50 protein-coding genes and 1 tRNA gene (1 of these 51 running past the window's edge) are annotated in these 57,671 nt (G+C 71.3%); 14 read left to right on the forward strand and 37 right to left on the reverse strand.

Translation table 11 applies throughout. The annotated features are described in order from the left end of the window. Nucleotides 1-68 precede the first annotated feature (68 nt). The gene (locus tag AC5L30_RS30635; RefSeq protein ID WP_494871569.1) at nt 69-2,075 is read right to left on the reverse strand and encodes a protein meaA; all 2,007 of its coding nucleotides are present in this window, start codon (nt 2,073-2,075) and stop codon (nt 69-71) included. Between the two features lie 151 nt (nt 2,076-2,226). Between AC5L30_RS30635 and AC5L30_RS30640 the strand changes: the two genes are divergently transcribed. Further along, complete coding sequence (locus AC5L30_RS30640) at nt 2,227-3,078, forward strand: ABC transporter ATP-binding protein (protein WP_494871571.1); 852 nt, start codon at nt 2,227-2,229, stop codon at nt 3,076-3,078. Then, entirely contained in the window at nt 3,075-3,920 is an 846-nt protein-coding gene (locus AC5L30_RS30645; RefSeq protein WP_494871573.1) for an ABC transporter permease, read from the forward strand. Before AC5L30_RS30640 ends, AC5L30_RS30645 begins: the two co-directional genes overlap by 4 nt. A 40-nt stretch (nt 3,921-3,960) precedes the next feature. Here AC5L30_RS30645 and AC5L30_RS30650 read toward each other — a convergent pair whose 3' ends face one another. Further along, nucleotides 3,961-4,809 (reverse strand): 3-hydroxyacyl-CoA dehydrogenase family protein, encoded by an 849-nt coding sequence (locus AC5L30_RS30650; RefSeq protein ID WP_110561611.1) that lies wholly within the window; start codon nt 4,807-4,809, stop codon nt 3,961-3,963. Between the two features lie 100 nt (nt 4,810-4,909). Then, nucleotides 4,910-6,352 carry a UDP-N-acetylglucosamine 1-carboxyvinyltransferase gene (murA, locus tag AC5L30_RS30655; protein WP_494871575.1) on the reverse strand — a complete coding sequence of 481 codons (1,443 nt, stop codon included), beginning with the start codon at nt 6,350-6,352 and terminating at the stop codon, nt 4,910-4,912. Here murA and AC5L30_RS30660 point away from each other — a divergent pair. Then, complete coding sequence (locus AC5L30_RS30660; RefSeq protein WP_494871576.1) at nt 6,351-6,923, forward strand: cob(I)yrinic acid a,c-diamide adenosyltransferase; 573 nt, start codon at nt 6,351-6,353, stop codon at nt 6,921-6,923. The two genes, murA and AC5L30_RS30660, sit on opposite strands and share 2 nt — an antisense overlap. A gap of 402 nt (nt 6,924-7,325) precedes the next feature. On the opposite strand, the gene AC5L30_RS30665 is transcribed toward AC5L30_RS30660, so the two are convergent. The 13 genes from AC5L30_RS30665 to glyA all read right to left on the reverse strand — a co-directional run bounded on the left by AC5L30_RS30665 (nt 7,326) and on the right by glyA (nt 18,328). Further along, nucleotides 7,326-7,781 (reverse strand): DUF2550 domain-containing protein, encoded by a 456-nt coding sequence (locus AC5L30_RS30665; protein ID WP_112584026.1) that lies wholly within the window; start codon nt 7,779-7,781, stop codon nt 7,326-7,328. 12 nt (nt 7,782-7,793) lie between these two features. Beyond that, nucleotides 7,794-8,075, reverse strand: a complete 282-nt coding sequence (locus AC5L30_RS30670; RefSeq protein ID WP_030333186.1) for a F0F1 ATP synthase subunit epsilon — start codon at nt 8,073-8,075, stop codon at nt 7,794-7,796. An 88-nt stretch (nt 8,076-8,163) separates the two neighbouring features. Further along, nucleotides 8,164-9,306, reverse strand: a complete 1,143-nt coding sequence (locus tag AC5L30_RS30675) for an LCP family protein (RefSeq protein WP_494871637.1) — start codon at nt 9,304-9,306, stop codon at nt 8,164-8,166. 224 nt (nt 9,307-9,530) lie between these two features. After that, a complete protein-coding gene (atpD, locus tag AC5L30_RS30680; protein ID WP_091405880.1) occupies nt 9,531-10,967 on the reverse strand; it encodes a F0F1 ATP synthase subunit beta in 1,437 nt (478 codons plus the stop codon). Continuing rightward, the gene (locus AC5L30_RS30685) at nt 10,967-11,896 is read right to left on the reverse strand and encodes a F0F1 ATP synthase subunit gamma (protein WP_091405883.1); all 930 of its coding nucleotides are present in this window, start codon (nt 11,894-11,896) and stop codon (nt 10,967-10,969) included. Before AC5L30_RS30685 ends, atpD begins: the two co-directional genes overlap by 1 nt. Before the next feature lie 4 nt (nt 11,897-11,900). Further along, a complete protein-coding gene (gene atpA / locus AC5L30_RS30690; protein WP_494871577.1) occupies nt 11,901-13,553 on the reverse strand; it encodes a F0F1 ATP synthase subunit alpha in 1,653 nt (550 codons plus the stop codon). Between the two features lie 141 nt (nt 13,554-13,694). Beyond that, nucleotides 13,695-14,516, reverse strand: coding sequence for a F0F1 ATP synthase subunit delta (locus AC5L30_RS30695; RefSeq protein WP_494871578.1), 822 nt, complete (start codon nt 14,514-14,516; stop codon nt 13,695-13,697). Further along, the gene (locus AC5L30_RS30700; RefSeq protein ID WP_130404094.1) at nt 14,516-15,055 is read right to left on the reverse strand and encodes a F0F1 ATP synthase subunit B; all 540 of its coding nucleotides are present in this window, start codon (nt 15,053-15,055) and stop codon (nt 14,516-14,518) included. Before AC5L30_RS30700 ends, AC5L30_RS30695 begins: the two co-directional genes overlap by 1 nt. Before the next feature lie 28 nt (nt 15,056-15,083). Beyond that, entirely contained in the window at nt 15,084-15,326 is a 243-nt protein-coding gene (locus AC5L30_RS30705; RefSeq protein ID WP_278148820.1) for an ATP synthase subunit C-like protein, read from the reverse strand. A 67-nt stretch (nt 15,327-15,393) separates the two neighbouring features. Continuing rightward, nucleotides 15,394-16,191, reverse strand: coding sequence for a F0F1 ATP synthase subunit A (gene atpB / locus AC5L30_RS30710; protein WP_425740449.1), 798 nt, complete (start codon nt 16,189-16,191; stop codon nt 15,394-15,396). A gap of 11 nt (nt 16,192-16,202) precedes the next feature. Next, nucleotides 16,203-16,439 carry an AtpZ/AtpI family protein gene (locus AC5L30_RS30715; protein WP_088951984.1) on the reverse strand — a complete coding sequence of 79 codons (237 nt, stop codon included), beginning with the start codon at nt 16,437-16,439 and terminating at the stop codon, nt 16,203-16,205. Nucleotides 16,440-16,620: 181 nt separating this feature from the next. After that, nucleotides 16,621-17,046 (reverse strand): hypothetical protein, encoded by a 426-nt coding sequence (locus tag AC5L30_RS30720; RefSeq protein WP_494871579.1) that lies wholly within the window; start codon nt 17,044-17,046, stop codon nt 16,621-16,623. Then, the gene (gene glyA, locus AC5L30_RS30725) at nt 17,039-18,328 is read right to left on the reverse strand and encodes a serine hydroxymethyltransferase (RefSeq protein ID WP_494871581.1); all 1,290 of its coding nucleotides are present in this window, start codon (nt 18,326-18,328) and stop codon (nt 17,039-17,041) included. Before glyA ends, AC5L30_RS30720 begins: the two co-directional genes overlap by 8 nt. A gap of 35 nt (nt 18,329-18,363) precedes the next feature. Here glyA and AC5L30_RS30730 point away from each other — a divergent pair, with 35 nt between their 5' ends. After that, nucleotides 18,364-19,824, forward strand: a complete 1,461-nt coding sequence (locus AC5L30_RS30730; protein WP_494871582.1) for an SDR family oxidoreductase — start codon at nt 18,364-18,366, stop codon at nt 19,822-19,824. Nucleotides 19,825-19,834: 10 nt separating this feature from the next. Here AC5L30_RS30730 and AC5L30_RS30735 read toward each other — a convergent pair whose 3' ends face one another. The 4 genes from AC5L30_RS30735 to prmC all read right to left on the reverse strand — a co-directional run bounded on the left by AC5L30_RS30735 (nt 19,835) and on the right by prmC (nt 24,259). Then, nucleotides 19,835-21,946 carry a transglycosylase domain-containing protein gene (locus AC5L30_RS30735; protein ID WP_494871583.1) on the reverse strand — a complete coding sequence of 704 codons (2,112 nt, stop codon included), beginning with the start codon at nt 21,944-21,946 and terminating at the stop codon, nt 19,835-19,837. A 106-nt stretch (nt 21,947-22,052) separates the two neighbouring features. Beyond that, on the reverse strand, nt 22,053-22,664 hold the full coding sequence (locus AC5L30_RS30740) for an arsenate reductase/protein-tyrosine-phosphatase family protein (protein WP_494871584.1): 612 nt from the start codon (nt 22,662-22,664) through the stop codon (nt 22,053-22,055). Next, nucleotides 22,665-23,312 carry an L-threonylcarbamoyladenylate synthase gene (locus AC5L30_RS30745; RefSeq protein ID WP_494871639.1) on the reverse strand — a complete coding sequence of 216 codons (648 nt, stop codon included), beginning with the start codon at nt 23,310-23,312 and terminating at the stop codon, nt 22,665-22,667. Next, entirely contained in the window at nt 23,312-24,259 is a 948-nt protein-coding gene (gene prmC, locus AC5L30_RS30750) for a peptide chain release factor N(5)-glutamine methyltransferase (RefSeq protein WP_494871585.1), read from the reverse strand. Before prmC ends, AC5L30_RS30745 begins: the two co-directional genes overlap by 1 nt. A 73-nt stretch (nt 24,260-24,332) precedes the next feature. On the opposite strand from prmC, the gene AC5L30_RS30755 reads away from it, so the two are divergent. Beyond that, nucleotides 24,333-25,877: a GGDEF domain-containing protein gene (locus AC5L30_RS30755; RefSeq protein WP_494871587.1), complete on the forward strand. Its 1,545-nt coding sequence runs from the start codon at nt 24,333-24,335 to the stop codon at nt 25,875-25,877. Between the two features lie 49 nt (nt 25,878-25,926). Here AC5L30_RS30755 and prfA read toward each other — a convergent pair whose 3' ends face one another. Together prfA and rpmE are read right to left on the reverse strand one after the other, a co-directional pair. Then, entirely contained in the window at nt 25,927-27,015 is a 1,089-nt protein-coding gene (gene prfA / locus AC5L30_RS30760; protein WP_196919502.1) for a peptide chain release factor 1, read from the reverse strand. Nucleotides 27,016-27,147: 132 nt separating this feature from the next. Beyond that, complete coding sequence (gene rpmE, locus AC5L30_RS30765) at nt 27,148-27,372, reverse strand: 50S ribosomal protein L31 (protein ID WP_130404116.1); 225 nt, start codon at nt 27,370-27,372, stop codon at nt 27,148-27,150. Between the two features lie 273 nt (nt 27,373-27,645). On the opposite strand from rpmE, the gene AC5L30_RS30770 reads away from it, so the two are divergent. Next, nucleotides 27,646-28,542, forward strand: coding sequence for a phosphatase domain-containing protein (locus tag AC5L30_RS30770; protein ID WP_494871588.1), 897 nt, complete (start codon nt 27,646-27,648; stop codon nt 28,540-28,542). A gap of 44 nt (nt 28,543-28,586) precedes the next feature. On the opposite strand, the gene AC5L30_RS30775 is transcribed toward AC5L30_RS30770, so the two are convergent. From AC5L30_RS30775 to argS, 10 genes are all read right to left on the reverse strand, one after another. Continuing rightward, nucleotides 28,587-32,075 (reverse strand): phosphodiester glycosidase family protein, encoded by a 3,489-nt coding sequence (locus AC5L30_RS30775; RefSeq protein WP_494871589.1) that lies wholly within the window; start codon nt 32,073-32,075, stop codon nt 28,587-28,589. 184 nt (nt 32,076-32,259) lie between these two features. Beyond that, nucleotides 32,260-34,392 (reverse strand): transcription termination factor Rho, encoded by a 2,133-nt coding sequence (gene rho, locus AC5L30_RS30780; RefSeq protein WP_494871591.1) that lies wholly within the window; start codon nt 34,390-34,392, stop codon nt 32,260-32,262. A gap of 297 nt (nt 34,393-34,689) precedes the next feature. Beyond that, nucleotides 34,690-35,634, reverse strand: a complete 945-nt coding sequence (gene thrB, locus AC5L30_RS30785) for a homoserine kinase (RefSeq protein ID WP_494871592.1) — start codon at nt 35,632-35,634, stop codon at nt 34,690-34,692. A gap of 64 nt (nt 35,635-35,698) precedes the next feature. Next, nucleotides 35,699-36,943, reverse strand: coding sequence for an MFS transporter (locus AC5L30_RS30790; RefSeq protein ID WP_494871594.1), 1,245 nt, complete (start codon nt 36,941-36,943; stop codon nt 35,699-35,701). A 97-nt stretch (nt 36,944-37,040) separates the two neighbouring features. Next, nucleotides 37,041-37,277: a polysaccharide deacetylase family protein gene (locus AC5L30_RS30795; RefSeq protein ID WP_494871595.1), complete on the reverse strand. Its 237-nt coding sequence runs from the start codon at nt 37,275-37,277 to the stop codon at nt 37,041-37,043. A gap of 153 nt (nt 37,278-37,430) precedes the next feature. Beyond that, a complete protein-coding gene (locus tag AC5L30_RS30800; RefSeq protein WP_494871597.1) occupies nt 37,431-40,709 on the reverse strand; it encodes an efflux RND transporter permease subunit in 3,279 nt (1,092 codons plus the stop codon). 141 nt (nt 40,710-40,850) lie between these two features. Next, the gene (gene thrC, locus AC5L30_RS30805) at nt 40,851-41,900 is read right to left on the reverse strand and encodes a threonine synthase (RefSeq protein WP_494871599.1); all 1,050 of its coding nucleotides are present in this window, start codon (nt 41,898-41,900) and stop codon (nt 40,851-40,853) included. Nucleotides 41,901-42,039: 139 nt separating this feature from the next. Beyond that, complete coding sequence (locus AC5L30_RS30810) at nt 42,040-43,350, reverse strand: homoserine dehydrogenase (protein ID WP_494871641.1); 1,311 nt, start codon at nt 43,348-43,350, stop codon at nt 42,040-42,042. Nucleotides 43,351-43,358: 8 nt separating this feature from the next. Beyond that, nucleotides 43,359-44,744, reverse strand: a complete 1,386-nt coding sequence (gene lysA, locus AC5L30_RS30815) for a diaminopimelate decarboxylase (protein ID WP_494871600.1) — start codon at nt 44,742-44,744, stop codon at nt 43,359-43,361. Between the two features lies 1 nt (nt 44,745). Then, nucleotides 44,746-46,413: an arginine--tRNA ligase gene (argS, locus tag AC5L30_RS30820; protein ID WP_494871602.1), complete on the reverse strand. Its 1,668-nt coding sequence runs from the start codon at nt 46,411-46,413 to the stop codon at nt 44,746-44,748. 97 nt (nt 46,414-46,510) lie between these two features. On the opposite strand from argS, the gene AC5L30_RS30825 reads away from it, so the two are divergent. The 5 genes from AC5L30_RS30825 (at nt 46,511) to AC5L30_RS30845 (ending at nt 49,796) form a co-directional block, all read left to right on the forward strand. Further along, on the forward strand, nt 46,511-47,320 hold the full coding sequence (locus tag AC5L30_RS30825; protein WP_494871604.1) for a thioredoxin-like domain-containing protein: 810 nt from the start codon (nt 46,511-46,513) through the stop codon (nt 47,318-47,320). Nucleotides 47,321-47,328: 8 nt separating this feature from the next. After that, the gene (locus AC5L30_RS30830) at nt 47,329-47,997 is read left to right on the forward strand and encodes a DUF305 domain-containing protein (protein ID WP_494871606.1); all 669 of its coding nucleotides are present in this window, start codon (nt 47,329-47,331) and stop codon (nt 47,995-47,997) included. A gap of 312 nt (nt 47,998-48,309) precedes the next feature. After that, entirely contained in the window at nt 48,310-49,002 is a 693-nt protein-coding gene (locus AC5L30_RS30835; protein ID WP_494871608.1) for a winged helix-turn-helix domain-containing protein, read from the forward strand. Nucleotides 49,003-49,092: 90 nt separating this feature from the next. Further along, nucleotides 49,093-49,167: transfer RNA gene (locus AC5L30_RS30840), tRNA-Arg, on the forward strand. Nucleotides 49,168-49,337: 170 nt separating this feature from the next. Then, nucleotides 49,338-49,796, forward strand: coding sequence for a hypothetical protein (locus AC5L30_RS30845; RefSeq protein ID WP_494871610.1), 459 nt, complete (start codon nt 49,338-49,340; stop codon nt 49,794-49,796). A gap of 22 nt (nt 49,797-49,818) precedes the next feature. Here AC5L30_RS30845 and AC5L30_RS30850 read toward each other — a convergent pair whose 3' ends face one another. The 5 genes from AC5L30_RS30850 to AC5L30_RS30870 all read right to left on the reverse strand — a co-directional run bounded on the left by AC5L30_RS30850 (nt 49,819) and on the right by AC5L30_RS30870 (nt 55,651). Next, a complete protein-coding gene (locus AC5L30_RS30850; protein WP_494871612.1) occupies nt 49,819-52,200 on the reverse strand; it encodes an ATP-binding cassette domain-containing protein in 2,382 nt (793 codons plus the stop codon). Between the two features lie 29 nt (nt 52,201-52,229). Then, complete coding sequence (locus AC5L30_RS30855; RefSeq protein WP_494871613.1) at nt 52,230-52,640, reverse strand: VOC family protein; 411 nt, start codon at nt 52,638-52,640, stop codon at nt 52,230-52,232. Nucleotides 52,641-52,645: 5 nt separating this feature from the next. Then, a complete protein-coding gene (locus AC5L30_RS30860; RefSeq protein WP_238657382.1) occupies nt 52,646-53,095 on the reverse strand; it encodes a helix-turn-helix transcriptional regulator in 450 nt (149 codons plus the stop codon). Between the two features lie 80 nt (nt 53,096-53,175). Beyond that, nucleotides 53,176-54,135 (reverse strand): DNA polymerase domain-containing protein, encoded by a 960-nt coding sequence (locus tag AC5L30_RS30865; RefSeq protein WP_494871615.1) that lies wholly within the window; start codon nt 54,133-54,135, stop codon nt 53,176-53,178. Nucleotides 54,136-54,166: 31 nt separating this feature from the next. Next, nucleotides 54,167-55,651 (reverse strand): MFS transporter, encoded by a 1,485-nt coding sequence (locus AC5L30_RS30870; protein ID WP_494871616.1) that lies wholly within the window; start codon nt 55,649-55,651, stop codon nt 54,167-54,169. A 75-nt stretch (nt 55,652-55,726) separates the two neighbouring features. Between AC5L30_RS30870 and AC5L30_RS30875 the strand changes: the two genes are divergently transcribed. The 3 genes from AC5L30_RS30875 to AC5L30_RS30885 form a co-directional block, all read left to right on the forward strand. Continuing rightward, nucleotides 55,727-56,161 carry a winged helix-turn-helix transcriptional regulator gene (locus tag AC5L30_RS30875; RefSeq protein ID WP_494871618.1) on the forward strand — a complete coding sequence of 145 codons (435 nt, stop codon included), beginning with the start codon at nt 55,727-55,729 and terminating at the stop codon, nt 56,159-56,161. Nucleotides 56,162-56,262: 101 nt separating this feature from the next. Continuing rightward, nucleotides 56,263-56,850, forward strand: a complete 588-nt coding sequence (locus AC5L30_RS30880) for a TetR/AcrR family transcriptional regulator (protein WP_494871620.1) — start codon at nt 56,263-56,265, stop codon at nt 56,848-56,850. After that, nucleotides 56,850-57,671 carry the 5' portion of an MMPL family transporter gene (locus AC5L30_RS30885; RefSeq protein WP_494871622.1) on the forward strand. The gene runs 1,416 nt beyond the window's last position, so the window shows 822 of its 2,238 coding nt (coding positions 1-822); the start codon lies at nt 56,850-56,852; its stop codon lies off the right edge, out of view. Before AC5L30_RS30880 ends, AC5L30_RS30885 begins: the two co-directional genes overlap by 1 nt.

Here is a 57,671-nt window from a genome sequence, read left to right on the forward strand (position 1 = left end):
CAAGAGTCACGTCCGCTGCTACCAACCATCAGCCCATCACCATCAGGCCAACCCGGCCAGCCTCACAGTCAGGGCAGGTCGTTGGCGCGACGGATGACCGTCACCAGGTCGTCGATGATGCCGGTGAGGGCGAAGTCCTTCGGGGTGAAGACCCGGGCGACTCCGGCCGCCCGGAGGGTGTCCGCGTCACCGGCCGGGATGATGCCGCCCACCACCACCGGCAGGTCCGGCCGGCCGGCGGCGCGCAGCCCGTCGAGCACCGCGGGCACGGCGGCCAGGTGTGATCCGGAGAGCACGGAGAGCCCGACCAGGTCGACGTCCTCCTCCACGGCGGCGGCGACGATCTGCCCCGCGGTCAACCGGATGCCCTGGTAGACGACCTCGAAGCCGGCGTCCCGGGCGCGTACCGCGATCTGCTCCGCGCCGTTGGAGTGCCCGTCCAGGCCGGGTTTGCCAACCAGCAGCCGCAGCCGGCCGCTGCCCAGCTCCCGCGCGGTGGCGGTGACCCGCTCGCGGACCGCCGCGAGGCCCGGCTCGCCGCCGCCGCCGGTGGCGCCGGCCAGGCCGGTCGGTGCCCGGTACTCGCCGAAGACCTGGCGCAGCGCGCCGGCCCACTCGCCGGTGGTCACCCCGGCCCGCACGCACTCCAGGGTGGCCGGCATCAGGTTGGTGGTGGTCGCGGCGTCCGCGCGGAGCCGGGCCAGCGCCGCGTCGACGACGTCCGCGTCCCGGTCGGCCCGCCACCGGCGTACGCCGTCCGCGGCGGCCGCCTCGACCGCGGGATCGACCTGCTCGACGGCGCCCGCACCGGCGGCGGTCAGTGGGGAGGGCTCGGTCTCGGTGTACCGGTTGACCCCGACCACCACGTCGGCACCGGACTCCATCCGGCGGCGGCGTTCGGCCAGCGACGCGACCAGCGCGCTCTTGAGGTAACCGGTCTCCACGGCGGCGACCACGCCACCCAGCTCCAGCACACTGTCCAGCTCGACCCGCGCCCCGGTGACGACCTCGTCGACCAGCGCGGTCATCACGTGCGAGCCGGCGAAGAGGTCGGGATATTCGAGCAGATCCGACTCGTACGCCAGGACCTGCTGCATCCGCAACGACCACTGCTGGTCCCACGGGCGGGGCAGGCCGAGCGCCTCGTTCCAGGCGGGCAGTTGGACCGCGCGGGCCCGGGCGTCGCGGGACATCGTCACGCCGAGCATCTCCAGCACGATGCGCTGGATGTTGTTCTCCGGCTGCGCCTCGGTGAGGCCGAGCGAGTTGACCTGCACGCCGTAGCGGAACCGCCGTTGCCGGGCGTCGGTGACCCCGTACCGGTTCCGGGTGATCTCGTCCCAGAGCACGCCGAACGCGCGCATCTTGGCGATCTCCTCGACGAAGCGCGCCCCGGCGTTGACGAAGAACGAGATCCGCTGGACCACGTCGCCCATCCGCTCGGCCGGCACCTGACCGGAGTCACGCACCGCGTCGAGCACGGCGACCGCGGTGGCCAGCGCGAAGCCGACCTCCTGCACGGGCGTCGCGCCGGCCTCCTGGAGGTGGTACGAGCAGATGTTGACCGGGTTCCACCGGGGCATCTCGCGCAGCGTGTACGCCACCACGTCGGCGGTCAGCCGCAGCGACGCCGCCGGCGGGAAGATGTAGGTGCCCCGGGACAGGTACTCCTTGATGATGTCGTTCTGGGTGGTGCCGGCGCAGCGGCCTAGGTCGGCGCCCTGCTCCAACCCGACGGTGCCGTACAGGGCGAGCAGCCACATCGCCGGGGCGTTGATGGTCATCGAGGTGTTCGTGTCGGCGAGCGGCAGACCGTCGAAGAGCGCCCGCATGTCGCCGAGGTGGGCCACCGGCACGCCGACCCGTCCGACCTCGCCGGCGGCGAGTTCGTGGTCCGGGTCGTACCCGGTCTGGGTGGGCAGGTCGAAGGCGACCGAGAGACCGGTCTGCCCCTTCGCCAGGTTGCGGCGGAAGAGGGCGTTGGTCGCCGCGGCCGACGAGTGGCCGGCGTAGGTGCGCATCACCCACGGGCGGTCCCGCTCGGGCAGCCGCCCCGGGAGTGCCGTCTCATCCATGGCCGGAGTCTAAGTTACCGTTCAGTAAAAGGAGCTGTGGAAAACCACACAGGTCCATGTCGGGGACGTCCGGGTGCCAAGCGCCCGCAGTGGCGCGGACCGCTACACCCCGGGCATCACCCGGCCCGGGTCAGGACGCACACTGGACGGCATGGATGACGAGCTGGCCATCTCCGTCCGAGGACTGCGCAAGGCGTACGGCGACAACGTCGCGGTGGCGGGCGTGGATCTCGACGTCCACCGCGGTGAGGTGTTCGCGTTGCTCGGCCCGAACGGCGCCGGCAAGACCACCACGGTGGAGATCCTGGAGGGCTACCGCCGCCGGGATGCCGGCGAGGTCACCGTCCTCGGCGTCGACCCGGCCCAACCGGGCGCCGACTGGCGGTCCCGGGTCGGCATCGTGCTCCAGGGCACCGGCGAGTTCGACGAACTGACCGTGGCCGAGGTGATCCGGCACTTCTCCGGCTTCTATCCCGACGCGGACGACCCGGACAAGGTGATCGAGCGGGTCGGGCTGGCCGCCAAGGCGAAGGCCCGTACACACACCCTCTCCGGCGGGCAGAAGCGCCGCCTGGACGTGGCCCTGGGCATCATCGGCCGCCCCGAACTGCTCTTCCTCGACGAGCCGACCACCGGCTTCGACCCGGAGGCCCGCCGTGAGTTCTGGGAGCTGATCCGTGACCTCGCCGCGGCCGGCACCACCATCGTGCTCACCACCCACTACCTGGACGAAGCCGAGGCCCTCGCCGACCGGGTCGGCGTGATCGCCGGCGGTCGGCTGGTCGAGGTCGCCGCTCCCAACCGGCTGGGCAATCGGCAGGAGGCCCTCGCGACGGTCTCCTGGCGTACCCCGGAAGGGACGCTGGAGAGCGCGCAGAGCGCGACGCCGACGGCCTTCGTGGCCGACCTCGCCACGCGCTACGGCGGCGAGGTCCCCGGGCTCACGGTGACCCGGCCGACCCTGGAGGACGTCTACCTCACCATGATCGGACACGCGCGATGACGACCACCACGAAGCCGGCGACGCCGGTCGCCGCGACCCGCAGCCGACGGCCGGGTGCCGGTGCGCTCGCCCTGCGCCAGGGCCGGCTGGAGATCACCCAGTTCCTGCGCAGCCGGGAATCGGTGGTCTTCACGATGGGCTTCCCCATCATCATGATCCTGATCTTCGCGTCGATCTTCGACGGCACGATCGGCGGCGGGGTCAAGTTCACCCAGTACTTCATCACCGGCATGATCGCGACCGGCCTGATGACGGTGAGCTTCCAGAACCTCGGCATCTGGATCCCGATCGAGCGGGACCGGGGCGTGCTCAAGCGCTACCGGGGCACGCCGATGCCGAAGTGGGTCTGGTTCGCCGGCAAAGTGATCATGGTGGTGGCGATCGGCATCGCCGAGACGGCGCTGCTGCTGGCCGTCGCGGTGGCGCTGTTCGACCTCGACCTGCCGGGCACCGCCGCGAAGTGGTTCACCTTCGGCTGGGTCGCCGTGCTCGGGGTGACCGCGTGCACCCTGTGCGGCATCGCGATCTCGTCGCTGGCCCGCACCGCGCGCAGCGGCTCGGCGGTGGTCACCCCGGTCGCCCTGGTGCTCCAGTTCATCTCCGGGGTGTTCTTCGTCTTCACCGACCTCCCCACCTGGATGCAGCAGGTGGCGGCGCTGTTCCCGCTCAAGTGGATGTGCCAGGGGCTGCGGTCGGTGTTCCTGCCGGAGAGCTTCGGCGCCCAGGAGCCGGGCGGCTCGTTCGAGCTGGGCCGGGTGGCGGTGGTGCTGGCCCTGTGGTGCGTGATCGGTGTGGTGCTCTGCCTGACCACCTTCCGCTGGACCACCAAGCGCGACGGCTGACCGGCCGACCGGGGCGGACACCCGCCCCGGTCGCCACACCTCAGTACGTGTAGAAGCCCTTGCCGGTCTTGCGGCCCAGATCGCCGGCGGTGACCATCCGCTGGAGCAGCTCCGGCGGGAAGAACTTCTCGTCGGCGGTGTCGGTGTAGATGTTCTTCGAGGCGTGCAACAGCACGTCCACGCCGGTCAGGTCGGTGGTGGCCAACGGGCCCATCGCGTGCCCGAAGCCCAGCCGGCAGGCGGTGTCCAGGTCCTCCGCGGACACCACCCCGGACTCGACCAGCTTGACCGCCTCCATCACCAGGGCGGAGATCAGCCGGGTCGTGACGAAGCCGGCGATGTCCCGGTTGACCACGACGACGGTCTTGCCGATCTCCTCGGCGAACGCCCGCGCGGTGTCCAGCGTGGCGTCGCTGGTCTTGTAACCACGCACCAGCTCGCAGAGCTGCATCATCGGCACCGGGGAGAAGAAGTGGGTGCCGACGACCGCCTCGGGCCGCTCGGTCACCGCGGCGATCTGGGTGACCGGGATGGCCGAGGTGTTGGTGGCGAGGACCGCGTCCGACTTGCAAATCTTGTCCAGGGCGCGGAACACCTCGTGCTTGATCTCCAGCCGCTCGAAGACCGCCTCGACCACGATGTCCGCGTCCGCCGCCGCCTCCAGGTCGGTGGTCGGGGTGATCCGAGCCAGCGTCGCCTCGACCTCGGACGCCTCGATCTTGCCCTTCTCGGCGAACTTCTCCAGTGACTTCCGAATGCCGCCGAGACCCCGGGTGGTGGCCGCGTCGTCCAGGTCGCGCAGCGTCACCTGCCAGCCCGCCTGCGCCGCCACCTGGGCGATGCCGGAACCCATCAACCCGGCCCCGACGACCGCGAGTCGACCCGCCATCTACTTCTCCCTCGCTGCGATTGAGTGCCTGCCTGCACCCTAGTCGGCGAGCCTGAACGATGGCTAAGCGGCGGTCGGGCCGGGTTGCCGGGGTCCGGCCTCAGATCTCCAAGGCCGGCTCCTCCGGCGTGGTGCCCCGCTCGACCGCCACCCCGAGCGCACGCAGGTCGGCCACGAAGTCCGGGTAGCCCCGGTCGACGTGGTGCACGTGGGAGACCTCGGTGACCCCCTCCGCGCAGAGCCCCGCGATGATCAACCCTGCTCCGGCACGGATGTCGGTGGCCCGCACCGGGGCACCGGAGAGTCGATCCCGGCCGCGGACCACCGCGTGGTGCCCGTCGGTCTTGATGTCCGCGCCGAGCCGCATCATCTCGTTGGCGAACATGAACCGGCCGTCGAAGATGTTCTCGGTGATCAGGGAAGCGCCGTCACTGACGGCCGCCAGCCCGATCGCCATCGGCAGCAGGTCGGTGGCGAAGCCGGGGTACGGCAGCGTCACCACGTCCACCGCCCGGGGCCGCTCGTCCATCCGTACCCGGAAGCCATCCCCCCGGGTCTCCACCAACCCGCCGGCGGCCACCACCTTGTCCAGGGCGACCTCCAGGAAGGCCGGGTCCAGCCCGGTCACCGTCACATCGCCCCGGGTCATCGCCGCGCCGAACGCCCAGGTGCCGGCGACGATCCGGTCCCCCACCGTGGCATGGCGCACCGGACGCAGACCGGGCACACCGGTGATCCGCAACGTGGACGTGCCCGCACCAGCGATGCGCGCACCCATCTGGTTGAGCATCGTGCAGATGTCGACGATCTCCGGCTCCCGGGCCGCGTTGTCGATCATCGTGGTGCCCTGGGCCAGCACCGCCGCCATCACCAGGTTCTCGGTCGCGCCGACGCTGGGAAAATCCAGCACGATGTCCGCGCCACGCAGCCCGTGCGGGGCGGAGGCAATGACGAAGCCGTGCTCACCGGAGATCTCCGCGCCCATCCGGGTCAGCCCGGAGACGTGCATGTCCAACCCCCGCGACCCGATGGCGTCGCCGCCGGGATGGGCCACCCGCACGTACCCCCGACGGGCCAGCAGTGGGCCGAGCACGCAGATCGACGCGCGCAACCGTCGGACCAGGTCGTAGTCGGCCTCCGCGCCCGGCTGCTCGGGTACGTCGATGGTCACCGACCGGGACCGGGCCACGCCGCCACGAGCGACCATCGGGTCGACCGGGTCGTCCGCGTCGAACTGGACGTCGCAGCCCAGCCGACGCAGCACCTCCCCCATGATCGCGATGTCGGTGATCCGGGGGACGTTGGTGATCACGCTGCGGCCCGGCGCGAGCAGCGCGGCCGCCATCAGCTTCAACGCCGAGTTCTTGGCACCCACCACGTGCACGGTGCCGGCCAGCCGGGCGTCACCGCGAACCCGGATGACGTCGACATCGTTGACCGCCGGATCGCCGGCGTCGCCGGGGCCCACCACCACCGGCCAGCCGGCGGTGCTGTCCGGCCGCGCCGGGATCGTCAGGTCGGGAATCCGTAGGCTGTGCGTCATGGCCGTCCACCTCACGCGCATCTACACCAAGGCCGGCGACGCCGGCATGACCAGGCTGAGCAACAACGAGCAGGTGCCGAAGACCGATCCACGGATCGCCGCGTACGCCGATGTCGACGAGTGCAACGCGGCGCTCGGCGTCGCGCTCGCGCTGGGAAACCTCGACGAGGAGCTGCGTGGCGTACTGGGGTCGGTGCAGAACGACCTGTTCGACGTCGGCGCCGACCTGTCCACCCCGGTCGAGCCGGAGCCGAAGTACCCGCCGCTGCGGGTGACCGAGGAGTACGTCGAGCGCCTGGAGGGCTGGTGCGACGAGTACAACGCACGCCTGAGCAAGCTCGACTCCTTCATCCTCCCCGGCGGCACCGCGGGCGCGGCGCTGCTGCACGTGGCGCGGACCGTCGCCCGGCGTGCGGAACGGGCGGCGTGGGCGCTCGTCAGCCACGATCCGGACCGAACCAGCACGCTCCCGGCAAAGTATCTCAACCGGCTCTCCGATCTGCTCTTTATCCTGTCAAGAACGGCAAATCCGGCAGGAGATGTGCTATGGGTGCCGGGCGGCAAGCGCTGAACGTCGGCGCTCCGCACCACGTCGAGATCTGGGTTCCCACTCTGCCCGCCACCACGCGTAGCCAAGGCCGACTCCTCAGCGAGCCAGACAGACCAACACCTGGATCAACTTCAGGCCAGGACTCGCCCCCACCGTGATCGACTCGGGCTCATGAAACAGGGGCGTCCCGACCGACAGAACACCCCAACATCAAGGAAACCGAGTCGACCACCCCGGCCGCACCGCCAAGGGGGCGAGACCCGGCCGCACCGGTAACGGCAGGTGATGGAAACCGCGCCGGACCGACGCACAGTGGCAACGACGGGTTTCCGGGGGAGCCCGCCCGGCGCAGGGATCAAGCCTGACCGCCCGGAGCCGGGCGGGCTCCCCCGGAAACCCAAAGAGCGACCACGGAAGAGCCGATCAGGCAGCCGGCCAGTCCTGGGAGGCCATACGCGGCGAGACCGCCCCCGGAGGGGCGGCCTCGAGCCAAGAGAGGAAACCGGTCACGGTCGATCGCGCCATGGCGATCTCCACCGGTGCGTGGTTACTGGTACAGCGGAGGATCACCCAGTCGGCCGGCATGGAGAACCGCTCCTGACCTTCGGGCAACCGGCGGCGCTCCACGGCAAGCCCCTTGCGGGAGAGCACCCGCTTGGGCCGGATCGCGAAGCTGAACATCCGGTACCAGCGCAGTTCGTCACCGGCGAACCGGCCGAAGCCGGGCGACCAGCCACGGCCGTCGAGCATGGTGGAGACCCGGACGCTGAGCCGGATGATGCCACCGCTGCGGGTGACCAGAGCTCGCCGGACGAAGAGGGTCAGCAGCGCACCGAGGATGACGACAACGCCGATTCCGAATCCTTCGACGATCTCCATCCCCGGTGTGGCTCAGCGGCTCTGCGCGGAAACCGGGGTTGCGCTCTCGGCCAGCACGGTGACACCGTCGGCGCTCACCGAGAGGAAGCCGCCGGCCACCTCGTAGGCGACCTGCTCACCGCCAGCGAGCTTGATGCGCACCTGGCCGGGCTCGGCGAGCTGGCCGAGCAGCGGCGCGTGCCCCGGCAGGACACCCAGCTCGCCCTCGGTCGTCCGGGCGACGACCATCTCGGCGTCACCGGACCAGACCTTCTCCTCGACGGCGACGAGCTCGACGTGAAGCTGCTGTGCCACGCTGTCTCCTTGCTGCGGCTACGGATTGCCGAAAGTCTAGCCTGACGACGTGGCGCGCCCAACGCGGGTGGCGACAACGGCGTCTTGACTACTTGGCCTTGTTCACGAATTCCGGGTGCTCGAGCAGGAACGGGTCGAGCTGCTCGTTGTGCAGGGCGGTGAAGAAGTCCGGGACCCCCTCCTGGAACTGCTCCCCCAGGTACTTCTTACCTTCGAAGACCCCACCACCGGGCAGTTTGATCATCTCAATGGTGTTCGGGCGGATGTCCTTCAGGGCGAGCCCGAAGTCGACCACGCTGTTACCCCGACCGCTGAAGATCAGCGACTGGCCGGCGGCGCGGAGCACCTTGTCCAGCTTGATCGGGTTGGACACCACGTCGGCGCTGAACGCCTGGCCGACCATGGCCTTGACGAACTGCTGCTGGTGGCGCTGCCGACCGTAGTCGGAATCCAGGACGCCGTTCTTCGGGTAGCGCTGCCGGACGTAGTCCAACGCCTGCCACCCACTCAGGTGCCGGTTGCCCTTCTTGTAGACAGCCTGCGGGCCGACGTAGCCCTCGCCACGGGTGTTGCCCGGCCGCGGCTTGCCGTCCGGCTGCTTGTGCTCCGACCTCACGTCGCGCTCGATGTACATGTCGACGCCACCCATGGCGTCGACGATCTTCTGGAAGCCGGTGAAGTTGATGATCGCGCCGGCGTCGAAGCGCTTGATGCCGGTCACCTTCTGCACGGTGGTGGCCAGCAGCTCGAAGCCCCGTGCCGCGTCGGGGTTGGCCCCCGGCACCTTGCTGCCGAACGACATGGCAGCGTTGATCTTGGTGGTCTCGCCCGGGAAGTCGGCCTTCTTGAACGCCGGGATGTCCACGTAGAGGTCACGGGGCAGTGAGAACAGGTAGCCCCGGTCCATCGACGCCGGCACGTGCAGCACCATGATCGAGTCGGCCAGCGGCGCGGCCGTCGGCGTACGCGGGTCGATGCCGACGAGCAGGATGTTGAGCGGACCCTTGATGTCGCTCTTCTTCGCCTGGGCTCCCGCCGCCTGGTCACCGAAGAGGTCAGCCTTGCCGACGGACCCCTCGTAGCGGGCCATCAGCACCTCGGTGCCGACCAGCACCGCGCCGCTGAGCACGGTCAGCACGGTGCCGAACACCGTGCAGAGTCGGGCCCACCGCGGCACACCTCGCCAGATGGACGGCTTGCGGCCACTCTTGCCGGCCTTACCCACGAGCAGCTCCGTTCGTTACGCCCACAAGGAGGAAGACGGGCGCACGTCGTCGAAAGGTTGCAAAGATCAACGCTCGTTCAGGTGAGCGCGGAACGAACCGTAGCTCGACAGCCGCGGAAGTGACGACCACGAGTAACGGACCGCGACGATGGTAAGACGCGAACATGAACAAAAGACTGCCCCGGCATTGCCGGGGCAGTCTTTTTGCTACAGATCGGATGGGAGCTAGGTCAGCTCTTCATCAGCTCCTCAGCCTTGCGCTCCAGGTCCTCGAGACCGCCGCACATGAAGAACGCCTGCTCGGGGAAGTGGTCGTACTCACCCTCGCTGATCTTGCGGAACGCCTCGATGGTCTCCTTGATCGGGACCGTCGAACCCGGCACGCCGGTGAACTGCTCCGCCGCGTAGGTGTTCTGCGAGAGGAAGCGCTCGATCCGCCGCGCGCGCTGCACGGTGATCTTGTCTTCCTCGGAGAGCTCCTCGATGCCGAGGATGGCGATGATGTCCTGCAGGTCGCGGTAGCGCTGCAGGATCCGCTTCACCTCGGTGGCCACCTGGAAGTGCTCGTTGCCGACGAACTCCGGGGCGAGGATCCGGGACGAGGACGCCAGCGGGTCCACCGCCGGGTAGATGCCCTTGTCGGAGATCGACCGCTCCAGGTTGGTGGTCGCGTCCAGGTGGGCGAACGTGGTGGCCGGCGCCGGGTCGGTGTAGTCGTCCGCCGGCACGTAGATCGCCTGCATGGACGTGATGGCCTGGCCCCGGACGGAGGTGATCCGCTCCTGGAGTTCGCCCATCTCGTCGGCCAGGGTCGGCTGGTAACCCACGGCGCTCGGCATCCGGCCGAGCAGGGTGGACACCTCCGAACCGGCCTGCGTGAAGCGGAAGATGTTGTCGATGAAGAGCAGCACCTCCTGCTTCTTCACGTCCCGGAAGTACTCGGCCATGGTCAGCGCGGAGAGCGCCACCCGCAGCCGGGTGCCCGGCGGCTCGTCCATCTGGCCGTAGACCAGCGCGGTCTTGTCGATGACGCCGGACTCGGTCATCTCGGCGATGAGGTCGTTGCCCTCACGGGTGCGCTCACCCACGCCGGCGAAGACCGAGGTACCACCGAAGTTGCGGGCAACCCGGGTGATCATCTCCTGGATGAGCACCGTCTTGCCCACGCCCGCACCGCCGAACAGGCCGATCTTGCCGCCCTTGACGTACGGGGCGAGCAGGTCGATGACCTTGATGCCGGTCTCCAGCATCTCGGTCTTCGGCTCCAGGTCCGCGAAGGCCGGAGCCTTGCGGTGGATGCCCCACCGGTCGTCGGCCTCGAACGTCTCGCCCTCTTTGAGGTTGAGCACCTCGCCGATCGCGTTGAACACCTTGCCCTTGACCGCGTCGCCCACCGGCACCGTGATCGGCTCGCCGCGGTCGCGCACCTCGGCGCCACGGACCAGGCCGTCGGTCGGCTGCATCGAGATGGCACGGACCAGGTTGTCGCCCAGGTGCTGGGCAACCTCCAGGGTCAGCGTCTTCTCACCGCCGGACAGGTTCACCTTCACGTTCAAGGCGTTGAACAGGGGCGGCATGGCGTCGCGCGGGAATTCGGCGTCGACGACCGGGCCGATGACCCGGACCACGCGACCCGTGGCCGTCTTGGTCTCTACTGGTGCAGTCATCACACTTCACTTCCCGACGCGGCCAGCGCGTTGGCGCCGCCGACGATCTCGCTGATCTCCTGGGTGATCCCGGCCTGGCGAGCCGAGTTCATCTCGCGCGTGTACTTCTCGATCATCTCTTCGGCGTTGTCGGTGGCGCTCTTCATCGCCCGCCGACGCGACGCCGACTCACTCGCCGCCGACTCGATCAACGCCGCGTAGATCCGCGTGTTGATGTACCTCGGCAGGAGCGCGTCGAGCAGCGCCTCCGCCTCCGGCTCGAACTCGTACGCCGGCAGCAACCCCTCGGAGCGCGGCCGGTCCTCCACCTGCATCGGACCGATGACCTTGGTGACCGGGTTCTGCGTCATGAGCGAGTGGAACTCGGTGTAGACGATGTGCAACTCGTCGACGCCGAGCACCCCGTCCGCTCCGGCACCGCCGTCGACGTCGTCCGCACCGGCCGTGAACGCCTTGATCAGCGTCTCACCAACGGTACGGGCGTCCTCGAACGACGGCTGCTCGCTGAACCCGGTCCAGTTCGCCTCGATCGGCCGTTCGCGGAACCGGTAGAACCCGACGCCCTTACGCCCGATGACGTAGAGCACCGGCTCCTTGCCGTCCGCCTTGAGCCGCGCGATCAGCGACTCCGCCATCCTGATCGCGTTGGAGCTGTAACCGCCGGCCAGGCCACGGTCGCTGGTGACCAACAGGACGCCGGCCCGCCGCACCCGCTCGCGCGGGGTGAGCAGCGGGTGGTCGATCCGCGCGTTGGACGCCAGCGCCGTGAGCACGCCGGTGATGGCCTGGGCGTACGGCAGGGACGCCTGCACCCGGGCCTGAGCCTTGGCGATCCGGCTCGTCGCCACGAGCTCCATCGCCTTGGTGATCTTCTTCATCGACTTCGCCGAGCGGATCCGTTGACGAAGAACGCGTACCTGGGCCGCCACGGGATCAGCTCTCGGCCGGGCGGTCGGTCGCGCCGTCGCGGAAGCGGGTCACCGTCTCGCGGCTCTCGTCGCCCTCAAGCGGCGCGGCCGGCGCGTCGTTGACCCGACGCTCCTCGTCCTTGTTGAGGAAGACCTGCTTGAACTCGGCGATCGCGCTGTCCAGCGAGCCGATGATGTCATCGTTCCACTGGTTGTCGGCGATGCCGGCCAGCACACCCTGGTGCTTGTGCCGCAGGTACTGGAGGAACTCGGACTCGAAGCGCCGGACCTCACCCACCGGGATGTCGTCCAGCTTGCCCTCGGTGCCGGCCCAGACCGAGACGACCTGCTCCTGCACCGGGAACGGCGAGTAGTTCGGCTGCTTGAGCAGCTCCACCAGGCGCGAACCGCGGTCCAGCTGGGCGCGGGAGGCCCGGTCCAGGTCGGAGGCGAAGGCGGCGAACGCCTCCAGCTCGCGGTACTGGGCGAGGTTGAGCCGCAGCGAACCGGCGACCTTCTTCATCGGCTTCACCTGCGCGGCGCCGCCGACCCGGGAGACCGAGGTACCGACGTTGATCGCCGGACGGACGCCCTGGTTGAACAGGTCGGTCTCCAGGAAGATCTGGCCGTCGGTGATCGAGATGACGTTGGTCGGGATGAAGGCCGAGATGTCGTTGGCCTTCGTCTCGATGATCGGCAGACCGGTCATCGAGCCGCCACCCAGCTCGTCGGAGAGCTTCGCGCAGCGCTCCAGCAGGCGGGAGTGCAGGTAGAAGACGTCACCCGGGTACGCCTCACGGCCCGGCGGGCGACGCAGCAGCAGCGACACGGCGCGGTACGCCTCGGCCTGCTTGCTCAGGTCGTCGAAGACGATCAGGACGTGCTTGCCGCCGTACATCCAGTGCTGCCCGATGGACGAGCCGGTGTACGGGGCGAGGTACTTGAAGCCAGCCGGGTCGGAGGCCGGCGAGGCGACGATGGTGGTGTACTCCATCGCGCCCGCCTCCTCGAGCTGCCCCTTGATGGAGGCGATCGTGGAGGCCTTCTGGCCGATGGCGACGTAGATGCAGCGAACCTGCTTCTTCGGGTCGCCGGTGCGCCAGTTGTCCCGCTGGTTGAGGATGGCGTCCAGAGCGACCGTGGTCTTACCGGTCTTCCGGTCACCGATGATCAGCTGCCGCTGACCCCGACCGATCGGGGTCATCGCGTCGATGGCCTTGATGCCGGTCTGCAGCGGCTCGTCGACGGACTGCCGGGACATCACGTTCGGAGCCTGCAGCTCCAGCTCGCGGAAGCCCTCGTTGGCGATGTCGCCGAGCGCGTCGATCGGCTCACCGAGCGCGTTGACCACGCGGCCGAGGAAGGCGTCGCCGACCGGAACGGAGAGAACCCGCTCGGTGCGCTTGACGCGCTGCCCCTCCTCCAGCTTGGCGGAGTCACCGAGAACGACGACGCCGATCTCCCGGACGTCGAGGTTCAACGCCACGCCGAGCGTGCCGTCCTCGAACTCCAGGAGCTCGTTGGTCATGGTCGAGGGCAGGCCCTCGACGTGGGCGATACCGTCACCGGTGTCGGCGACGGTGCCGACCTCCTCGCGGGAGACGTCGGACGAGTAGGAAGAGACGTAGCGCTCCAGGGCGCCGCGGATCTCCTCCGTCGAGATGGTCAGCTCGGCCATCCTCTGCTTCCTTAAAATTCAGGGGCCCGGGATACCTAGTACCGACCGGTCCGAATGGCGTCTGTCATTCCGGGCGCTGCGCGACCCAGCCACCCCGACGCTGGGCGGCAGGGCCGCTCAGCCGCGGGGCGGCGAAGCCGATCAGCGCTTCGCGAGCGCGTTGCGGGTCTCGTTGAGGCGGCGCAGGATGGTGCCGTCGTACAGGTCGGAGCCGACCCGCACGCTCACGCCACCCAGGACGTGGGGGTCCACCGTCTGCTTGACGGAGACCTCTCGACCGTATAGCCCAGCGAGGCTCGCACCCAGCCGGCGCTCCTCCTCGTCACTCAACGGGGCCGCCACGGTGACGTACGCCACCTGACGGTCCCGCCGTTCGGCGGCGAGTTCCACGAGCCGGGTGAGCGATCCGCTGAAGGAGCGCCCCCCGAAGCCGGACAGCGCCACCTCGATGAGGCGGACGGTGGCCAGGCGGGTCTTGCCGGCCAGCAACTGGCCGACCAGGACCCCGCGCTGGTCCACTGGTGCCGCGGGGTTGGACAGCACCGCCGAGAGCTCGGGCTCGTTGGCGACGACCTGCCCGAAGCGGAACAGCTCGTCCTCGACCTCGCCCAGGTCACCGGCGGCCTCGGTGCTGGCCAGCACCGCCTCCACGCCGAGTCGCTCGACGGCGTCGAGCAACTCCGACGGTGCCGACCAACGGCCGGACACCAGCGCGGCGAGCAGCTCGAGCGCACCCTCGCCGACCTTGCCGCGCAGCATCCCGCCGAGCAGGTCGGCGCGGTCCGCGCCGGACCGGGCCGGGTCCGAGAGCGCCCGGCGCAGCCGGGGCTCCCGTCGCAGCAGCCCGCCGACGGCGAGCAGGTCGTTCGCGGTGTGTGCCACCGCGACCGCGTCATTGCCGCGGACGTACGCGTCGAGGTGCTCGGCCCCGACCTTGTACGACTCCCGGCTGGCGGCCTGCATCAGCGGGCCCCCGTGCTCTCGAGACCGCTCAGGAACCGGTCGACGGTGCCCTTGCGCCGCGCCTCGTCGGCCAGCGACTCGCCAACGATCTTGCTGGCCAGATCCACCGCGATCGTGCCGACCTCCGCGCGCAGCTCGCGCACGATGGTGGCCCGCTCGGCGGCGAGCGCGTCCTTGCCCGCCTGGATGACCCGGTCGGACTCTTCCCGCGCCTTGGCGAGGATGTCCTGCCGGATGCCCTCGGCGTCGGCCCGCGCGTCGTCACGGATCTTGGCGGCGTCGGTCCGGGCCTCAGCGAGCTGGGCACGGTACTGCTCGAGCAGCTGGTTCGCCTCGGCCTGGGCGGCCTCGGCGCGCTTGATGCCGCCCTCGATCGCGTCGACCCGAGCCTGGAACGTCTGCTCCATGCGCGGGAAGACGAACTTCATCAGCACGAAGCAGAGCACGGCGAAGGCCACCGAACCGACCACGATCTCCTGCCAGAGCGGGATGATCGGGTTGTGGGCGGACTCACCACCCTCGGCGGCGAGGAAGTACATGGAAGACCTCCCGGTCGAAAGGGCTGGATCAGGCGGCGTTGCCGGCCCAGATGAAGCCGAAGGCGATGCCCAGCAGCGCGAGCGCCTCGATGACGGCGAAGCCGATCCAGACGTACGGCAGGGTCATCCGGGACGACTCCGGCTGGCGGGCGGTCGACTGGATGTAGGCAGCGAAGACCAGGCCAACGCCGATGCCCGGGCCGATGGCGGCGAGACCGTAGCCGATGGCAGCGGTGCTACCGGTGACCTCGGCGAGAACGCTAGCGTCCATTGGTGTGGTTCCTCCTGGTTATCACACGTGACTCTCACGCGGGACGACAACGGATGGTGCGGGTGGATCAGTGCTCGTCGGCGAGCGCGCCCTGCACGTAGCTGGCGGTGAGGACGGTGAAGACGTATGCCTGCAGGCAGATCACCAGGAACTCGAGGAAGGTGAGCGCGATGGTCATCACCCAGGAGAGCACCGAGACCGGGGCCAGCCAGGCGTTGGCGCTCAGCATCGCGAAGCCGCCGAGCGTGAAGACCAGCAGGAGCATGTGACCGGCGAACATGTTCGCGAAGAGACGAACCGCGAGCGAGAACGGCCGGACGATGAAGGTCGAGAAGAGCTCGATCGGGATCAGCAGCGGCAGGATGTACCAGGGTGCCGGCGGGATCAGCGAGTTCTTGAAGTATTTGACGAAGCCGTGCTTCTTGATGCCGATGTAGTTGAACAGCACGTAGCTGATGATCGCGAGGATCGCCGGGAAGGCGATGTGCGAGTTCGGCGAGATCTGGAAGAGCGGGATGATCGCGAACGCGTTCGTCAGCAGCACGAAGCAGAAGAGCGTCGTGAAGTAGGGCGCGAAACGCACACCCGCGTGCCCGATCATGTCGACCGCGATGTTGTTGCGCACGAAGCCGTAGATCGACTCGGCGAACCACTGCTTCTTGGTCGGCACCAGCTGCGGGTTCCGGTAGGTCGCCAGGAAGAAGATGATCAGGACGCCGACCGCGATCCAGACCATCGCCGTGATCTTGGTGAACCAGTAGGAGTCGTGGGCACCCCAGGGCAGAATGCTGGGCAGGTAGAAGTCCTCCACCGTGGGTGGGAATGCCGCCTGGCCCGCTGCCAGAACGTTCGCCTGTCCGAACACCGCGTCCCTTCCTAAGTAGGCGTGCCGAGTCGGCGGACGACCAGGATGATGCCCCCAGCCATACCGAGCACGACGCCGATCCCGGTGGCGACGCCGCCGGTGTCGAGCCACTGGTCAATCAGCCAGCCGATGAAACCCCACACGAGCATGCCTCCGATGAGGTAGCTGAGCGCGGTCCAACCCTGACCGGCACCGGACGGAATGTCGTCCGGTTCGCCGGCGGGACGGGGGGTTTGGTCACCAGCCATGACGGGGCGAACGATATCAGCCGGGAAGACGAGGCTGTGCCTCACCCCCCGCACAACCGTCGTTGTGTGGGCTTCTCGTGGGCGCCGTCGTCTGTGGGCACGCTACTCCCCTTCCGCCCGTCGGAAAATGACCGGAGGCCGACACATTGCCGCGCGTCCGAAAGGTGGGACGACCGCCAGGTCAGCTCTGCGCCCGACGAGCGTGCACGGTGGTCAGCCACCAGATGTGCACTGCCGTCCACACTGCCACCCCGGCGACGATGCCGAGGCAGAGAGGGATCAAACCGGGCCAACCGGTCGAGGCCACCGCCACCATCACCACACCCAGCAGGCTGAACTTCAGCACGTACAGGCCCAGGCCGAGCGGCAGCAACAGCTGCGGGTTGATCTGGTCGGCCCGGGCCAGCACCACCGTGGTGAGGGTGTAGCTGAGCACGGTGACGCCCACGCCGGCCGCCGCGCCGAGCGCGGCCGTCACACCGCCGGTCACCCCACCCACCACCGCGGCGACCGCGGCGAGCGCCGCCGACGCGGCCAGCAACACCGGCAGGTGCCGCAGCCGCCACCGCCGGTCGGTGTCCGGCTCGACCACCCCGGGCTCAGCCACGGGGGTACGCCGGAAATGCCGCGACCAGCTCGGACACCTCGGCACCGAGCCGGGTCAACTCGTCGGCCCCGCCCGGAGCCCCGGGATCGGTGCGCACCGCACGGGCGATCAGGGTCGCCACCTGGCGCAGCTCCCCCTCGCGCATCCCCTGGGTGGTGACGCTCGGGGTGCCCACCCGGATACCGGAGGCCACCGTCGGCGGCTGCGGGTCGTACGGGATCGCGTTCTTGTTCAGGGTGATCGACGCGGCGTCGCAGCGGCGCTCGGCCTCGGCGCCGGTCATCCCCAGCTCCCGCAGGTCGATCAGGGCGAGGTGGGTGTCGGTGCCACCGGACACCGGGCGCATCCCCTCGTCGGCCAACCCGGCGGCGAGCGCCTGGGCGTTGCTGATCACCTGCCTCGCGTACGTCTGGAACTCCGGCTGGGCGGCCTCGCGCAGCGCGACCGCCTTCGCCGCGACCGCGTGCATCAGCGGGCCGCCCTGGGTGAACGGGAAGACCGCCTTGTCGATCCGCTGGGCCAACGACTCGCGGCACAGGATCATGCCGCCGCGCGGACCGCGCAGCACCTTGTGGGTGGTGGCGCAGACGACATCGGCGTACGGCACCGGGGACGGGATCGCCCGACCGGCCACCAGGCCGATGAAGTGCGCCGCGTCCACCATCAGGTACGCGCCGACCTCGTCGGCGATCTCCCGGAACCGCGCGAAGTCGATCAGGCGCGGGTACGCGGTGGCCCCACAGATGATCAGCTTGGGTCGGTGCGTCCGCGCCAGGTCCCGTACCTCGTCGTAGTCGATCTGCTCGGTGTCCGGCCGGACCGGGTAGCCGACCGGGTGGAACCACTTGCCGGAGAAGTTCACCCGGCTGCCGTGGGTGAGGTGCCCGCCGTGCGGCAGGTCCATCGCCAGCACCGTGTCCCCCGGCTGCACCAGCGCGGCGTACGCGGCCAGGTTGGCGCTCGCCCCGGAGTGCGGCTGAAGGTTGGCGTGCTCGGCCCCGAAGAGCTCCTTGGCCCGGGCGATGCCGATCTCCTCGGCCCGGTCCACCTCGGCGCAGCCGCCGTAGTAACGCCGGCCCGGGTAACCCTCGGCGTACTTGTTGGTCAGCGTCGAGCCGAGCGCCGCCAGCACCGCCGGGGAGGTCAGGTTCTCGCTGGCGATGAGCTGCAGGCCGCCGCGCAACCGGTCCAGCTCGCCGAGGACCACCCCGGCGATCTCCGGATCAGTGGCCCTGAGCTGCGCGAAATCCGGCCCCCAGAAGGTGCTCGTCTCGGTCTCCACAGCGAACGAGTCTAGGGGGCCGCAGACTGGGACCTGTGAGATGCCTCGTCACCGGAGCGACCGGCTACATCGGCGGGCGGTTGACGCCGCTGCTGCTCGCCGACGGGCACACCGTGCGCTGCCTCGCCCGCAAGGCGGTGCGGCTGCGTGACGTGCCCTGGGCCTCGGCGGCCGAGATCGTCGAGGGGGACCTGAGTCGACCGGAGACGCTGGCCGCCGCGTTCGCCGACGTGGACGTCGCGTACTTCCTGGTGCACTCACTGGGGCGGCCCGACTTCGAGGCCGCCGACCGCACGGCGGCGACCAACTTCGCCGCGGCGGCCCGCGCGGCCGGCGTCCGGCGGATCGTGTACCTGGGCGGTCCGCTGCCGGCGACCGACGCGGTCCCCTCGCCGCACCTGCGCTCCCGGGCCGAGGTGGGCCGGATCCTGCTGGCCAGCGGGGTGCCCACGGCGGCGCTTCGGGCCGCGGTGATCATCGGCTCGGGTTCGGCATCGTTCGAGATGCTGCGGTACCTGACCGAGCGACTGCCCGCCATGATCACGCCGCGTTGGGTGCGCAACCGGATCCAGCCGATCGCCGTCCGCGACGTGCTGAACTACCTGGTCGGCTGCACCGCGCTGCCGCCGGAGGTCAACCGGGGCTTCGACATCGGCGGGCCGGACGTGCTCACGTTCCGCGAGATGATGCAGCGCTACGCCCGGGTGGCCGGGCTGCGCCGGCGGATCATCGTGCCGGTCCGGGTGCTCACCCCGTCGCTCTCCTCGCACTGGGTCGGCCTGATCACCCCGGTGCCGAATGCCATCGCCCGCCCACTGGTGGAGAGCCTGATCCAGGAGGCGGTCGCGGACGAACACGACATCGCCCGCTATGTCCCCGACCCGCCCGGAGGGCTGACGGGCTTCGACGACGCGGTGGCGCTGGCGCTGGTCAAGGTGCGCGACGCCCAGGTGGAGACCCGCTGGTCCACCGCGAGCGGCCCGGACGCACCCGCCGAGCCGCTGCCCACCGACCCGGTGTGGTCCGGTGGCACCGCCTACACCGACATCCGGGAACGGGCGGTGGACGCGCCACCCGCGGCGCTCTGGCGGGTCGTCGAGGGCGTCGGCGGCGAACACGGCTGGTACTCGTTCCCCCTGGCCTGGTCGATCCGGGGCTGGCTGGACCGGCTGGTCGGCGGGGTCGGGCTGCGCCGGGGCCGACGCGACCCGCACCGCCTCCAGGTCGGCGAGGCGCTGGACTTCTGGCGGGTCGAGGAGATCATCCCCGGTGAGTTGCTGCGGCTGCGCGCCGAGATGCGGCTACCCGGCCGGGCCTGGCTGGAGATGCGGGTACTGCCGGCCGACGACGGTCGCAGCCGCTACCAGCAACGCGCCGTCTTCCTGCCGCGCGGCCTGCCGGGGCACGCCTACTGGAAGTCGGTGGCCCCGTTCCACGCGGTGGTCTTCGGCGGAATGGCCCGCAACATAGCCCGCAACGCCGAACAACCCCGCTGACCGCCCCGGGTCAGTTGCCGGCCTGGGGTTGGGCTTGGAAGGCGGTTCGTTCGCTCGGCGGGACGAAGTCGCGGACCGGTTGGTCGCGCAGGGCGAAGGCGAGCACCTCACCGACCGCGTTTACCAGCTGGGCCTGCACCGCCTGACCGACCGCGTCCCGGGGATCGTCCGGGTTGGCGGCCATCGAGGCGACCGCGAGCTGCGGCGTGAACGCCACCACCGTCTCCGTCTCGTACCGCTCCGAACTGCCGGTCTTACCCGCCACCGGTCGGCCGAGCTTCGCCCGCAGCCCGGGTGCGGTAGCGCCGTCGCAGCGGCCGTACATCGACTGGTCGCCGACCGGGCAGCGGGCGGCGTCGGTGGCCGCCCGCGCGACGTCGGCGTCGAGCACCTGTCGGCAGTCCGGCTTGGCGGCGTCGACCGGTCGGCCGCCCGAGTCGGTGATCGAGACCACCGGCAGCGGCGCGCACCAGGTCCCCTCGGCCGCCACCGTGGCGTACGCGGAGGCCAGGTCCAACGGGGTGGTCGCGGCCACGCCCAGGGTGAACGGACCCCAGTCCTTCGCGCCGTAGCGGGCCAGCCTGGCGTCGGACTCGGCCCGCAGCACGATGCCGAGCCGCTCGGCCATCTCCACCACCCGGTCGGCGCCGACCTTCTCGGTGAGCCAGGCGAAGTACGTGTTCACCGAGCGGCCGAACGCGCTCCACATGGTGCGGGGGCCGTCCATCGACGACGGGCTGGCGTTCGCCGGGCACCACCGTCCGTCGCAACTCGCCCCCCCGGTCACCGGGAAGCGGGTGAGCAACTGGGTCGGCGCCACGAAGTCGGTCGACAGCGGCAGGCCGGACTCCAGCGCGGCCAGCAGGGTGAAAAGTTTGAACGTCGAGCCGCCCTGGTACCCCTCGATCGCGCCGCCGCCGGCGATCAACTGGTTGACGGTGTTCGGACGGTTCTTCTGCCCGACCGGGTTGTCCGCCACGCTGTACGCGCGGTTCACCGACATCGCCAGCACCCGCCCGGTGCCCGGTTGCACCACGGCGGTGGGCACCGCCTCGGCCTTGGCCGTCGGATAGATCTTCAACACCTGCTCGGTGGTGGCCCGCTGCACTCCCGGGTCGAGCGACGACACGATCGAGAAGCCGCCCCGGCGCAGCGTGCGCTGCCGCTCGTCGGCGGTCGCCCCGAACGCGGACTGGCTGCTCCACCAGCGGGTGAACCAGTCGCAGAAGAAGCCCAAGTCGTTGTGCGCCTCGGGCACGCCGGTGCAGTCGTTCGGGGTCGCGCTGGGCCGCAGTTGCAACGGTTCGGCGCGCGCCGCCGCCGCCGCGTCCGCCGACACCTGCCTCGTCTCCACCAGCCGCTCCAACACGTACGACCGTCGGGCCACCGCGCTGTCGGCGTCGCCGTTGATCGGATCGTCGCTGTCCGGCGAGCGCACCAGGCCGGCGAGCAGCGCCGCCTGGGCCAGGGTCAACTCGGCCGGGGACCGGGAGAAGTACCGCTTGCTGGCCGCCGCGATGCCGTACGCCCCGGCGCCGAAGTAGGCGATGTTGAGGTAGCGGGTCAGGATCTCGTCCTTGTCGAGTTCCCGCTCCAACGCGAGCGCGTACCGCATCTCCTGGAGCTTGCGGACGGTGGTGAGTTCGGTGGCGGCGTCCCGCTGCGCCTCGGTCAGTCGGGGGTCGTTGCTGAGCACGTTGCGGACGTACTGCATGGTCAGCGTGGAGGCGCCCTGCCGGGTCCGGCCGTCGCGCTTGTTGACGGTGAACGCCCGGACCACGCCCCGCAGGTCGACCCCGCTGTGCTGGTAGAACCGGACATCCTCGGCGGCCACGATGGCTCGGCGCATCACCGGGGCCACCTCGTGCAGCGGCACGTCCACCCGGTCCTCCTGGTAGAAGGAGGTGATCAGGGTGGTGCCGTCGTTGGCGTAGAGGTTGGAGCGCTGCGCGGTGGGCGGCGTGCGGAGCGTGTTCGGCAACTCGGAGTACGGCGTCGACAGGGCGCTGAAGCCGATCCCGAAAACCAGGGCCGCGGGCAGGGCGGCGGCGGCCAGCACCACCCCGGCCAGCACTCCGGCGATCACCACGGTCAGCAGTTTGTCGAGTTGGGCCCGGATCATCAGCTCTCCCCGCAGGAGCCGGTCACGCTAGGACCCGTTCAGAATGACCCGGAACGCCCCTTTAGCCCTGGGTTTTCCCCAAACCCGGAGGAAACTCGCACCACGCTCAGGGCAGCAGCGCGCCGGCCAGCGGGTGGACCGTCTCCTCGATCTCGTCGGCGACCCGGCTGAAGCACTGGTCGCCACGACCCCACGGGTCGTCCAGATCATCGGTGGGCAGCGCCGAAACGCCCAGCCGCGCATCGTGAGCCGCCGCCACCAGGGCCACCCCCCGGGCGTACACGGCCTCCGGGGTGGCGTCGCCCGGTGGCAGCGCGGCGGCGTCCACCGCGGCCAGCAGCCGGCCGAACTCGCCCAGCACGAAGGTGCGGGCCGCCGCGTCCGGACGGAGCGCCACCACGTACTCCTGCTGGTCGGCGGTGGCGGTCAGGACGAGGTCGGCGGCGTCGATGTGGTCCGAGCGCAGCTTGCGCGCGGCGAACCCCTCCACATCCCCACCCCGGCCGGTGACCTGCCGTGCCGCCGGCGGGTTCATCTCCTCGCCCGCGTGCCAGCCACCCGTGCCGGCGCTGTGGCTGTGCACCAGCTCCTCGGCCTGAGCCGGGTCCTCCGCACGCCGGGCCAGCCGCTCCCGCACCGCCAGGGCGAGCAGCCGCTCCGCCATCGGCGAGCGGCAGATGTTGCCCATGCAGACGTGCAGAACCGTGAACGGGGGCACTCAGACCGCCCGACTGTCGACGAGATCCGGAACCACGTCGCGCAGCTTCTCCAGCGGGATCGCCCCGGCGCGCAACAGCTGCGGCACCTCACCGGTCAGATCCACGATCGTGCTGGGCACCGGGTCCGGGCAGGGCCCGGCCTCCAGATAGGCCCGCACGGAGTAGCTGAGCTGGTCACGCGCCTCGTCGGCGGTGACCGCGGCCGGCTGGCCGGTCTTGTTGGCCGACGAGACCGCCATCGGACCGGTCTCGCGCAGCACCTCCAACGCCACCGGGTGCAGCGGCATCCGCACCGCCACCGTGCCGGTCTTGTCGCCCAGGTCCCACTGCAGGCTCGGCGAGTGCTCGACCACGATCGTCAGGGCACCCGGCCAGAACGCCTCCACCAGATCCCGGGCGGCCGTGGGCAGCGAGAAGACCAACCCGTCCAGGGTGTGCCGCGAGCCGATCAGCACCGGCGGCGGCATCTGCCTGCCCCGGCCCTTGGCGTCCAGCAGCGCCTTCACCGCGTACGGGGTGAACGCGTCCGCGCCGATCCCATACACGGTGTCCGTCGGGAGAACGACCAGCTCGCCGTTCTTGACCGCCTCGATCGCCGCAGCGATGCCGCGGTCCCGATCGGCGGGCGACCGGCAGTCGTAGAGCATCACGAGGAGTCAGTCTGCCACGCCGCACCGATCGGGGCGTGCTGGCCGTCCGCCCGTCGGGACGCGGTCGCGTAGCGGGGACGCCCGGTGAGGTCCAGATGCTCGGCGACACCGGTGAAGCCGCCGTCCTCGGCGAGCAGCCCGGGAACCGCCGCGCCGTGGGTGTCGTCGTGCTCGACGCCGAACACGCCCCCCGGGCGCAGCAGCACCGCCGCCCGGGCGACGACCGGCCGAATCACCACCAGACCGTCCGCGCCGCCGAAGACCGCCTCCGCCGGGTCGTGCCCGGCCACCTCCGGCGGGACCACCACGTCGTCCGGCACGTACGGCGGGTTGCAGAGCAGCACGTCCACCCGGCCCACCAGCTCCGCTAGCAGGTCCGGCGCGGTCACGTCGGCCTCGACCACCTCGATCGGCCGGTCCCCCGCCGCGGCGCGCTCCGCCGCGTTGCGCCGCAGCCAGACCAGCGCCGCCGGGGACCGCTCCACCGCGACCACCCGCGCCCCCGGCAGCTCCTGAGCCACCGCCAGCGCGATCGCGCCCGAGCCGCTGCACAGGTCCACCACCACCGGGTCGGGCCGGCCCCGGGCCTGCTCGACGCCCCAGCCGGCCAACAGCTCGGTCTCCGGCCGGGGCACGAAGACACCCGGGCCGACCGACAGCTCCAGGTGCCGGAACCCGGCCCGACCGGTCAGGTGCTGCAACGGCTCACGCCCGGCGCGGCGGCGGGTCAGCTCGTCGAGTCGCGCCACCTGGCCGTCGCTGAGATCGTCGGCGAGAGCCAGCCGACCGCGGGAAACCCCCAGCACGTACGCCGCCAGCACCTCGGCCTCCACCCGGGCGGAGCCGACCCCGGCGGCGGCGAGCGCGCGGGCCGATCGGGCCACCGCGGCGGACGGCCGGATGGGGCCTGTCCCTCCGGGGGGGTGTTGCGGCAAAGTACTCACGACATAATCATGAAGCGTCGCGGGCGACGTGACGAACAGGTGCGCCCGGGCGCGCACGACAGGAGGTTGGCGGGTGGGCTGGCTCGACCGGGTCGATGACCAGGTTGACGCCCTCACGCACGCCCGGGCGTTGCAGGAGGCCAGCCGCTCCGCAGAGGCGTACGTCCTTCTGGAGCGTGTGATCCGCACCACCAACGACCCGGCGGCACGAGCGGACGCGATGGTGCAGCGCCTCTCCGCGCTGATCAATCTCGGTCGGACCGCGGAGTTCACCCGGGCCATCGAAGAGGCCTCGGCGGCGGTCCGCGACCTCGCCGAGCCCTACCTGCACGGCCACCTCAACGCGCTGGCCGCGCTCGCCGCGCACCACCAAGGCGCGTTGGACCGCTGCGTCATGCACCTCGTCCGAGCGGCCCGGGCGCTGGGCGCCGTCGCCGACCCCGACCGGGATACCGCCTGGGGCTGGCACGACCTGGCCATGGCCTACAGCTACCTCAGCTTCCACGGGTACGCGCTGGGCGCCATCGAGCGGGCCCGACAGCTCGGGCTGACCGCCGGGATCCCGGAGGAGACGTTCGCCGCGCCGGGCATCCGGCTGCGCAACGCCGTGGCCCTGGACCACAACGGCGACAGCGACGGTTGTCTGCGGGTGCTCCGGGACGTGGCCGCCGACCTGACCCGCTTCGTCCGCGCCGGGCGGGCCGGCCAGCTGCGCCCAAGCAGCCTCGCCGCGTACGGCTACGCGGCGGCCCGACAGGCCGCGCTCGGCGACCAGGTGGCGACGGAAGGCCCCGAGCCGGCCCGGTTGATCACTCACGGCGGGGACAGCGCCCGGGCCCGCGACCTGCGTCAGCTCGGGCAGGTGTGCCTCGCCGTCGCCGACGGTCGGCCGATCGAGGCGGTCGCCCGGTTGGACACCGTCCAGGTGTCCAACGAGACGCTTGGGGCGGCCGAGCCGGCCCGGCTGCGCAGCATCGCGCTGACCCGCGCCGGGGACCACCTGGCGGCGCACCGGGCCGACCGGCTGGCGTTCCGGCTCGCCGCGCAGCGCAACGACCGGCTGCGCGACGTCTACATCGACGGCATCGCCGCCCGCATCGACCACGAGGAGATGCGCCGCGAGGCGGCCCGCTTCGAGGGCGAGGCGTTGACCGACCCGCTCACCGGGCTGCCCAACCGCCGCCGGCTGGAGCGGTACATCACCGCCGTGGTCACCCGCGGCGATCGGGTGGTGATCGGTGTCTGCGACCTGGACGGCTTCAAGGCGGTCAACACCCGGCATGGGCACCATTCCGGCGACCTGGTGCTGCAACGCATCGCCGGTGTGATCAACCGGGTGATGCGCCGGGACGACTTCGTGGCCCGTTACGGCGGTGACGAGTTCGTGGTGGTGCTGCCGGACACCGGCATGGCCGAGGCCGCCGAGGTGGCCCGCCGGATCGAGGCCGCGGTCCGCCTGGAGGACTGGGAATCGTTGGTGCCGGGCACCCCGGTCGGGGTGAGCATCGGCTTCGCCGAGGTCTCCGGCGGCAGCGGGCTGCGCGACGCGCTCAGCGTCGCGTTCGAGCAGGCCGACCGCGAGATGCTCCGCGCCAAGACCCGCCCCCGCGCGAGCTGATCACACCGCCCAGGACGGCACGCCCGGCCGGGATGGTCGGGCGGCGCGGTCAGCGGCGGGTCAACTCGGTGTCGCCGGCGAGCCGGGCGGCCCGGTCGGCCTCGGTGAGGGCGTCCAGTACCCCGTCCAGCTCGCCGCCGAGCGCCAGATCCAGGTTGTACGCGGTGTAACCGATCCGGTGATCGGTGATCCGGTTCTGCGGGAAGTTGTAGGTGCGGATCCGCTCCGAGCGGTCCACGGTGCGCACCTGCGCCTTGCGCGCGTCCGAGGCGGCGGCGTCGGCCTGCTCCTGAGCGGCGGCGAGCAGCCGGGCCCGCAGGATCCGCATCGCCTGCTCCCGGTTCTGCAACTGGGACTTCTCGTTCTGGCAGGAGACGACGATGCCGGTCGGCAGGTGGGTGATCCGCACCGCCGAGTCGGTGGTGTTCACCGACTGGCCGCCCGGGCCGGACGAGCGGAACACGTCGATGCGCAGGTCGTTCTGGTCGATCGTGACGTCGACGTCCTCGGCCTCCGGCAGCACCAGCACCCCGGCGGCGCTGGTGTGGATCCGGCCCTGCGACTCGGTCACCGGGACCCGCTGCACCCGGTGCACGCCGCCCTCCCACTTGAGCCGCGACCAGACGCCGTTGCCGCCGTCCGGCACACCCTTGGTCTTGATCGCCAGGGAGACGTCCTTGACCCCGCCGAGGTCGGAGTCCTGTGCGTCGATCACCTCGGTGACCCAGCCGTGCCGCTCGGCGTACCGGGTGTACATCCGCAGCAGGTCACCGGCGAACAGCGCCGACTCCTCGCCACCCTCACCGGCCTTGATCTCGACGATCACGTCCTTGGCGTCGTGCGGGTCGCGCGGAATGAGCAGCTCGGCGAGGCGCTCCTCCAGCACCGGCAGGGACCCGGCGATGGCGTCCGCCTCAGCCGCGAAGGACGGGTCCTCGGCGGCCAACTCGCGAGCCGCGGCCAGATCGGCGCGGGCCTGCTCCAACTCGTCGGCGGCCTTGTGCAGCGGCACCAGCTCGGCGTACCGGCGGCCGACCCTGCGCGCGGTGGCCTGGTCGGCGTGGATGGCCGGGTCGGCCAACCGCTTCTCCAGCTCCGCGTACTCGTCGAGAAGGCCGGCCAGACGCTCGCTGCTCATGCTGCGGATGCTCCTTCGACGGTGCGCGACGACCCGGCCGGGCCGGGAGGCCAGCGGCCGGGCGGAAACGGAGGAAAACGCGGACGGCGCCCGCGTCCGGCGAAAAACCGGACGCGGGCGCCGAACGAGGAGTTACTTGGCCTTCTTGGCCTGAACCTTGGCGTACTTCTGCTGGAACTTCGCGACCCGGCCGGCGGTGTCGAGAACGCGCTGCTTACCGGTGTAGAACGGGTGGCAGGCGCTGCAGGTCTCGGCGTGGATCGCCCCGCCCTTGGCGGTGCTGCGGGTCGTGAACGTGTTGCCACAGGAACAGGTGACCTCGGTGGTCACGTACTCCGGGTGGATGTTTGCCTTCATCGCCTCGGTCCTCTCGTTGGTGGTCGCCGGGTCGCCGTCATCGCTCGTCGCGCCGTACGCGACGGGCTCGGGCGTGAACCGGAACCGGTGGCCGATTGACCAGTGTGCCATGGGCCTGAGCCGACCCGGTAGTCGGGCCGCACACCTCGTCCGGCATCGTCAACACGTGCCTACCCGTCCGCATTCCCGCCGCCCGACGGGGCATTCGCGCACCGGGCGGATCACCGCCAGGTACCCCGCCCGGGGTACGCCCGTCGAGCCGGAGGTGCGTGGATGACCCGCCTGATCGCCACCCGGGGACTGCCCGCCTCGGGCAAGACGACGTTCGCCCGCACGCTCCAGCCGTCCGTCTCGCGGGTCAACCGGGACGACCTGCGCCGGATGCTGCACGGCGAGCGGCTGTTCACCCAGTGGGCCGAGGCGCAGGTGACCGCCGTGCAGCAGGCTCAGGTCGAGGCGCTGCTGCGGGCCCGGGCGGACGTCTGCGTGGACGACACCAACCTGCGTGCGCGGACCCTGCGGGGGTGGGCCGACCTGGCCGCCCGCTACGGCGCGGATTTCGAGGTGCACGACTTCACCGACGTGCCGCTGGCCGAGTGCCTGCGCCGCGACGCCGCCCGCCCGGCCGCCGACCAGGTCGGCGCGGACGCGATCCGCCGGTTGCACGAGCGGTACCTGGAGGGGCGGACGTTGCCGCTGCCGGTGCCGCAGGCCCGCACCGGGTCCCCCGCCGTGGTGCACCCGCCGTCGACCGAGCCACCGGAGATCGTGCTGGTGGACATCGACGGCACCGTCGCGCTGGCCGTCTCCCGCAGCCCGTACGACATGACCCGGGTGGGCGAGGACCAGCCGAACACGGCGGTGATCGCGGCGGTCCGGGCGATGCACGCCGCCGGGTACGGGGTGGTCTTCTGCTCCGGACGGGACGCCTCCGCCCGCGCGGCCACCGAGGCGTGGCTGGCCCGGCACGTCCGAGTGCCCTACCTGGGCCTGCACCTGCGGGCCGTCGGCGACTCCCGGAAGGACTCGATCGTGAAGCGGGAGATCTACGACCGGGAGATCAAAGACCGTTACCGGGTGGCCGGCGTGTTCGACGATCGCGTCCAGGTGGTGCAGATGTGGCGATCCCTCGGCCTGACCGTCTTCCAGGTGGCCGACGGCGACTTCTGAGGTGTCCGGATGGGCCCCCACGCGTGGGGGCCCATCCGGACAGTTCACCCGGTGACGGTGATGGTGGCCTCGGCACGGGCGCCGTTGACCTCGACCGTCAGGCGTATCGGCGCGCCGGGTCGCAGCGCCGTCAGGGTGCCGGTGGCCGGGTCGAATCGGGCGGTGTGCCATGGGCGCACCCCGGCCGCCGAGCCGATGTGCACTCCCGGAGAGGCCGACCAGTCGGCGCTGACCGGTGCGGCCACCGGGACCGTACGCCCGCCGGGCTGGGTCAGCGTGGCGGTGACCGCCGCGGGGGTGCCGACCGCGACGGTGGCCGGGGCGGCCACCGTGAGCCGGTCGGCGTGCGCGTGGAACTCCGCGTCCACCCAGCGCGGGCCCTCGGCGAACGGGTCACGGCGGGCCCGGTCCGCCTCGGCCGGGGTCACCGGGTCCACGCCGAACTCCGTCCAGCCGGTGAAGCCGCCCTGGTCGGCGGGGGTGGACGGCGTCTTGCCCGCGTTGCCGTTGATCACGTACGGCACCCCGTCCACCCGGTCGGCGTGGAAGGTGCCGACGTGCCCGCCCACGAACAGCGCGCCCTTGCCGGTGCGGTGCTGGAAGTCGGCCAGCCACTGCTCCAGCAGCGCCGCCTCCTTGCGGTCGGCGAGCTGGCTGGCCTGCGCCGGGCTGGGGTCGCGCGGCGGGTGGTGGTGCAGGACGACGACCGAACCCACGCGCCGGTCGGTGGCCGCCGCGTCCAGCGTCTCGCGGAGCATCCGTACCTGGTCGAAGCCGCCGCCGCGCAGCGTCCCGGTGGACGAGTTCAGCGTGACGAACCGGGTGCCGTTGTGGTCGAACACCCGGGAGGTGGCACCGAACGCGGCCGCGAAGTTGCTGATCGGGGCACCCATGGTCTCGTGGTTGCCGGGCACGTAGTACCAGGGCAGCGCGTCGCCCAACTCCTCGTCGAGGATCCGCCGGGCCAGCGCGAAGTCGGCCGGGTAGGCGGTGTCCACGAAGTCGCCGTTGATCAGGAGGAAGTCCGGCCGGGCCGCCCGCACCTCGCGCAACGTCCGCCGGGCCTGGGCGACCAGGTCGCTGTCCGGGTCGGCGGCGACGAACTGGGCGTCGGAGAGCACCGCGAACCGCCACGGCGCGCCGTCCACCGTGCCGTCGCGGACCACCACCCGATCGGTACGCGGGGCCACCTCCGGCACGTCGACCGTCGGGGGTACCTTCGCCACCAGGTCGTCGATGATCACCTCACTGGTGTACTGCGCCGCGGCGTTCGTCTCGGCCACGTAGAAGCGGCGTACCCGCACCGGGTACTGCACCCCGGCCGGCACCGCGAACTCCACGTACCGCCAGCCGGTCCAGGTGATCAGTGGGCCGCGCAGCACGTGCTGGGTGTCCTGGGCGTCGTGCAGGTGCAGGCTGGGCCACTCGCCGGTGCCGTTGCCGTGGATCCACATCCCGAAGCCCTGCGGCTGACCGGGCACCTCGATCCAGGCGGGTGGATCGGCGTACGCCGCCCGCGTGCCGGTGGACTGGCTGAAGTCGTACGACATGCGCAGGCCGGTGCCGGTGTGCCCGGGCGCCGGCGCGACCGATCCGCTGGCACGGGCCTGGCTGAACCGCCAGGACGCGGCGTCGTCGAAACCGGCGACCGGCACGTCGGTCAGTCCGACGGTGACCGGCAGGACAGCGCTCGTGCGTCCGACGTGAACGGTCACCAGGCCCGAGCCGGTGTCCCGCAACGCGGCGATGGACAGGTTGCCGTCCCCGGTGGGGGTGATCCGCAGCAGGTCCCTGTCGTAGTCGAGGGTGAGGTCGGCCGGTTCGATCGGCGCGGTGTTGCCTTCGGCGTCGTACCCGACCACGCCGACCAGGGCGTTACCGTCCAGGCCGGCCAGTCCGACCCGCGGCGTGGTGGTGCCGATCCGGGCCAGCGGGCCGAGCACGGTGAGGTTCAGCGAGCCGGTGACCCGCCCCCGTGCGGCGGTGACCGTGCTGGCCCCCGGTACGCCGGCGTGGAACACGCCGTCGCGGTCGACCCGGCCGCGTACCGCCGGGGTCGCCCGCCAGGTGGGGGCGCCGGCCGCCGGGCCGTACGTCTCGTCGTAGCCGGACGCGGTGAGGGTGCGGGTCAGCCCCGGGAAGACCCGGTCGGGCCGCCCACCTCGCACCGGTGAGACGCCCGGGGCGGCGGTGGGGTCGCTGGCCGTCTCGACCCAGTAGCCGGTGAGTCGCCCGCTGCCCTTCGGCGCGTAGATGGCCAGGCCGTTGGGCACGGCCCGCTCGCTGCCGTCGGAGGGGCCGTTCTCCAGCTGCACGCCGGGCGCGCCCGGCTCCCGGGCCAGCAGCGTGGACGATCCGCCACCATCCAGGTTGAGCGCGTGATGGGCGCCCAGTTCGGCCATCATCCGGCCCATCTCGGTCTGCGTCACGCCGCGGCTGTCGACCTGACGGCCGTCCACCGTCAGCATGATCATCTTTCGACCGTCGGCGCTGAAACCGACGGCGGTGCGGGGGGCGAGGGTCGGATCGGCGATGTTCTGCACGGCCCCGTCGCGGACCAGGACGTTGCCGCCCCCGACCGCCGCGTGCAGGGTGCTGCCGTCGGAGGGCTTCGGCCGCCAGGCCACCGCCACCGGGTCACCGGGACGCAGGCCGGCCAGCGCGTCCGCGCCGAGGTCGCGGCCGAGCAGCACGGTGCTGCCTGCGACGATCGGGCCGCTACCGGCCACACTTGCCACCGCGGCCACCCGACCGCCGGTCACGGTGACCTCGACCACCCGGGCCGCGCCCTCCACGGCGCGCTGCCGGGAGTACGTCCCCCACAGCTCGGTGAAGGCGCCGATGCCGTCGGCCTGCACCAAGTTGTTGAACTGGGTGAGCGGGACCGGCCCGGTGGGCAGGGTGGCGCTGCCGTCGAAGTTCACCTCGATCACCCGCCCGAGCCCGTTCGTGGTGACCGCCACTGCGTTGCGATGACCGCTGACCCCCGACTGGATCAGCTCGCCGTCACGGACGCCGACGCCCTGGGCGGCACCGGAGTTGTTGATGTCGAAGAAGTCGCCGTTGACCGCGGCGACCGCGTGCGACTGGTCCACCGCCTTCCGCAGTGGCTCGGCGCGGCTGACCGCGCCGGAGTTGACGTAGTCGACGGTGGAGCCGCCGGCCAGGTCGGTGGTGAGCGCGTCGGCGCGCAGCCAGCCCTCGGCGTCGTACCGGTCGAAGGACGTCAGCTGCACGCCCGGCGCGACCGGCCGGGTGGCCTTCGTGGTCTCCAGCCCGCCGGCCGGCTCCAGACCACCAGCGCTGGTGGTCGGGGCGGTCGCGACCGTCGGGGCGGCGGCCAGGCTGACCGAGCCGGCCGGGCGGGAGGACGCGGGCGGCGCGTCCTCCGCGATGGTGGGTGAGGCCAATGAGGCCGGGGTGGGCGGGTCGATGGTGGGTGCGGCGGTGGCCGGCGGCGACAGGGCCAGGGCGAGCAGCGGCGTCAGCAGCAGGACGCCGGTGCGGCGGGCGGATCGTCTGCGGGTACGCATGGACGACAGTCAACCCGGCAATGAATAGAAGTTTCAATACCTGCCGACTGAACCGAAGGAAAATTCCAACAACTCACCGCGCGGGCAGCGGTTCCGTTGGTGTCGCCCCCGCCCGTTGCGGCTCCCACCATGACGAAGGGGCACGGCCGGTGCGGCCGTGCCCCTTCGTCTCACCCGGGGAGAGTTACTCCCCCGGCGTCGACTTCGCGATCTGCATCAGGAACTCGATGTTCGTGCGGGACTGCTTGAGCCGGTCCAGCAGGAGATCCATCGCGGCCTGCGAGTCCAGCGAGTGCAGCACCTTCCGGAGCTTGTGGATGATGGCCAGCTCCTCGGGTGCGAGCAGGACCTCTTCCTTACGCGTACCGGACGGGTTGATGTCGATGGCCGGGAAGGTCCGCTTGTCGGCGATCTTCCGGTCCAGCTTCAACTCGGCGTTGCCGGTGCCCTTGAACTCCTCGAAGATGACCGTGTCCGCCATGGACCCGGTCTCCACCAGCGCCGTGGCGATGATGGTCAGCGACCCGCCGTTCTCGATGTTGCGGGCCGCGCCGAGGAACCGCTTCGGCGGGTAGAGCGCGGTGGAGTCGATACCACCCGACATGATCCGGCCGCTGGCCGGCGCCGCCAGGTTGTACGACCGACCGAGCCGGGTCACCGAGTCGAGCAGCACGACGACGTCGTGTCCAAGCTCGACCAGGCGCTTGGCCCGCTCGATGGCCAGCTCCGCCACCGTGGTGTGGTCCTGCGGCGGACGGTCGAACGTGGCCGCGATGACCTCGCCCTTGATCGACCGCTGCATGTCGGTGACCTCTTCAGGCCGCTCGTCCACCAGCACCACCATCAGGTGGCACTCCGGGTTGTTGCGGGTGATCGCGTTGGCGATCGCCTGCAACACCATCGTCTTACCCGCCTTGGGCGGAGACTGGATGAGTGCCCGCTGGCCCTTGCCGATCGGCATGACCAGGTCGATGACCCGGGTGGTCAGGATGTGCGGCTCGGTCTCCAGCCGCAGGCGCTCCTGCGGGTAGAGCGGAGTGAGCTTGTAGAACTCCGGACGCCGCCGCGCCTCCTCCGGCTCCATGCCGTTGATCGTGTCCAGCCGCATCAGCGGGTTGTACTTGTCCCGCCGCTGGTCACCGCTGTTGACGCCCTCGCGGGCCGCCCGGACCGCACCGGTGATCGCGTCACCGCGGCGCAGACCGTACTTCTTGATCTGGGACATCGAGACGTACACGTCGTTCGGGCCGGCCAGGTAACCGGTCGTCCGCACGAAGGCGTAGTTGTCGAGCACGTCGATGATGCCGGCCACCGGGACGAGCACGTCGTCCTCGCTGACCTGCGGCTCACGCCCGCCGGTGTCGGCACCGGTCTCGGTGCGCTCGCCGCGCCCGCGGCGACGGTCCCGGAAACGGCTGCGCCGGCCGCGCCGGCCGCCACCCTCGCCGTCGTCGTCGTCGCTGTCCCGCTCGGCACGCTGACCACGATCGTTGCGGTCACCGCGGTCGGTGCGGTCGTTGCGCTCCGGACGGTCGTTGCGCTCGGCACGCTCGCCCCGCTCGGCACGGTCGCCCCGGTCGTTGCGCTCGGCCCGGTCGCCCCGGTCAGCACGCTCGCCCCGGTCGTTGCGCTCGCCCCGCTCGGCACGCTCGCCCCGGTCGTTGCGCTCGCCCCGCTCGGCACGCTCGCCCCGGTCAGCACGCTCAGCCCGGTCGCCCCGGTCGCCCCGGTCGCCCCGGTCGGAACGCTCAGCCCGGTCGGAGCGCTCGGCACGCTCGGTCCGGTCCCGGCGATTCTCGCCGCGGTCGGTCCGCTCGCCGGCACCAGCCTCTTCGGTACGCGCCTCTTCGGTGCGGGCCTCGGTCGGACGCGCCTCAACGGGACGCGCCTCGGTCGGACGGGTCTCCGCTGCTGCGGTCCGGCTCCGCCGGGTGCGGCTACGGCCCTCGGTCTCGGCTGCCGGCTCGGCCGGGGCCTGCTCGGCACCGCGACCTTCGGCGGCCGGCCGGTCGGCGGTCTCCCGCACCTCGGCGCGCACCCCCTCACGGGTCGGGGCGGCCGCGGCCGCGACCTCGGCCCGGGGTCGAGGGGTCCCGGCGGCGTTGCCGCCCTGCCGCTCGGAAATCGCGGCGATCAGCTCGCCCTTGCGCATGCGAGCCGTGCCGGAGATGCCGAGCGACGCAGCCAGGCTCTGCAGCTCTGGCAGCAGCATCGCCGACAGACCGGTGCCGCTACGCCGACGACGGGCGGGAGCGGCGGCGGTGGCATCGCCAGCGACGTTGGAAACATCCGACGTCACGTCGGTGGTGTCGCTCAATGGATTCCTTCCCTCGATAAGGCCGGGACTGCCCGGAGTCGGAGCTCAGGTGGCCGGGCGGCCTCGGTGCACCCGCCTCGCAAGGACGCGTCGCGGGAGTCTGTGACACAGCAGCCGGTCGGTATCCCGACTCACCAACGTCGGTGAGCAGGTCTCGCCGTCTGCGGCGACCTGTGGAAACTGCGGTGCGGCGTGGGCCTTTGGCAGGGGTAGACGGGCTGACCGCCGAGAGCTTCGGGGGTGCGCCGCCCCGCAGGAGATCGCGTGCTTCGCGGCTGTGCTAGGTCTAGAGCGTAATCAACTCTTCCGACCTGCGGCAACAGGGTCCCGCTCGGCGTGTCCAAGTCTACCCCGTGCGACCCGCGCGCCGCTGACGTCTATCGGTAACTGCCAGATCTCCCAGTCTGTTCCCACTGGGAAGCCCGCTGGAGGCTCGCTGAGCGCCAGCACAGTCGGCCCCGCCCCACTGACCACAGCCGCCACACCGGCCGCACGCAACGCCCTGACCAGGGCAGACGTGCCTGGCATTCCGGCTGCGCGGTGATCCTGGTGGAGCCGGTCGACGGTGGCCGGCAGCAGCAGGGTCGGGGCCGTGGTGAGCGCGTGCACCAGCAGTGCGGCCCGCCCCGCGGTCAACGCGGCGTCGCCGTGCGGCACGGTGGCCGGCAGAGCCGCCCGCGCGGTCGCGGTCAATCCGCGTTCCGCCGGGACGAAAACCGTGGGCCGCACCGCGTCGGCGACCGGCAGGGACACCGCCCGGGCGCCGCCCGGCTCGGACCAGGCCACGGTGAAGCCGCCGAGCAGGCAGGGCGCCACATTGTCCGGGTGGCCCTCGATCTCGGCGGCCAGCCGGAGCGCGCCGGCGTCGTCGAGGCGGTGCTCCCCGTCGACGACGAGGGCCCGGGCCAGCAGCACCCCGGCGACGATCGCGGCGGACGAGGAGCCCAGCCCGCGCGCCTGGGGGATCCGGTTGACGCACTCCACGCTGAGCCCTCCGGGGTGCGCTCCGAGCACGTCGAAGGCGGCGCGCATGGCCCGCACCACCAGGTGTCGGTCGTCGTCGGGCAGCTCACCGGCGCCCTGCCCGGTCACGGTCACCCGGACACCGCCCGACCCGACCTGGGCGGCCACGTCGTCATAGAGCCCGAGGGCGAGACCCAGCGCGTCGAAGCCCGGGCCCAGGTTGGCGCTGGTCGCGGGCACCCGGACCCGGACCGGCTCGGCGGTGAAGTTCGTCGGCACGCGCTCATGCTAGGGCTCGGCACCGACGAACCGGCCCCGCGCCCGCTGCCTGGGACCGCCGAGTTCAGCCGGCCGGGTCCGGAATCGGCTCGGCGGCCGGATCGGTGAGCGAGAGCCGGCGGGTGGCGATCCGCCAGCCGACCGCGTACACGAGGGTGATCAGACCGCAGCCGGCGAGCACCACCCGTTCGTCGACCACGTCCACCACCAGGGCCACCGCGAGTTGGCTCACCGAGATCGCCAGCGTCGCCAGCATCATGTCGGTGGCGAAGACGCGACCCCGAAGCCGGTCCGGGACCTCGCCCTGGAGGGCGAAGTTCGACATCACCCAGTTGCTGCCACCCGCGAAGTGCGCCACGAAGACCAGCAGCAGCACCAGCGGAAACCATCGCACCACCGAGGTGCCCAGGTAGGACAGGCCGTAGAGCGACATGGACAGCGCGAGACCGGGCAGCAGCCAGGCACGGTTGGTCAGCACCCGGCGCATCAGGATCGGCCCCACCAACGCTCCCGCCCCGCGTACCGCGAAGAGCAGGCCGGCGCCGAGCGGGCCGACACCGTACACACCGGCCAGCAGCGGGAACACGGTCAGCACCCCGTTGCCCAGACCCACCGCCGACTTCACCGTGACCAGCGCGAGCACCCGTGGGCGGTGACCGATGTAGCCGAGCGCCTCCCGGACCGCGGACCAGGTCCGCTGGGCCGGTTGGTCGGCGTCCCGGGGTGCCTGCAACGGCCGGCGGATCCGGGTGGCGAGGCCCGCGGCCATCGCCAGGCCCGCCGCCGCCACCCAGAAGCAGACGTACGGGCCGGCAGCGGTGCTGAGCACGCCGCCGAGCGAGGCGCCGACCACCGTCATGGTGCCCCAGGCCGAGCCGGCGACGGCGTTGCCCGCGGCGAGCTCGTGGGGCTCCAGCACGTTGGGCAGCGCGGCCTGGGCGGCCGGTGAGTAGAACGCCTTGGCGACCGCCACCACGCCGATCGCGACCAGCGCCAGCCACGCCGTTTCGGCGTTCCGCACGCCGAGCAGCAGCAGCACGCCCGCCAGCGCGGCCACGTTGGCGGCGATCATGATCTTCCGACGGTCGAACCGGTCGGCGATGGTGCCGGTGTACGGCAGCAGCAACGCCACGATGCCGGTGTCCACCGCCAACACCAGCGCGCCCCAGACGCCGCTGCCGGTCAGGTGCGGCAGCAGCACCAGCAGCGGCACCATGACGAACCAGTCGGCGCCGAAGACCACCAGCTCGGCGAGGAAGAGGTTACGAAAGCTCCGATTGCCGGTCAGAACCGAGAGGGTGGACGCCACGGAGCGCGACCCTACCTGGTCGTTGTCGAGGCCATACCCGCTCCCAGCAGCGCCGAGAGCGTGACGAAGGTGTAGCTGCTCGACCGTGGCCCGTTGATCATGCGGTCCCGGTGGTCGCAGCTGTGGTTGCCCACCTCGTGCCCGGCGAGCCGGTCACGGACGATGTCGGCGTGCCGGCTGACCTGCGCCCGACCCTGAAGAAGGTGGCCGGAACCCGGTGCTGGGCCAGGATGTCGAGCAGCATCGGAGTCCACTGTGGTGCCGAGCCGTCGTCGAAGGTGAGCGCCACCAGGCGTTGGTTGGTCCGCACCGACCAGACGACGCCCCCGACCATCCGCCCGCTCCGCCTCGCCCACACCCCACCCATCTACGAGGAGTACGCAAGAAGTTACACAAGGTGCGGGTAGGTCGAGTCGGAGTGTTTTCGGATGAACCTGGAACGCCCCCGGCAGAATTCCGCCGGGGGCGTTCCGAACTGCGCTTCGACCTACTCGGTCGGCTCGGACGGAGGCAGTGGCGAGGTACGGCTACGGGGCAGCCGCAGCACCTCGAACTGGTCCGTGCCCTCCACCAGCGCCGACGACGGCGCGGGTCGCCCGGCCGGCTGCGCACCCTCGGCCGCAGCCGGGGCGGGCGCGCCGCTCGGCACCGCGACCTGGTTCGGGGCTGGCGCCTCGTCCGCCTCCACCGTGGTCACCGCCGACTCCCCGGAGCGCCGCCGTGCGCGCCGACCCCGCAGCGACTCCTTGGTGTGCTCCACCATCGTGTAGAGCGTCGGCACCAGGATCAGCGTGAGCAGCGTCGAGCTGAGCAGACCACCGATCACCACGACCGCCAGCGGCTGAGAGATGAAGCCACCCTCACCGGTCAACCCGAGCGCCATCGGCAGCAGCGCGAAGATGGTCGCCACCGCCGTCATCAGGATCGGGCGCAACCGGCGACGGCCACCTTCGACCACCGCCTCCCGGACCCCCATGCCCTGCGCCCGGTACTGGTTGATCAGGTCGAGCAACACGATCGCGTTGGTCACCACGATGCCGACCAGCATCAGCACACCGATCAGCGCGGGCACGCCGAGCGGCGTCCCGGTGATCAACAGCAGGCCGATCGCACCGGTCGCCGCGAACGGGATGGAGATCAGCAGGATCAGCGACTGGGTGAGGCTGCGGAACGTGGCCACCATGATCAGGAAGACGATCGCGATCGCGGCCAGCACCGCCAGGCCCAGGTCCGCGAAGGCATCCGCCTGATCCGCGCTGACACCACCGATGGTGAAGCTCGCGCCCGGCACGTTGATGCCGTCCAGCCGCTTCTGCAACTCCGTGCTGGTCGCACCCAGGTTCGAGCCGGTCGCCGCGCCGGTCACCGACACGCTGCGCTCACCGTCGATCCGGGTGACCTGCTGCGGCCCCTCGCCCTGGGTGACCTGCGCGATGTCGCCCAGCTTGACCGGACCAACCGGCAGTGCCCGCAGCTCCGCCACGGTCATCGGCGGCTGCGTGCCCAACCGCAGCACCACGTTCTGCTGCTGACCGTCGAGCGCGACCTGCCCCAGCGGCGCTCCCCGGAACGCCTGCGACACGAGCTGCCCCACGGCGGCCTCGGTGAGCCCGACCCGACCGGCGGCGACCCGGTCGACCGTCACGTCGACCCGCGGCACCCGCGCGGACAGGCTGGTGGAGACGTCCTCGACGTCCGGAACACCGGCCATCGCGGCCCGCGCCTCCTCGGCGGCCCGGGTCAGCACCTCCGGGTCACTGGCCTGGACGATCACCTCCAGCTGGCTGGTCGACGCCTCCTGCCCGCCACCGAAGCTGATCTCACCCACGCCGGCGCCGAGCTTGTCGAACTCCTTGCGCAGCACCTCACGCATCTGCTTGGCGTCGGTGTCACCGTCAAGCGCCAGCGACCAGCTGGCGACGTTGTTACCGCCGCCGCCCGCCCACGGGTTGTCCCCACCGCCCGCGGTCACCTGGTACGTCTCGACGCCCTTGGCGCGGGACAGCACCGACTCGACCTGCTTGGCCGCCGCGTCGGTGGCTGCCAGGCCACTGCCGGCCGGCAGCTCCTGGCTCATGTTGAGGGTGTCCTGGCCGGAGTCGTCCAGGAAGTTGGTCTCCAACTTTTGTGCCAGACCGAAGGTGCCGAAGAGCACCAGCAGGCCGAGCCCGACCGTGATCCACCGGGTCGATCGCTTGCGGGTGGCGAACCCGATCACCGGCAGGTACGCCCGCTGCAACGGGCTGCGCAGCTCCTTCTCCTCCGCGGCGTGCCGTACCGCCTCGTCGTCCGCGGTGCCGCCGCGCGGCTTGAGGAACCAGTACGCGAGGACCGGGATGACGGTCAACGACACCAACAGCGAGGCGAGCAGGGCCACCGTCACGGTGATCGCGAACGGCGCGAAGAGCTGGCCCACGAAACCGCCGACCAGCGCGATCGGCGCGAACACCGCCACCGTGGTGAGGGTGGACGCGGTCACCGCGCCGGCCACCTCCCGGACGCCGGTGATGATGGCGTGCCGCTTCTCCTCGCCGTACTCCAGATGTCGTTTGATGTTCTCCAACACCACGATCGAGTCGTCCACCACCCGACCCACCGCGATGGTCAACGCGCCGAGGGTGAGCAGGTTGAGCGAGTAGTCGCCGATCCACAGGGCGATCAACGCCACCAGCACGGAGAGCGGGATGGAGACCGCGGTGACCACCGTCGAACGCACCGACAGCAGGAAGACCAGGATGACGATGACCGCCATCACCAGGCCCAGCAGGCCCTCGGTGGTCAGCGACTCGATCGACTTCTCGACGAACGGCGCCTGGTCGAAGACCACGGTCAGCTCCGCGCCGGAGGCGTCCTTCAGGTCGTCGAGCCGGTCGCGGATCTCGTGCGAGATCTGCACGGCGTTGCCGTCCGGCGACGCGGTGACCGCGATGCCGAGGCTGTCCTTGCCGTTGGTCCGGGTGATCGCCGTGGCCGGGGCGAGCTGCTGCTCGACCGTCGCCACGTCACCGAGGCGGACAGGTGCCGCGGCCGGGACGACCACGATGCCGCGCAGCTCCTCCAAGGTGGCGATCGGCGTGCCGACCTGCACCGGGAGGGCCAGCGCGCCGTCGGTCACCGCGCCGGCCGGAACCGCCACGCCGTTGGTCTTCAGCGCCGCGCCGATCGCCGTCGGCTGGATCTTCGCGGCGGCCAGCTTCGCCGGGTCCGGGGTGACCACCACGACGTTGTCGCGGGTGCCGGTCACCTCGACCGTGCGTACCCCCTCGATGCCCTCCAGCTCCGGCACCACCGTCGCGCGCAGCTTCTCGGCGAGCGCCCGCTCGTCCGCCGCGCCGGCCGCGGCCAGCACCACCGCCGGAAGGTCGTCGGTGCTACCCGCGATGACCTGCGGGTCGACGCTCTCCGGCAGCTGGGCGTCGATCCGGCTCAGCGCGGTCTGCATCTTGTTGACCACGTCGTCGAGGTCGGTGCCGAACTCGTACGTCACCTGGACGGTGGCCGCGCCCTCGCGCGATGTGGAGGTGACCTTGTCCAGCCCCGGGATGCCCTGGAGGGCATTCTCGATCGGCTCGGTCACCTGCGACTCGACGATCTCGGGGCCGGCGCCGGGGTAGGGGGCCACGATGAACGCGGCCGGGAACTCGAGCGACGGCAGCAGTTGCTGCTTCAGCGACGGAACGGCGAACGCTCCGAACACCGTGGTCACCACCGCGATGAGGGCAATCAGCCCTCGGTTGGCGAGGCTGAATCTGGCGAGCAGCGACATCGGCCTGGCTCACTCCTGAACGAGAATGCGGGCGGGGATACCCGAAAGTGTGCCGGACTCGCATACCTCGGCCCCCGCCACCCCCGGGCCGTCCCGCCGTCCGCCTACCCGCCGCCGATCACCACCCGGACGGTGGCGCGCTCAGGCCAGGTCGAGGGCGCGGGCCGCGGCCAGTGGGTCGTTCGCGATGGTCACCGGTGCCGGCGCGGTGGAGATCGCCCATTCCGGGTCCTTCAGCCCGTGGCCGGTCACCGTGCAGACCACCGTGGAACCGGGCGGCACCGCACCCGCCGCGGCCTGCTGCAACAGGCCGGCCACGCTGGCCGCGCTGCCCAACTCGACGAAGACCCCCACCTCGCGGGCGAGCAGGCGGTACGCGGAGAGGATCTCCCGGTCGGTCACCGACACGATCAGGCCACCGGAGGCGTCCCGAGCATCCAGCGCCTTGGTCCAGCTCGCCGGGTTGCCGATCCGGATCGCGGTGGCGATGGTCGACGGCTCCGGCACCACCTGGCCGGTCACGATCGGGGCCGCCCCGGCGGCCTGGAAGCCGTACATCTTCGGGGTCCGGGTGGTGGCGCCGGCAGCCATCTCCTCCGAATATCCCATCCAGTACGCGGAGATGTTGCCCGCGTTGCCGACCGGCAGGCAGTGGATGTCGGGAGCGTCACCGAGCGCCTCGACGATCTCGAAGGCGGCGGTCTTCTGGCCGTGCAGCCGGTCGATGTTGACCGAGTTGACCAACGCGACGGGGTAGTCCTGGGCGAGCTTGGCGGCCGTCGCGAGGCAGTCGTCGAAGTTGCCGTTCACCTGGAGCAGCTTCGCGCCGTGCACCAGCGCCTGGGCCAACTTGCCCAACGCGATCTTGCCCTGCGGCACCAGCACGGCACAGGTCAACCCGGCCCGGGCCGCGTACGCCGCGGCGGAGGCGCTGGTGTTGCCCGTGGAGGCGCAGATGATGGCCTTGTTGCCGGCCTCGACCGCCTTGGACACCGCGAGGGTCATCCCCCGGTCCTTGAAGGAGCCGGTCGGGTTGGCGCCCTCCACCTTGAGGTGCACGTCGCAACCGAGCCGGGCGGACAGCACCGGCGCCGGCAACAGCGGGGTGTTCCCCTCGTGCAGCGTGACGACCGGCGTGGCCGCGGTGACCGGCAGCCGATCCCGGTACGCCTCGATCAGACCCCGCCACATGTCGTTCTCCTCGCCTCTACCGCCGCGCCCGGCCGAGCATCAGGGCCACCTTGGACCAGCCTGCCGGAGTGGTCGATGGCACACCCCGACTTACCCACCTGGCGGGACGCTCGAGCCGTCCCGTCGATGATGCAACGACTCAGGCGTCGCCCTCGACCCGCAGCACACTGGTCACCGACCGGACAATGTCCAGACCGCGCAGCTCGCCGACGGTCGCGGCGAGCGCGGCGTCCGGCGCCACATGCGTCACGATGACCAGCTCGGCGTCGCCCTCGCGGCCCGCTGGCCCGCCCGCCGAGCCCTGCCGCACCGTCGCGATCGACACGTCGTGCCGGGCGAACACGCTCGCCACCGAGGCCAGCACACCCGGGCGGTCGGCCACGTCGAGGCTCACGTGGTAGCGGGTCAACGCCTCACCCATCGGCCGGACCGCCAGGTCCGCGTACGCGCTCTCGCTGGCCGCGCGCACCCCGGCGAGCCGGTTGCGGGACACCGCGACCACGTCACCGAGCACCGCGCTGGCGGTGGGCGCGCCGCCGGCGCCCCGGCCGTAGAACATCAGCTGCCCGGCCGCGTCCGCCTCCACGAAGACCGCGTTGAACGCGTCCCCGACGCTGGCCAGCGGGTGGCTGCGCGGGATCATCGCCGGGTGCACCCGGACGCTGACCGTCTCCCGGCCGGTGGGGTCGACACCCCGGGCCGCGATGCAGAGCAGTTTGATCGTGCAGCCCATCGCCTGGGCGCTGGCCATGTCCGCGGCGGTCACCTCGGTGATGCCCTCGCGGTGCACGTCGGCGGCGCCGACCCGGGTGTGGAACGCCAGCGAGGCGAGGATCGCCGCCTTCGCCGCCGCGTCGAAGCCCTCCACGTCGGCGGTCGGGTCGGCCTCCGCGTACCCCAGCGCGGTGGCCTCTTCGAGGGCCTCGGCGAAGCCGGCGCCGGTCGCGTCCATCGCGGAGAGGATGAAGTTGGTGGTGCCGTTGACGATGCCGGTGACCCGGTTGATCCGATCGCCGTGCAGCGACTCCCGCAGCGGGCGCAGCAGCGGGATGGCCCCCGCCACGGACGCCTCGTAGTAGAGGTCACCGCCGCCCTCGGCCGCCGCCTCGTGCAGGGCCACGCCGTCCTCGGCGAGCAGCGCCTTGTTGGCGGTGACCACGCTCTTGCCGGCGCGCAGCGCCTCGACCAGCCAACTCCGGGCCGGCTCGATGCCACCGACCACCTCGATCACCACGTCCACGTCGTCGCGCTTGATCAAACCGAGCGCGTCGGTGGTGAACAGGTCCTCGTCGACCGGCAGGTCACCCCGGTCGCGGCCGAGCCGGCGGACGGCGATGCCGGCGATCTCCAGCGGAGCGCCGATCCGCGCGGCCAGGTCGGCCGACTGCTCGTGCAGCAGCCGGACCACCTCCTGGCCGACCGTGCCACAGCCGAGCAGCGCCAAGCGCACAGGTGACGTCATCCAACATCCAATGCGAGCAGGTCCTCTTCGGTTTCCCGCCGGACGATCAGGCGCGCCTGGCCGTCGCGCACCGCGACCACCGGTGGCCGGGGCACATGGTTGTAGTTGCTGGCCATGCTTCGGCAGTACGCACCGGTGCCGGGCACTGCGACAAGATCTCCGGGCTGCACGTCGGCGGGCAGGAATTCATCCTTCACCACGATGTCCCCCGACTCACAGTGCTTTCCCACCACGCGGGCGAGCAACGCCTGCGCCTCCGAGGCCCGCGAGGCCAGCGTGGCCGAGTAGGAGGCGTCGTAGAGGGCGGTGCGGATGTTGTCGCTCATTCCGCCGTCGACGCTGACGTACGTCCGGATGCCGTCGAGTTCCTTGACCGTGCCGACCTCGTAAAGGGTGAACACGGCCGGCCCGACGATGGCCCGGCCCGGCTCGATCGACAGGTGCGGCACGGCCAGGTTCTCCGCCGCGCACTCCGAGTCGACGATCTTGCGGAGGCGCTTGGCCAGATCCTGCGGTGTCGCCGGGTCGTCCTGGGTGGTGTACGCGATGCCGAAGCCGCCGCCGAGGTCCAGCTCGGGCAGCTCCACCCCGCGCGCGTCGCGGATCTGCGCCTGGAGGGCGAGCACCCGCCGGGCCGAGACCTCGAAGCCGCTGGCGTCGAAGATCTGCGAGCCGATGTGCGAGTGCAACCCGCGCAGCTCCAGCACATCCTCGTCGAGGATCTTGAACGCGGCGTTCGCGGCGGCACCGCCGGCCAGCGAGAAACCGAACTTCTGGTCCTCGTGGGCGGTGGCGATGAACTCGTGGGTGTGCGCCTCGACGCCCACCGTGACCCGGACCAGCACCCGGGGCCGGACCCCGCGCTCGCGGGCCAGCGCGGTGAGCCGGTCGATCTCGGTGAACGAGTCGACGATGATCCGGCCCACCCCGGCGTCCAACGCCCGGCCCAGCTCGGCGACCGACTTGTTGTTGCCGTGGAAACCGATCCGCTCCGGCGGCATTCCGGCCGAGAGCGCGGTGGCCAACTCACCGCCGGTGCAGACGTCCAGGTGCAGGCCCTCCTCGGCGATCATCCGGACCACCGCCCGGCAGAGGAACGCCTTGCCCGCGTAGAAGACGTCCTCGGTCGGGAAGGCCGCCCGGAAGTCGCGGCAGCGCGACCGCAGGTCGGCCTCGTCGAGGACGTACACCGGGGTGCCGAACTCGGCCGCGATGTCGCGGACGCTCAGGCCCGCGACGGCGACCGCGCCGTCGGCGCCGCGCGTCACCGACCGCGGCCACAGCGCCGGCACGAGGGCGTTGACGTCGGCCGGGGTACGCAGCCAGGCCGGCCCCTGGTTGCTGATGTCCGCGTGCAGCGCACCAGCCTCATGAGCCCTCATGTCACATCCTCTCGGGTGCGGAGACGCCGAGCAGGTAGAGGCCGTTGGCGATCACCGTGCGGGTGGCGTTGTTGAGCCAGAGCCGAGCGCGGTGCTGGTCGGTGATCTCCTCGTCGCCCAGCGGCAGCACCCGGCAGTTGTCGTAGAACCGGTGGTAGGAGGCGGCGACGCTCTCCTCCAGGTAGCGGGCCACCCGGTGCGGCTCCCGCAGCTCGGCGGCCGTCGCCACCACCGCGGGGAACTGGGCGAGCGCCTTGAGCAGCTCGTTCTCCTTCTCGTGGTCGAGCAGCTCGGGGCGGAACGCGTCCCCGTCGCCCGGAACCAGCCCCACCTCGGCGGCGTTGCGGGCCACGCCCGCCGTCCGGGCGGCGACGTACTGCACGTAGTAGACCGGGTTGTCGCGGGTCGCCCGGGTCCACAGCTCGATGTCGATGTCGATCGGGGAGTCGCTGGAGTAGCGGGCCAACGCGTACCGGGAGGCGTCCACGCCGATCGCCTCGACCAGGTCCTCCAGCGTGATCACCGTGCCGGCCCGCTTGCTCATCCGCAGCGGGGCGCCGTCGCGCAGCAGGTTGACCAGCTGCCCGATGAGGATCTCCAGGTTGCGCTCCGGGTCGTCGCCGAAGCAGGCGGACATCGCCTTCATCCGGCCGATGTAGCCGTGGTGGTCGGCGCCCAGCATGATCACGACCCGCTCGAAGCCGCGCTCGCGCTTGTCCAGGTAGTAGGCGCAGTCCGCGGCGAAGTACGTCCACTCGCCGTTGGACTTCCGCAGCACCCGGTCCTTGTCGTCGCCGAAGTCGGTGGTACGCAGCCAGGTGGCGCCCTCGGACTCGTAGAGGTGCCCCTGCTCGCGCAGCCGGCTCAACGCCAGGTCGAGCTCACCCCGGTCGTGCAGGTCCTTCTCGTTGAAGTAGGTGTCGAACTCCACCCCGAAGTCGCGTAGCGAGGTGCGGATCTCGTCGAACATCAGCGCGACGCCCTCGACCCGGAAGACCTCCTGGGCGGCGTCGTCGTCGAGCGAGCGCACCTCCGGCCGGCGGGCCTGCACCTCGCTGGCGATCTCGGCGATGTACGCCCCGCCGTAGCCGTCCTCCGGCGCCGACTCACCCTTGGCCGCGGCGAGCAGCGACCGGGCGAACCGGTCGATCTGCGAACCGGCGTCGTTGAAGTAGTACTCCGTCCCGACGTCGGCGCCGGTGGCCCGCAGCAGCCGGCTCAGCGCGTCACCGACGGCCGCCCAGCGGACCCCGCCGATGTGCACCGGCCCGGTCGGGTTGGCCGAGACGAACTCCAGGTTGATCTTCTCGCCGGCGAGCCGGTCGCTGCGGCCGTACTCCGCACCGGCCTCGACGATCACCCGCGCGAGCTGACCGGCCGCGGCGGCGTCGAGCCGGATGTTCAGGAAGCCCGGCCCGGCGATTTCCACCGATTTGACACCCGGCGCCCGACCCAACTCGTCGGCCAGGGCCGTAGCCAACTCCCGGGGCGGGACGCCCACCTTCTTGCTCAACTGCAGCGCGAGCGTCGAGGCGTAGTCGCCGTGCTCGGGGTTGCGCGGTCGCTCCACCACCGTGCTCTCCGGCAGCGCCGCGCGGTCGAGCCCACGCTGCTCGAAGACGGCGTGGGCGGCGGCAAGGACGACCGAGGCTAGTTCTGCAGGAGTCACCCAACCATGTTATCGGGGGTAGACTCGGGCACTCGGCGGCTCCCCTGCGCGTCATCCGGCCCGCCACTCCCCTGACCGACCGACTTGACGAGGCACGATGAGCATCAGCACCCCGGGTGGCCCTGAGCGCCGCCCGACCGTGGTCAGCACCGGCAAGAAGCCGGCCGCGGGCCGGCCGGCGTCCGGCGCCAAGGCCGGTTCCGGCAAGCCGACGGGCAAGCCGGCGGGCTCCCCGCGGGCCGGTGGCAAGGGCCCGCGCAAGCCGGTCACCCCGGTCAAGGTGAGCCAGGGCCGCGCGTGGGGCCCGATCGCGCTCTTCGTCGCGGTGGGCGTGCTCGCGGCCGGCATCATCGGCTACGGCGCCTGGGCGTCGTTCCAGGGCTCCAAGCCGTGGGACAAGCGGGCCGACGCCATCGAGGGCATCGTCAACATCCGCAAGACCGACAAGGCGAGCCTCGATTACGAGTCGCACAAGTCGGGCCCGCTGACCTACAAGTACTCGCCGCCGGTGGGTGGGGTGCACAACGCCGCCTGGCAGAACTGCATGGGCGACGTCTACGACGCTCCGATCGCCAGCGAGCACGCGGTGCACAGCCTGGAGCACGGCGCGGTGTGGATCACCTACCGCCCCGACCTGCCCAAGGACCAGGTCGACAAGCTCGCCGGCAAGGTGCGCGGTGTCGAGAAGATGCTGATGAGCCCGTACGAGGGCCTGGACAAGCCGATCTCGCTCCAGGCCTGGGGCTACCAGCTCAAGGTCGACAATGCCGACGACTCGCGGATCGACGAGTTCATCAAGGACCTGCGGGTGAACGCCTCCGTCGAGGGCCCGACGGCGCTCTGCAACACCGGCATCACCGCCACCGGCACCACGCCGCGTGAACTCCAGCAGCAGCCCACCCAGTAAGGACGGCAATGACCGCTCCGGCGACCACCGACAGCGAGTACGACGAGATCCCGGCCGTCCCGGACGAGGGCGGCCGGGCCCCGGCGTCGCGCTACGGCGTGCTGGCACTCGCCATCATGCTGGTGGTGGGGCTTCTCCTCGGGTACGCGGGCGGTCTGCTCACCCCGCGGCTCACCCGGCCCGGTGACGCGTCGGTCGAGGCGGGCTTCGCGCGGGACATGACGACCCACCACGCGCAGGCGGTGGAGATGAGCCTGGTCGCGTACCGGTCGGCCACCCTCCCCGAGGTGCGGCAGATCGCCGTCGACATCGCCACCGGGCAGCAGGGCGAAATCGGCGCCATGCAGACCTGGCTGCGCGAATGGGGCCTCAGCCCGACCGGGTCGAAGCCGCCGATGTCGTGGATGTCCGACGGCGCCACCGTCAAGGACGGTCTGATGCCGGGCATGGCCACCCCGCAACAGATGACCGCCCTGCGCGACGCCCAGGGCATCGAGGTCGACCGGCAGTTCCTGACCCTGATGTACGACCACCACCTGGGCGGCATCCACATGATCGACGCAGCCCTCGACGCGACCGACAATGCCGAGGTGGTGCGGGTGGCGAAGACCATGAAGGCCACCCAGCAGACCGAACTGAACAACCTCCGGCAGCTCCAGGCGCAGGCCAAGGGCTGACCGACCGGACGGGCGCACCCGGCCCGCGTCCCCGCCGATACGGCGGTGACGCGGGCCGCAGCATGTCGGGCCGAGCCGGGCCGGGGGCCTTGATCGACTCGGCTTGCAGGAAACCGCGCTGTCCGGGCTACCAGGACGCCCCGATTTCCAGGAACCCGAGTCGATCAAGGCCGGCCGTATCACCGCCGATGACCCACAACGCCCCACTTCGTTCCTTCTGGGCGTTTTGCGTGGCACAGGCGATTACGTTGCTTAGAGAGTTTTCTCCCCACATATCGTGACCAGTTGCGATTCGGGCTCGTTGCCCAAGACGTGGGGGTTGCACTCAGAGACGCACGGCGTTCGGTCACCAGTTGGTGCCGACGCCACACCATCGGTGGTGACGGGGCGGTGGCAGCCGTCCGTCGCGGACAGCGGCAGGGCGAGCCGGGAATGCTCAGCCGCGAACAGGAACTCGAGTTGATCGACACGCTGCGGGGCGTCCACCCCGACGAGTTCGGCCTGGACGAGGAGTTGTGGACGCGGCAGAGCCTTACCACCCTCATCCAGCGGCGCTTCGAGCTGCCGTTGGACGCTGGCGCGGTCGGGGCGTACCTGCGGGCCTGGGGGTTGGGTCCGCGGGAGCCGCGCGAACGGGCCTGCGGGCTTTGCGTCAGCGCGGTCGAGCGGTGGGTCCGCAGCGAGTATCCGGCGATCACCCGGGCCGCTCAGGAGCACCTCGCGGAGGTCTACTGGATCGGCCGGGTTCGGCTGCGCGGCACGATGCCGGCCGCCGACGTGATCTCCGCCGTCTCGTCTCGCGGTCGGGTGCGCTTCATGATCACCACGCCGACGGTGGACCCGCCGCTCCCCCGCGAGTTCGTGCTGCGGCTCAGCGGCGAGGAGCAGCGCACCGTCCACCTGATCGTGGACGGCTCCTGGCCGCGCAACGAGTGGCCGCGCCGCCTCCCACGGCGAATCGTCCTGCACCCGCTGCCGAGTTGCGGGCGGGCGATCGCCGCCTGAGCACCGGGTGGGCCGGTCCGACACGATCGGCTCACCCGATACCGATTCGGCGTACGCAGGGGAGGTTTGCTAGTCTTCTCCAGTCGCTGAGCCCCCGTAGCTCAGGGGATAGAGCACCGCCCTCCGGAGGCGGGGGCGCAGGTTCGAATCCTGCCGGGGGCACCAAGATTGATTACCACGAGAGGCTCCTGACCAGGAATTCGGTCAGGAGCCTTCATCGTTTTGGCCGAACACCCGCCGGCAGGACAGCCGCTGGCCCCAGGGGCGAAACCAGCCGCCGCCCCGCTCACGCACCCGCCGAAGACCCGCGATGTCACGAGATCAACAATGTCGCCATGCTGTTTCTCGGGTTGCTCCTCGCCGCGCTGGGCGGGGCGGTCATCGCGACAGCCTTGGCCGTCCGTGGGTTCCGGGCGATGTTCAGGAAGAGCGAACGGTCGGGTCGCCTGGGCACGGCTGCGCTGCTCGTCGGCGCGGGCGCCGTCGCCCTGTACGCCTGGGGCCTGCTCCACCTCGGCTACGCGGTGATGCAGGCCGAGGACGGTGGCGCCGGATCCGCCCCGGTCGGACCCTGCCGCCAGGCCGGACCACAGATGGCGAGCCTGGTCGTCGGGTACGACGTCAGCCTCCTACCGCTCCGCTTCGAGTGCCGCCTCAGCGGTGGCGGCACCTACGTCAGCTCGTCCGTGCCCGGGTACGTCAACCAGGGCACGGCCGTCCTCGGTCTGGTCACCGCCACCTGCGGAGTCCTCGCCACCACCACGGCACGGCGCCTCCGACCGCCGGTGGCGTGAACCGTCGGCCGGAGGCGGCCGGTCAGGTGCCGACGTACGCCGCCAGGTGCTCGCCGGTGAGCGTGGAGCGGGAGGCGACGAGGTCCGCGGGTGTGCCCTCGAAGACGAGCCGCCCACCGTCGTGGCCGGCACCGGGGCCGAGGTCGATGATCCAGTCGGCGTGTGCCATGACCGCCTGGTGATGCTCGATGACGATCACCGACTTGCCGGCGTCGACCAGGCGGTCGAGCAGGCCGAGCAGTTGCTCGACGTCGGCCAGGTGCAGGCCGGTGGTCGGCTCGTCGAGAACGTAGACCCCGCCCTTCTCGGCCATGTGGGTGGCCAGCTTGAGCCGTTGCCGCTCCCCGCCGGAGAGGGTGGTGAGCGGCTGCCCCAGGCTCAGGTAGCCGAGCCCGACGTCGGCGAGCCGGTCGAGGATGGCGTGCGCTGCCGGCGTACGCGCCTCGCCTGCGCCGAAGAACTTCTCGGCCTCCGTCACCGACATCGCGAGCACCTCGCTGATGTCGCGGCCGCCGAAGCGGTATTCCAGCACCGACGCCTGGAACCGCTTGCCCTCGCAGTCCTCGCAGGGGGCAGCGACACCGGCCATCATCCCCAGGTCGGTGTAGATCACGCCCGCGCCGTTGCAGCTCGGGCAGGCACCCTCGGAGTTGGCGCTGAACAGAGCCGGCTTCACCCCGTTGGCCTTCGCGAACGCCTTGCGGATCGGGTCGAGCAACCCGGTGTACGTGGCCGGGTTGCTGCGCCGTGAGCCGCGGATCGCGCCCTGGTCGATCGAGACCACGCCCGCGCCGGCCGGGATGGACCCGTGCACGAGCGAACTCTTGCCGGAGCCGGCGACACCGGTCACGACGACGAGCACCCCGAGGGGTACGTCGACGTCCACGTTCTGGAGGTTGTTGGCCGTGGCGCCCCGGATCTCCAGCTTGCCGGTGGGCGTCCGCACCGTCTCCTTGAGAGCCGCCCGGTCGTCGAGGTGACGGCCGGTGATGGTGCCGCTGGCCCGTAGACCTTCCAGGGTGCCCTGGTAGCAGACGGCACCGCCGTCCGTGCCGGCGCCGGGCCCGAGATCGACGATGTGGTCGGCGATGGCGATGGCCTCCGGCTTGTGCTCCACGACCAGCACCGTGTTGCCCTTGTCGCGCAGCTGGAGCAGCAGCTCGTTCATCCGTTGGATGTCGTGCGGGTGCAGCCCGATCGTCGGCTCGTCGAAGACGTAGGTGACGTCGGTGAGCGAGGAGCCGAGGTGGCGGATCATCTTGGTGCGCTGCGCCTCGCCGCCGGAGAGGGTGCCCGACGGCCGATCGAGCGACAGGTAGCCCAGCCCGATCTCCTCGAACGAGTCGAGGAGGTGTTGCAAGCCGGCCAGCAACGGGGCCACCGACGGCTCGTCGATCTCGCGTACCCAGGCGGCCAGGTCGCTGATCTGCATGGCGCACGCGTCGGCGATGTTCTTGCCCTTGATCTTCGACGACCGGGCCTCCTTGCTGAGCCGGGTGCCGGCACACTCGGGGCAGGTCGTGAAGGTCACCGCACGCTCCACGAAGGCGCGGATGTGCGGTTGCAACGCGTCGATGTCCTTGGCGAGGAAGGACTTCTGGATCGACGGGATCAGGCCCGCGTACGTCAGGTTGATCCCATCGATTTTGATCTTGGTCGGCTCCCGGTGGAGCAGGTCGTGCAGCTCCCGCTTGTTGAACTTGGCGATCGGCTTGTCCGGGTCGAAGTAGCCGCAGCCACGGAAGATCCGGCCGTACCAGCCCTCCATGCTGTAACCCGGGATGGTGATCGCGCCCTCGTTGAGCGAGAGGTTGTCGTCGTAGAGCGCCGACAGGTCGATGTCGGTCACCGCACCCATGCCCTCACACCGCGGGCACATGCCGCCGAGACGGTTGAAGGTCGCCTTCTCGGTCTTCGTCTTGCCGGCACCGCGCTCGACGGTGATCGCGCCGGTCGCCTTCACCGAGGGCACATTGAAGGAGTACGCGTTGGGCGAGCCGATGTGGGGCTGCCCGAGCCGGCTGAACAGGATGCGCAGCATCGCGTTGGCGTCGGTGGCGGTGCCGACGGTGGAGCGGGAGTTGGCCCCCATCCGCTCCTGGTCCACGATGATCGCCGTGGTCAGGCCATCCAGCAGGTCGACCTCGGGCCGCGCCAACGTCGGCATGAAGCCCTGCACGAAGGCGCTGTAGGTCTCGTTGATCATCCGCTGCGACTCGGCCGCGATGGTGCCGAACACCAGCGAACTCTTGCCGGAGCCGGAGACACCGGTGAAGACCGTCAGCCGCCGCTTCGGGATCTCGACGCTGACGTCCTTGAGGTTGTTCACCCGCGCGCCCTGCACCCGGATCAGGTCGTGGCTGTCGGCGACGTGCGGCGCGGACGGCTGGCTGGCCGTGCTCATCGTGTCTCCATCTGTCGGGCGTGCAGGACTCAGCGCACTTCCTGGATGCGGATCATATTGCCCGCCGGGTCCCGGAAGGCACAGTCGCGCACGCCGTACGGCTGCTCGGTCGGCTCCTGGACGACCTCGGCGTCGCTGGCCTCCAGCTTGGCGAAGGTGGCGTCGAGGTCGGTGGTGGCCAGGTTGACACCGAAGTAGCTGCCCTTGGCCATCAGCTCAAGGATGGTCTGCCGCTCGTCGTCGGTGATGCCCGGGTTGGCGGCCGGCGGGTGCAGGACGATGGCGGTGCTGGGCTGGCCGACCGGCCCGACCGTGATCCAGCGCATCCCCTCGTAGCCGACGTCGAGGCGGACCTCGAAGCCGAGGACGTCGCGGTAGAAGGCCAGCGAGGCGTCCGGATCGGTGTGCGGCAGGAAACTCGAATGAATGGTGATGTCCATGCTGGTCACGCTAGTTGCGGCTCGGTGACCCGCGCTTCTCGATTCCTGACCGGTCTGGTCACCTGCTTCGCCACGCACGACGGCATCCCCGCGGTCGCCTGCGCCGCCTGCCGCCGGTAGACGCTGGGCGGCACGCCCACCAGCTCGGTGAAGCGGGTGCTGAAGGTGCCCAGCGACGAACAACCGACCGCGAAACAGACGTCGGTGACGCTCAGGTCGCCACGGCGCAACAGGGCCATCGCCCGCTCGATCCGTCGGGTCATCAGGTAGCTGTACGGAGATTCGCCATAGGCGAGCCGGAACTCGCGGCTGAGGTGCCCGGCCGACATGTGCGCGCCACGGGCCAGCGCCTCGACGTCCAGCGGTTGCGCGTACTCCCGGTCGATCCGGTCGCGGACCCGGCGCAGCCGCGCGAGGTCGCCCAGTCGCTGGGTCGCGTCGGATTTGCTGCTCACCTGGGAAATCGTGCCACAACCCACCGACAACCAGCGCGCACCGGGCCCGAGCCAGGCCCGAGCCGGGGCCGACGAGGCGGTCAGCCGGCCTCGCGGCGGGCGCGGGCTCGACGCTTGCCCTCGTGCATGGCCTGCACCCGGGCCACCGGGATGGTCCGGCCCTCGGCCACCAGGTCGGCGGGGAGCGACTGCGGGGCCGGCATCAGCGCGGCCCACGGGTCGCCGTCGGCGAGCAGCGCCGGCGCGGTCCGGATGGTGAAGTCGGCGGGGGTCACCTCGGTCAGGTCGGCCCAGTCGACCGGGAAGGAGACCGGCATCCCGGGGCGCAACCGGGGGCTGTACGCGGCGGCCACGGTCGCCCCGCCCGCCCGGGTGGCGTCCACGAAGACCCGGCCACCCCGGTCCTCCTTGATGTACGCCGTGGTGGCCACCGTCGGGTCGAGCCGCTCGGCGCGGACGGCGAGCGCCCGGGTGGCGGCGGCCAACTCCTCGGCTGTTGGCTCGTCGGTCACCGGCACGAAGACGTGCACACCCTTGGCGCCGCTGGTCTTGACCGCACCGGCCAGGCCGGCGTCGGCGAGGGCCTGGCGAACCAGCAGGGCGGCGACGACCGCCGCGCGGAACCCGTCGCCGTCCGGCGGGTCCAGGTCGAGGACCAGGTGGGTCGGGCGGTGCAGATCCGCCGCGGTGGCCAGTGTCGGGTGGTACTCCACCGCCCGCTGGTTGGCGAACCAGAGCAGGGTGCGACGGTCGTCGCAGAGGGCGTACGAGATCTCCCGGTGCGACGCCTCCGCCCAGACCGACGCCCGACGGACCCAGTCCGGGGTGTAGCGGGGCAGGTTCTTCTGCATGAACGGCGGTTGGCCGGGGCGGACCCGGATCACCGACAGCGGCCGACCCCGCAGCTGCGGGAGGATCCGGTCCTGGACCGCGTCGAGGTAGTCGACGAGGTCACGCTTTGTCGCGTCGTCACGATCGGACAACGGCTGGTCCAGGTTGGTCAGGGCCACGCCGTCCCGGGTCTCGTCAGCCTCACTCACCCGACCACCCTCCCGGCCCCGGAGCCGCCGGTCAACCGGACGCGGCGCTTCGGTGCGGATCAATTCCGGCACCCACCGCCGCCGGGCCCGACCGATCGGCGGCCGACGACGGCCCGGCCGAGCGGCGGGGCCGTGTGGTCAGCGCCACCAGCCACGCGGCGACCACGAGACCGGCGGCCACGGCGAACGCGGTCCGGTAGCCGCCGGCGAGCGCGGCGGTCTCGGCCCAGCCGGCGGCCCGCAGCCCATCGCTGCGGGCGGCGGCCAGGGTGGCCAGCGCGGCCAGGCCGACCGCGCCGCCGACCTGTTGGGTGGTGTTGGCCAGGCCGGAGGCGAGCCCGGCGTCCATGTCGGTCGCACCGGCCATGGCCAGGGTGGTGACCGCGGGCAGGGTCAGGCCGCCGGCCACGCCGAAGATCAGCATCGCGGGGAGTACGTCGGCGACGTAGGCGCCGTCGGCGGGCAGCCGGGCGAGCAGGGCGAAGCCGACGGTCGCCAGGGCGAGCCCGACCAGCAGAACGGTCCGGGCGCCCCAGCGGGCGATCAGCCGACCGGCGAGGCCGAGCGAGACCACGGCGATCACGACCGGGGTGGGCAGGAAGGCCCAGCCGGTCGCGGCGGCGTCCAGCCCCAGCACCAGTTGTAGCTCCACGGCGAGCAGGAACTGGAATCCGAAGTACGCGCAGACCATGAGGAACTGCACGGCGTTCGCCGCCACCAGACCCGGGACGCGCAGCACCCGGGACGGCACCAGCGGGGTCGCCGCCACCCGTTGGCGCAACGCGAAACCGCCGAGCAGCAGCGCCGCGAGGGCCACCGCGCCGACCGTCCGAGGGCTGGTCCAGCCGTGCTCGCCCGTTCCCACGATGCCCAACACGGCGGCCATCAGGCCGGCGGTGGCGAGCAGCGCGCCGGGCAGGTCCAGGCCGGCGCGCAGGCCGATCCCCCGTTCGGCCGGGAGCCGGCGGAGGGCCGCGATCAGGATGGCCGCCCCGATCGGCACGTTGACCAGGAAGATCGTCCGCCACCCGGCGGCCTGGGTGAGCACCCCTCCGGCGACCGTGCCGACCGACGCACCGGCCGCGCCGGTGAAGCTGAAGACGGCGATGGCGCGGGCCCGTTCGGCCGGCTCGGGATAGAGCCGGACGATCATGCCGAGGCTGACCGCCATGGCCAGCGCGCCGCCGACGCCCTGCCCGAACCGCGCGCCCACCAGCAGGGCCGGCCCGGTGGCGACCGCGCAGGCCAGTGAGGCCACTGTGAACAGCGCGACCCCGGCCAGGAAGACCCTCCGCCGGCCCAGCAGGTCGCCGAGCCGGCCGGCGAGCAGCAGCAGCCCGCCGAACGCGACCAGGTAGGCGTTGACCACCCAGGCCAGGCCGGCGGCGGTGAAGCCCAGGTCGTGTTGCACGGCGGGCAGCGCCACCGCGACGACGGTGCCATCCAGGATGATCATCAGGCTGCCGGCGCAGAGCACCAGCAGCGCCGGCCAGCGGGACGGGACGGGACGCTCCACGGAAACCCTCCTTGGTGCACGGTTTGTTACCGAGGTCATCGTCTGTGACCATGAACCGGAGCGGAAGGAGGCACTTTGATGTCCCAGAGGAACAGCGATGTGTCCGCGCTGGTCGAGGTCGAGCTGACCTGCGCGGCCGGGAACGTGCCGTTCACCCCGGGTCAGGCCCGGGCGTGCACCGTCCGCGAGGTGCTGGACCGGGTCGGCGGCAAGTGGAGCATCGGCATCCTGGTGGCCGCCTCGCACGGGCCGGTGCGCTTCACCGAGCTGGAGCGGCACATCGAGGGCATCAGCCGCCGGATGCTCACGTTGACGCTGCGCAACCTGGAACGGGACGGCCTGCTGCACCGCACGGTCTACCCGACCGTCCCGCCCAAGGTCGAATACACCGCCACCCCGATGGCGCTGGAGCTCTACGAGTCACTGGTCGCGCTGACCAGCTGGGCCGAGCGGCACCGCCGGGCCATCGCCGAGGCGCGGACCAGGTACGACGCCGAGCACGCCGGTTAAACCCACTCGGGGTGTGGTGAACGCCACCGCTTGAGTCTGACCGATCGGTCAGGGTCTGACCGATCGGTCAGGCATGCTGGTTTGCGGGAGGTGGACCGGGCATGGTCAGAGCGGTACCCGACACGCACGGCGAGATCCTCGCCGCGGCGGCGCGACAGTTCACGGTGACCGGCTATCGAGGCACCTCCCTGCAGGACATCGCCCGGGAGGTCGGCTGCTCCAAGGCCACCGTGCTCTACCACTTCGCCAACAAGGAAGCCCTGCTCGCCGAGCTGATGGCCCCCGCGATCGAGATGCTCCGCGGCCTCGACGACCAGCTCAACGGCCTGACCGGCGCGGCCGCCCAGGAGGTCGCCGCACAGGGCTTCGTCGACCTCGCGGTCCGGTTCCGACAGGAGATCGCGGTACTGCGCGGCGAGTTCCCGGAGCTGCTGTGCCAGCCGGCCTTCGCGCACATCCAGCAGATCTCCGACCGGCTGCGGGACGCGTTGGCCGGGCACTCCGACCGGCCGGGCGCCCGGATCGCCGCGCTGGTGCTGCTCGCCGGCATCTCCGAGGCGTGCGCCGAGTTCGTCGACATCCCCGACGACGAGCTGCGCCCCGCCCTGCTCACCCTCGCCCGGCGGGCCGTCGAGCCCGTCGACGCACCCCTGCCCCATCCACCCACGACCGAGGACAAGGACTCCTGATGGCCACCCTGCTCTACCGGCTCGGCCGGGGCGCGTTGCGCCGGCGACGGCTCGTCGTCGCGCTCTGGCTCGTCGTACTCGTCGGCGCCGGCCTGGCCGCGGCGACCCTGCGCGGCCCGACGGCGAGCAACTTCACCATGCCCGGCACCGAGAGCCAGCGCGCACTCGACCTGCTGGCCGACCAGTTCCCCGCGGCCAGCGGCGCCACCGGCACCATCGCGGTCAAGGCACCCGCCGACGGCCAACTGGCCACCCCGCAGGGTCAGGCCGTGGTGCAGGAACTCGTCCAGCAGGCGTCGACACTGCCCGGCGTGGTCGGCGCGGTCAACCCGCTCCAGGTCGGCGCGGTCTCACCCAACGGCCGGTACGCGCTGGTCCAGGTGCAGTTCGCCACCGGCGCGGACGACGTGACCGACGAGCAGCGCACCGCGTACGAGGAGGTTGGCGCAGCAGCCAAGGCACAGGGTTGGCAGGTTGCCCCCGGTGGTGAGGTGCTCGGCGGCGAGCCGGAGATCGGCTCCACCGAGGCGCTCGGCGTCCTGGTCGCCGCGATCGTCCTGATCATCACGTTCGGTTCCCTGGTCGCCGCCGGCATGACGATGCTCAACGCGCTGATCGGCGTGGGCGCCGGCATGGCCGGACTGTTCGCGCTGAGCAGCGTCGTCCAGCTCACCAGCACCGCACCGATCCTGGCGCTGATGCTCGGTCTCGCGGTCGGCATCGACTACTCGCTCTTCATCACCTCCCGGCACCGGCAGAACCTGCTCGACGGCCTGTCCCCGGAGGAGGCGGTCGGCCGGGCCGTGGGCACCGCCGGCTCG

Source organism: Micromonospora sp. BQ32 (genome assembly GCF_059358895.1).

Coding starts and splice junctions, on each gene's coding strand:
- rpmE (WP_130404116.1), bottom strand. CDS start 27,372: ATGAAGGCAAACATCCACCCGGAGTACGTGACCACCGAGGTCACCTGT.
- AC5L30_RS30830 (WP_494871606.1), top strand. CDS start 47,329: ATGACCGCTCCGGCGACCACCGACAGCGAGTACGACGAGATCCCGGCC.
- AC5L30_RS30715 (WP_088951984.1), bottom strand. CDS start 16,439: ATGGCTGGTGACCAAACCCCCCGTCCCGCCGGCGAACCGGACGACATT.
- AC5L30_RS30705 (WP_278148820.1), bottom strand. CDS start 15,326: ATGGACGCTAGCGTTCTCGCCGAGGTCACCGGTAGCACCGCTGCCATC.
- AC5L30_RS30800 (WP_494871597.1), bottom strand. CDS start 40,709: ATGTCGCTGCTCGCCAGATTCAGCCTCGCCAACCGAGGGCTGATTGCC.
- AC5L30_RS30700 (WP_130404094.1), bottom strand. CDS start 15,055: ATGTACTTCCTCGCCGCCGAGGGTGGTGAGTCCGCCCACAACCCGATC.
- murA (WP_494871575.1), bottom strand. CDS start 6,352: ATGACGCACAGCCTACGGATTCCCGACCTGACGATCCCGGCGCGGCCG.
- AC5L30_RS30845 (WP_494871610.1), top strand. CDS start 49,338: ATGCTGTTTCTCGGGTTGCTCCTCGCCGCGCTGGGCGGGGCGGTCATC.
- AC5L30_RS30825 (WP_494871604.1), top strand. CDS start 46,511: ATGAGCATCAGCACCCCGGGTGGCCCTGAGCGCCGCCCGACCGTGGTC.
- AC5L30_RS30880 (WP_494871620.1), top strand. CDS start 56,263: ATGGTCAGAGCGGTACCCGACACGCACGGCGAGATCCTCGCCGCGGCG.
- atpA (WP_494871577.1), bottom strand. CDS start 13,553: ATGGCCGAGCTGACCATCTCGACGGAGGAGATCCGCGGCGCCCTGGAG.
- AC5L30_RS30795 (WP_494871595.1), bottom strand. CDS start 37,277: ATGGTCGGGGGCGTCGTCTGGTCGGTGCGGACCAACCAACGCCTGGTG.
- AC5L30_RS30660 (WP_494871576.1), top strand. CDS start 6,351: ATGGCCGTCCACCTCACGCGCATCTACACCAAGGCCGGCGACGCCGGC.
- AC5L30_RS30635 (WP_494871569.1), bottom strand. CDS start 2,075: ATGGATGAGACGGCACTCCCGGGGCGGCTGCCCGAGCGGGACCGCCCG.
- AC5L30_RS30850 (WP_494871612.1), bottom strand. CDS start 52,200: ATGAGCACGGCCAGCCAGCCGTCCGCGCCGCACGTCGCCGACAGCCAC.
- AC5L30_RS30770 (WP_494871588.1), top strand. CDS start 27,646: ATGACCCGCCTGATCGCCACCCGGGGACTGCCCGCCTCGGGCAAGACG.
- lysA (WP_494871600.1), bottom strand. CDS start 44,744: ATGAGGGCTCATGAGGCTGGTGCGCTGCACGCGGACATCAGCAACCAG.
- prfA (WP_196919502.1), bottom strand. CDS start 27,015: ATGAGCAGCGAGCGTCTGGCCGGCCTTCTCGACGAGTACGCGGAGCTG.
- AC5L30_RS30775 (WP_494871589.1), bottom strand. CDS start 32,075: ATGCGTACCCGCAGACGATCCGCCCGCCGCACCGGCGTCCTGCTGCTG.
- AC5L30_RS30645 (WP_494871573.1), top strand. CDS start 3,075: ATGACGACCACCACGAAGCCGGCGACGCCGGTCGCCGCGACCCGCAGC.
- AC5L30_RS30665 (WP_112584026.1), bottom strand. CDS start 7,781: ATGGAGATCGTCGAAGGATTCGGAATCGGCGTTGTCGTCATCCTCGGT.
- atpD (WP_091405880.1), bottom strand. CDS start 10,967: ATGACTGCACCAGTAGAGACCAAGACGGCCACGGGTCGCGTGGTCCGG.
- AC5L30_RS30695 (WP_494871578.1), bottom strand. CDS start 14,516: ATGCAGGCCGCCAGCCGGGAGTCGTACAAGGTCGGGGCCGAGCACCTC.
- AC5L30_RS30855 (WP_494871613.1), bottom strand. CDS start 52,640: ATGGACATCACCATTCATTCGAGTTTCCTGCCGCACACCGATCCGGAC.
- AC5L30_RS30640 (WP_494871571.1), top strand. CDS start 2,227: ATGGATGACGAGCTGGCCATCTCCGTCCGAGGACTGCGCAAGGCGTAC.
- thrC (WP_494871599.1), bottom strand. CDS start 41,900: ATGTGGCGGGGTCTGATCGAGGCGTACCGGGATCGGCTGCCGGTCACC.
- AC5L30_RS30735 (WP_494871583.1), bottom strand. CDS start 21,946: ATGATCCGGGCCCAACTCGACAAACTGCTGACCGTGGTGATCGCCGGA.
- AC5L30_RS30650 (WP_110561611.1), bottom strand. CDS start 4,809: ATGGCGGGTCGACTCGCGGTCGTCGGGGCCGGGTTGATGGGTTCCGGC.
- AC5L30_RS30745 (WP_494871639.1), bottom strand. CDS start 23,312: ATGCTCTACGACTGCCGGTCGCCCGCCGATCGGGACCGCGGCATCGCT.